Source organism: Nocardioides albus (assembly GCF_014648255.1).
Lineage (GTDB): Bacteria > Actinomycetota > Actinomycetes > Propionibacteriales > Nocardioidaceae > Nocardioides > Nocardioides albus.
The window spans coordinates 1-56657 of sequence record NZ_BMQT01000016.1 but is presented as its reverse complement, the minus strand read 5'-3'; the positions used below and the strand labels follow the sequence as shown (position 1 = coordinate 56657).

General features: G+C 68.0%; 51 protein-coding genes. 31 read left to right on the top strand and 20 right to left on the bottom strand.

Translation table 11 applies throughout. From position 1 onward, the window contains the following. Positions 1-175 precede the first annotated feature (175 nt). The 6 genes from IEY84_RS25520 to IEY84_RS27095 all read left to right on the top strand — a co-directional run bounded on the left by IEY84_RS25520 (position 176) and on the right by IEY84_RS27095 (position 6182). The gene (locus IEY84_RS25520) at positions 176-1516 is read left to right on the top strand and encodes an MFS transporter (RefSeq protein ID WP_183551561.1); all 1341 of its coding nucleotides are present in this window, start codon (positions 176-178) and stop codon (positions 1514-1516) included. Continuing rightward, positions 1513-2706 (top strand): CaiB/BaiF CoA transferase family protein, encoded by a 1194-nt coding sequence (locus IEY84_RS25515; protein ID WP_183551558.1) that lies wholly within the window; start codon positions 1513-1515, stop codon positions 2704-2706. The genes IEY84_RS25520 and IEY84_RS25515 overlap by 4 nt, the downstream gene beginning before the upstream one ends. 20 nt (positions 2707-2726) lie before the next feature. Further along, positions 2727-3920, top strand: coding sequence for an acyl-CoA dehydrogenase family protein (locus IEY84_RS25510; RefSeq protein ID WP_183551555.1), 1194 nt, complete (start codon positions 2727-2729; stop codon positions 3918-3920). Positions 3921-3968: 48 nt separating this feature from the next. Next, complete coding sequence (locus IEY84_RS25505) at positions 3969-4952, top strand: LysR family transcriptional regulator (protein ID WP_183551552.1); 984 nt, start codon at positions 3969-3971, stop codon at positions 4950-4952. A gap of 79 nt (positions 4953-5031) precedes the next feature. Continuing rightward, on the top strand, positions 5032-5874 hold the full coding sequence (locus tag IEY84_RS25500) for a 3-hydroxybutyryl-CoA dehydrogenase (protein WP_183551656.1): 843 nt from the start codon (positions 5032-5034) through the stop codon (positions 5872-5874). 44 nt (positions 5875-5918) lie between these two features. Then, positions 5919-6182 carry a DUF255 domain-containing protein gene (locus IEY84_RS27095; protein ID WP_444544196.1) on the top strand — a complete coding sequence of 88 codons (264 nt, stop codon included), beginning with the start codon at positions 5919-5921 and terminating at the stop codon, positions 6180-6182. Here the strand turns inward: IEY84_RS27095 and IEY84_RS25490 are convergent. Then, positions 6165-6470, bottom strand: coding sequence for a hypothetical protein (locus tag IEY84_RS25490; RefSeq protein ID WP_183551549.1), 306 nt, complete (start codon positions 6468-6470; stop codon positions 6165-6167). The two genes, IEY84_RS27095 and IEY84_RS25490, sit on opposite strands and share 18 nt — an antisense overlap. A 30-nt stretch (positions 6471-6500) precedes the next feature. On the opposite strand from IEY84_RS25490, the gene IEY84_RS26975 reads away from it, so the two are divergent. After that, a complete protein-coding gene (locus IEY84_RS26975; protein ID WP_260174089.1) occupies positions 6501-6629 on the top strand; it encodes a hypothetical protein in 129 nt (42 codons plus the stop codon). A 167-nt stretch (positions 6630-6796) separates the two neighbouring features. On the opposite strand, the gene IEY84_RS25485 is transcribed toward IEY84_RS26975, so the two are convergent. Next, positions 6797-7558: an IclR family transcriptional regulator gene (locus IEY84_RS25485; protein ID WP_221209270.1), complete on the bottom strand. Its 762-nt coding sequence runs from the start codon at positions 7556-7558 to the stop codon at positions 6797-6799. 95 nt (positions 7559-7653) lie between these two features. On the opposite strand from IEY84_RS25485, the gene IEY84_RS25480 reads away from it, so the two are divergent. Both IEY84_RS25480 and IEY84_RS25475 read left to right on the top strand, forming a co-directional pair. Further along, positions 7654-8652: an MBL fold metallo-hydrolase gene (locus IEY84_RS25480; RefSeq protein ID WP_183551546.1), complete on the top strand. Its 999-nt coding sequence runs from the start codon at positions 7654-7656 to the stop codon at positions 8650-8652. Positions 8653-8704: 52 nt separating this feature from the next. Further along, positions 8705-10081 carry an MFS transporter gene (locus tag IEY84_RS25475; protein ID WP_183551543.1) on the top strand — a complete coding sequence of 459 codons (1377 nt, stop codon included), beginning with the start codon at positions 8705-8707 and terminating at the stop codon, positions 10079-10081. A 24-nt stretch (positions 10082-10105) separates the two neighbouring features. Here the strand turns inward: IEY84_RS25475 and IEY84_RS25470 are convergent, their stop codons facing one another. Together IEY84_RS25470 and IEY84_RS25465 are read right to left on the bottom strand one after the other, a co-directional pair. Then, positions 10106-10810 (bottom strand): alanine racemase, encoded by a 705-nt coding sequence (locus IEY84_RS25470; protein WP_183551540.1) that lies wholly within the window; start codon positions 10808-10810, stop codon positions 10106-10108. 109 nt (positions 10811-10919) lie between these two features. Beyond that, on the bottom strand, positions 10920-11900 hold the full coding sequence (locus IEY84_RS25465) for an Lrp/AsnC family transcriptional regulator (RefSeq protein WP_183551537.1): 981 nt from the start codon (positions 11898-11900) through the stop codon (positions 10920-10922). Between the two features lie 117 nt (positions 11901-12017). Here IEY84_RS25465 and IEY84_RS25460 point away from each other — a divergent pair, with 117 nt between their 5' ends. The 4 genes from IEY84_RS25460 (at position 12018) to IEY84_RS25445 (ending at position 17636) form a co-directional block, all read left to right on the top strand. Then, positions 12018-13448, top strand: a complete 1431-nt coding sequence (locus IEY84_RS25460; protein ID WP_183551534.1) for an amidase — start codon at positions 12018-12020, stop codon at positions 13446-13448. After that, entirely contained in the window at positions 13445-14920 is a 1476-nt protein-coding gene (locus IEY84_RS25455; RefSeq protein WP_183551531.1) for a short-chain fatty acid transporter, read from the top strand. Before IEY84_RS25460 ends, IEY84_RS25455 begins: the two co-directional genes overlap by 4 nt. Positions 14921-14997: 77 nt before the next feature. Next, complete coding sequence (locus IEY84_RS25450) at positions 14998-16173, top strand: CaiB/BaiF CoA transferase family protein (protein ID WP_183551528.1); 1176 nt, start codon at positions 14998-15000, stop codon at positions 16171-16173. Then, entirely contained in the window at positions 16170-17636 is a 1467-nt protein-coding gene (locus IEY84_RS25445) for a carboxyl transferase domain-containing protein (RefSeq protein WP_183551526.1), read from the top strand. Before IEY84_RS25450 ends, IEY84_RS25445 begins: the two co-directional genes overlap by 4 nt. 320 nt (positions 17637-17956) lie before the next feature. Here IEY84_RS25445 and IEY84_RS25440 read toward each other — a convergent pair whose 3' ends face one another. From IEY84_RS25440 to IEY84_RS25425, 4 genes are all read right to left on the bottom strand, one after another. Beyond that, positions 17957-18901 carry a 3-carboxyethylcatechol 2,3-dioxygenase gene (locus IEY84_RS25440; protein ID WP_183551524.1) on the bottom strand — a complete coding sequence of 315 codons (945 nt, stop codon included), beginning with the start codon at positions 18899-18901 and terminating at the stop codon, positions 17957-17959. Further along, complete coding sequence (gene mhpA / locus IEY84_RS25435; protein WP_183551522.1) at positions 18898-20601, bottom strand: bifunctional 3-(3-hydroxy-phenyl)propionate/3-hydroxycinnamic acid hydroxylase MhpA; 1704 nt, start codon at positions 20599-20601, stop codon at positions 18898-18900. The genes IEY84_RS25440 and mhpA overlap by 4 nt, the downstream gene beginning before the upstream one ends. Before the next feature lie 10 nt (positions 20602-20611). Beyond that, on the bottom strand, positions 20612-21475 hold the full coding sequence (locus IEY84_RS25430; RefSeq protein WP_183551520.1) for an alpha/beta fold hydrolase: 864 nt from the start codon (positions 21473-21475) through the stop codon (positions 20612-20614). 166 nt (positions 21476-21641) lie between these two features. Further along, on the bottom strand, positions 21642-22409 hold the full coding sequence (locus IEY84_RS25425) for an IclR family transcriptional regulator (protein ID WP_183551518.1): 768 nt from the start codon (positions 22407-22409) through the stop codon (positions 21642-21644). A 69-nt stretch (positions 22410-22478) separates the two neighbouring features. On the opposite strand from IEY84_RS25425, the gene IEY84_RS25420 reads away from it, so the two are divergent. The 4 genes from IEY84_RS25420 (at position 22479) to IEY84_RS25405 (ending at position 25948) form a co-directional block, all read left to right on the top strand. Then, positions 22479-23294, top strand: coding sequence for a 2-keto-4-pentenoate hydratase (locus IEY84_RS25420; protein ID WP_183551516.1), 816 nt, complete (start codon positions 22479-22481; stop codon positions 23292-23294). Between the two features lie 4 nt (positions 23295-23298). Further along, the gene (locus tag IEY84_RS25415) at positions 23299-24270 is read left to right on the top strand and encodes an acetaldehyde dehydrogenase (acetylating) (RefSeq protein WP_183551513.1); all 972 of its coding nucleotides are present in this window, start codon (positions 23299-23301) and stop codon (positions 24268-24270) included. Continuing rightward, entirely contained in the window at positions 24267-25295 is a 1029-nt protein-coding gene (dmpG, locus tag IEY84_RS25410) for a 4-hydroxy-2-oxovalerate aldolase (protein WP_183551510.1), read from the top strand. The genes IEY84_RS25415 and dmpG overlap by 4 nt, the downstream gene beginning before the upstream one ends. Positions 25296-25804: 509 nt before the next feature. After that, a complete protein-coding gene (locus IEY84_RS25405; RefSeq protein ID WP_183551507.1) occupies positions 25805-25948 on the top strand; it encodes a hypothetical protein in 144 nt (47 codons plus the stop codon). An 80-nt stretch (positions 25949-26028) separates the two neighbouring features. Here the strand turns inward: IEY84_RS25405 and IEY84_RS25400 are convergent, their stop codons facing one another. The 3 genes from IEY84_RS25400 to mobF form a co-directional block, all read right to left on the bottom strand. Beyond that, positions 26029-26349 (bottom strand): hypothetical protein, encoded by a 321-nt coding sequence (locus tag IEY84_RS25400; RefSeq protein ID WP_183551504.1) that lies wholly within the window; start codon positions 26347-26349, stop codon positions 26029-26031. Continuing rightward, on the bottom strand, positions 26333-26617 hold the full coding sequence (locus IEY84_RS25395) for a hypothetical protein (RefSeq protein ID WP_183551501.1): 285 nt from the start codon (positions 26615-26617) through the stop codon (positions 26333-26335). Before IEY84_RS25395 ends, IEY84_RS25400 begins: the two co-directional genes overlap by 17 nt. A gap of 168 nt (positions 26618-26785) precedes the next feature. Beyond that, positions 26786-29503: a MobF family relaxase gene (mobF, locus tag IEY84_RS25390; RefSeq protein WP_229789011.1), complete on the bottom strand. Its 2718-nt coding sequence runs from the start codon at positions 29501-29503 to the stop codon at positions 26786-26788. Positions 29504-29944: 441 nt separating this feature from the next. On the opposite strand from mobF, the gene IEY84_RS25385 reads away from it, so the two are divergent. Together IEY84_RS25385 and IEY84_RS25380 are read left to right on the top strand one after the other, a co-directional pair. Then, positions 29945-31498, top strand: a complete 1554-nt coding sequence (locus IEY84_RS25385; protein ID WP_183551498.1) for a hypothetical protein — start codon at positions 29945-29947, stop codon at positions 31496-31498. A 95-nt stretch (positions 31499-31593) separates the two neighbouring features. Next, on the top strand, positions 31594-32394 hold the full coding sequence (locus IEY84_RS25380; RefSeq protein ID WP_229789017.1) for a competence protein CoiA family protein: 801 nt from the start codon (positions 31594-31596) through the stop codon (positions 32392-32394). A gap of 194 nt (positions 32395-32588) precedes the next feature. Here the strand turns inward: IEY84_RS25380 and IEY84_RS25375 are convergent, their stop codons facing one another. After that, positions 32589-33995, bottom strand: coding sequence for a site-specific integrase (locus IEY84_RS25375; RefSeq protein ID WP_183551491.1), 1407 nt, complete (start codon positions 33993-33995; stop codon positions 32589-32591). 123 nt (positions 33996-34118) lie between these two features. Here IEY84_RS25375 and IEY84_RS25370 point away from each other — a divergent pair, with 123 nt between their 5' ends. Both IEY84_RS25370 and IEY84_RS25365 read left to right on the top strand, forming a co-directional pair. Continuing rightward, positions 34119-36128: a thioredoxin domain-containing protein gene (locus IEY84_RS25370; protein ID WP_183551488.1), complete on the top strand. Its 2010-nt coding sequence runs from the start codon at positions 34119-34121 to the stop codon at positions 36126-36128. Positions 36129-36191: 63 nt separating this feature from the next. Continuing rightward, complete coding sequence (locus IEY84_RS25365) at positions 36192-38087, top strand: helix-turn-helix domain-containing protein (protein ID WP_183551485.1); 1896 nt, start codon at positions 36192-36194, stop codon at positions 38085-38087. Between the two features lie 32 nt (positions 38088-38119). Here the strand turns inward: IEY84_RS25365 and IEY84_RS25360 are convergent, their stop codons facing one another. The 5 genes from IEY84_RS25360 to IEY84_RS25340 form a co-directional block, all read right to left on the bottom strand. Beyond that, a complete protein-coding gene (locus tag IEY84_RS25360) occupies positions 38120-39130 on the bottom strand; it encodes a branched-chain amino acid ABC transporter permease (RefSeq protein WP_229789009.1) in 1011 nt (336 codons plus the stop codon). Further along, positions 39127-39999, bottom strand: coding sequence for a branched-chain amino acid ABC transporter permease (locus tag IEY84_RS25355; protein ID WP_183551482.1), 873 nt, complete (start codon positions 39997-39999; stop codon positions 39127-39129). The genes IEY84_RS25360 and IEY84_RS25355 overlap by 4 nt, the downstream gene beginning before the upstream one ends. A 52-nt stretch (positions 40000-40051) precedes the next feature. Further along, positions 40052-41308, bottom strand: coding sequence for an ABC transporter substrate-binding protein (locus IEY84_RS25350; protein ID WP_183551479.1), 1257 nt, complete (start codon positions 41306-41308; stop codon positions 40052-40054). A 61-nt stretch (positions 41309-41369) separates the two neighbouring features. Then, positions 41370-42092, bottom strand: coding sequence for an ABC transporter ATP-binding protein (locus IEY84_RS25345; protein WP_229789008.1), 723 nt, complete (start codon positions 42090-42092; stop codon positions 41370-41372). Next, on the bottom strand, positions 42085-42858 hold the full coding sequence (locus IEY84_RS25340) for an ABC transporter ATP-binding protein (RefSeq protein ID WP_229789006.1): 774 nt from the start codon (positions 42856-42858) through the stop codon (positions 42085-42087). The genes IEY84_RS25345 and IEY84_RS25340 overlap by 8 nt, the downstream gene beginning before the upstream one ends. 233 nt (positions 42859-43091) lie before the next feature. On the opposite strand from IEY84_RS25340, the gene IEY84_RS25335 reads away from it, so the two are divergent. Both IEY84_RS25335 and IEY84_RS25330 read left to right on the top strand, forming a co-directional pair. Then, a complete protein-coding gene (locus IEY84_RS25335) occupies positions 43092-44780 on the top strand; it encodes a tannase/feruloyl esterase family alpha/beta hydrolase (RefSeq protein WP_183551476.1) in 1689 nt (562 codons plus the stop codon). 54 nt (positions 44781-44834) lie between these two features. Continuing rightward, positions 44835-46334, top strand: coding sequence for an amino acid permease (locus IEY84_RS25330; RefSeq protein ID WP_183551473.1), 1500 nt, complete (start codon positions 44835-44837; stop codon positions 46332-46334). 75 nt (positions 46335-46409) lie between these two features. Here the strand turns inward: IEY84_RS25330 and trhA are convergent, their stop codons facing one another. After that, the gene (trhA, locus tag IEY84_RS25325) at positions 46410-47150 is read right to left on the bottom strand and encodes a PAQR family membrane homeostasis protein TrhA (RefSeq protein ID WP_229789004.1); all 741 of its coding nucleotides are present in this window, start codon (positions 47148-47150) and stop codon (positions 46410-46412) included. A 112-nt stretch (positions 47151-47262) separates the two neighbouring features. Between trhA and IEY84_RS25320 the strand changes: the two genes are divergently transcribed. The 3 genes from IEY84_RS25320 to IEY84_RS25310 all read left to right on the top strand — a co-directional run bounded on the left by IEY84_RS25320 (position 47263) and on the right by IEY84_RS25310 (position 50642). Continuing rightward, on the top strand, positions 47263-48039 hold the full coding sequence (locus IEY84_RS25320; protein WP_183551471.1) for an isoprenyl transferase: 777 nt from the start codon (positions 47263-47265) through the stop codon (positions 48037-48039). Positions 48040-48338: 299 nt separating this feature from the next. Continuing rightward, entirely contained in the window at positions 48339-49730 is a 1392-nt protein-coding gene (phoH2, locus tag IEY84_RS25315) for an RNA 5'-3' helicase PhoH2 (RefSeq protein WP_183551468.1), read from the top strand. A gap of 255 nt (positions 49731-49985) precedes the next feature. Beyond that, on the top strand, positions 49986-50642 hold the full coding sequence (locus IEY84_RS25310) for an aggregation-promoting factor C-terminal-like domain-containing protein (protein ID WP_221209267.1): 657 nt from the start codon (positions 49986-49988) through the stop codon (positions 50640-50642). 168 nt (positions 50643-50810) lie between these two features. Here the strand turns inward: IEY84_RS25310 and IEY84_RS25305 are convergent, their stop codons facing one another. Together IEY84_RS25305 and IEY84_RS25300 are read right to left on the bottom strand one after the other, a co-directional pair. After that, complete coding sequence (locus tag IEY84_RS25305) at positions 50811-52199, bottom strand: class II fumarate hydratase (RefSeq protein WP_221209266.1); 1389 nt, start codon at positions 52197-52199, stop codon at positions 50811-50813. Between the two features lie 18 nt (positions 52200-52217). Continuing rightward, complete coding sequence (locus IEY84_RS25300; protein ID WP_183551462.1) at positions 52218-52913, bottom strand: spermidine synthase; 696 nt, start codon at positions 52911-52913, stop codon at positions 52218-52220. 28 nt (positions 52914-52941) lie between these two features. On the opposite strand from IEY84_RS25300, the gene IEY84_RS25295 reads away from it, so the two are divergent. From IEY84_RS25295 to IEY84_RS25275, 5 genes are read left to right on the top strand one after another with little or no spacing between them, the layout of a single operon-like run. Further along, the gene (locus IEY84_RS25295) at positions 52942-53808 is read left to right on the top strand and encodes a glucose 1-dehydrogenase (protein WP_183551459.1); all 867 of its coding nucleotides are present in this window, start codon (positions 52942-52944) and stop codon (positions 53806-53808) included. Continuing rightward, entirely contained in the window at positions 53808-54308 is a 501-nt protein-coding gene (locus tag IEY84_RS25290) for a DUF6328 family protein (RefSeq protein ID WP_183551456.1), read from the top strand. The genes IEY84_RS25295 and IEY84_RS25290 overlap by 1 nt, the downstream gene beginning before the upstream one ends. Before the next feature lie 60 nt (positions 54309-54368). Then, the gene (locus tag IEY84_RS25285; protein WP_183551453.1) at positions 54369-54815 is read left to right on the top strand and encodes an NfeD family protein; all 447 of its coding nucleotides are present in this window, start codon (positions 54369-54371) and stop codon (positions 54813-54815) included. A 14-nt stretch (positions 54816-54829) separates the two neighbouring features. Then, positions 54830-55876, top strand: a complete 1047-nt coding sequence (locus IEY84_RS25280; RefSeq protein WP_183551450.1) for an SPFH domain-containing protein — start codon at positions 54830-54832, stop codon at positions 55874-55876. A gap of 23 nt (positions 55877-55899) precedes the next feature. After that, positions 55900-56406: an SPFH domain-containing protein gene (locus IEY84_RS25275; RefSeq protein WP_183551447.1), complete on the top strand. Its 507-nt coding sequence runs from the start codon at positions 55900-55902 to the stop codon at positions 56404-56406. Positions 56407-56657 lie beyond the last annotated feature (251 nt).

Below are 56657 nucleotides of genomic sequence, written 5' to 3'. Positions count from 1 at the left end.
CACGCTCCCCGTGGCCTCGCGCCCCGCTGACCTGCGGATATAGGGAAGACCGAACGGACCGACATCGAATCTCCCGTTGATCGGTCATCTCGCCACCCTCAATGTGAGGAGTGTTCTTGTGACGTCGATCACCCGCTTCACAAGCGTCGCCAACTCACTCATCGAGAAGGTCATCATGACGACAACCCAACCAACCCCACTCGCACCAGGAACCAAGCCCCCGCTCGACAAGCGTGCTTGGGGAATCGTCCTGTTCCTGTTCCTCTTTTTCACGCTGAACTTTGCTGACAAGGCAGCCGTCGGGCTGGCGAGTGTCCAGATCCGCGAGGATCTCGGCCTCTCGGCCAGTCAGTACGGACTCCTCTCGAGCGCGTTCTTCTGGATGTTCGCGATCGGGGCAGTAGTCCTGTCCGCCGCGCTGCGCAAGATCTCCTACACGTGGGGCGCCGGGCTGCTGATGCTCTCCTGGGTCCTGTGCATGGCGCCGTTGATGGTGCAGACCTCGTTCGGGGTGCTGGTCGCTTCTCGCATCGCGCTCGGCTTCTTCGAGGGGCCGGCACATGCGCTGTGCCAGTCCATCGTGGCCGACCGCTTCGCGCCCGAGCGCCGTGCATTCGCCGGCGCGATCGTCAACGCCGGATCGTCGATCGGCCCGCTGATCGCCGCTCCCACCCTCACCTGGGTGATCCTGACCTGGCACTGGCACGCCGCCTTCATGGTGCTGGTGGTCGTCGGGCTGTTGTGGCTGGTGGGTTGGTTCTGGTTCTCGGAACGCTTGCCGTTCCGAAAGAGCGTCTCGCCGACCGTTGCGGCTGAGACCAGCGTCGACCCCAACGGTCACATCGCCGTCCCCTTCTACCGGCTGCTGATGCTCCGTAGCTTCTGGGGGCTGGTGATGCTGTCGTTCGCCGGCTACCTGATCTCCTCGCTCAAGGTCGCCTGGCTGCCCGCCTACCTGAGCGAAGGACTCGGCTACTCCGCCAGCTCCGTCGGCACCCTGGTGACGCTGCCCTACGCGGTCGCTGTCATCGTTCTGCTCTCGGCCGGCATGATCTCCGGGCGGCTCCTGCGCCGGGGCCACTCGTCGCGGGTCGCCCGCGGCTACCTCACCACTGCGTTCCTGCTGTTCGGTGGCCTGTCGATGATCCTGTTCACCCGCCTCGAGCCGGGTCCGCTGCAGTTGTTCCTCGTGGTCTGTGGCTTCGCCGTCAACAGCGTCGCCTTCTCGGTGGCCTTCGCCGGCGCCTCCGACTTTCTCCCCGCGCACCAGCGCGTCGCCTTCTTCGGTTGCATCATCGCGGCCTACAGCGTCGCCGGGATCGTGGCTCCGTACGTCTTGGGGGTCATCGTCGACCATGCGGCGACGGCTGCCGAGGGCTATGCGACCGGCTTCCTGTACGTCGGCATCGCGGTCTGTGTCCTCGGTGTCATCGGTGGCCTGATGCTCAACCCCGAGCGCGCCCGTGCCACGCTCGAGAAGCTGACGAACCAGTACGCCGCGCAGGTGACCCGATGACCGCCGCGGGCCCTCTGGCGGGCATTCGAGTGCTCGACCTCGGCCAGTACATCGCCGGACCCAGCGCAGCTCAGTCGCTGTCCGACCTGGGTGCGAACGTGATCAAGGTCGAGAGCCTGACGGGCGACCAGACCCGGGGAATCGGTGCTTTCGGTGACTCGATGATGCGAGCGTTCAACCGGGACAAGCGCAGCGTCGCTCTCGACCTCGCGCACGAGACCGGTAACGCCATCATGCACCGGCTGCTCGAGGACGCGGACGTGCTCATCCAGAACTTCCGTGTCGGATCGGCCGAACGTCTCGGGCTCGGCGCCGACGAGCTGATGGAGCGCTACCCAGGTCTGATCTATGCGAGCATCACCGGCTTCGGGACGCGCGGTCCCTCGAAGGCGCGTCCGGGCCTCGACATCGCTGCGCAGGCCGAGTTCGGGATGATGCACACCACCGGCGTCGCCGACGGCGAGCCGCAGCGTGTCGGGTTCCACGCCGTCGACACGGCTGCCGCCAACGCACTTGTCACGGGCATCCTGGCCGCCCTGTTCACCCGTACGACGACCGGCCGCGGGACCCACGTCGAGACGTCGTTGATGGAGTCCGCCCTGGCGGTGCAGGCTGCTGCCTGGGGCGAGTTCACCGTGACGGGAGTGGCTCCGAGACGCAAGGGCAACGGCCAGCCGTACGCCGCTCCTGCAGCAGATACCTTCGAAGCGTCCGACGGAACGATCGTCATCTCGGCCTACACCCCGCAGAAGTGGTCGGCCCTGTGCACTCTCATCGGGCGACCGGACATGATCGACGACCCGCGGTTCGTCGACAACCCGGCCCGGGTGGCCAACCGCCCCGCGATGGTCGCGGCGATCAACGAGGCCTTCGTCGACCGCACCCGCGACCAGGCCGTCGAATTGCTGCTCGAGGCCGGGATCGTAGCCGGCGCGGTGCGCTCCTTCGACGAGATCGCCAAGGACAAAGACGTTCTCGCATCCGGGGTACTTGTGGATGTCGCCGGGCCGGATGGCTCGTCCTTCACCAGCCCTGGCCTGCCATTCACGCTCGACGGGCGACGACGGACCACCTCTACGAGCGCACCGAAGCTCGGCCAGCACACCTCGTCCTTGCTGGCCGATCTCGGTTTCAGCCCCGCAGAGATCGACGACCTGATCGCGTCACGCGTCGTCGTCGCCACCAACTGACAAATCGTGAGGATCAAGACATGATCGACCCCGACATCTTCGGCTACGACTTCGACGCATACCTCGAGGTGATCGCCGACTTCACCGACAACGAGCTCATCCCGGCCGAGAACGAGATGGTCGAGGCAGGTGCCGTGCCGCCCCGCATCGTCGCCCGAATGGCCGAGCTCGGTCTCTTCGCCATCACCATCCCGCGTGCCTACGGCGGGCTCGAATGGACGATGGAGCAGCAGGTCCGGCTGACCTTCGAGTTCACCCGTGCCTCGTGCGTGTACCGCTCACGCTTCTCAACAGTGATCGGTCTGTGTTCGCAGGCCATTCTCGACCATGGCACCGAAGAACAGCGGCAGCGTCTTCTGCCGGCGATGGCTGCGGGCGAGCTGGTCACCGCGTTCGCCCTCACCGAGGAGGAAGCCGGGTCCGACGCCGGCAGCCTCACCACCACGGCGGTGCGAAGCGGCGACAACTATGTGTTGAACGGCAGCAAGCGCTACATCACCAACGCCGCCTGGGCGGACGCTTTCGTCGTCTTCGCCCGCACCGACCAGTCCAAGCCGGGGGCCGACGGGATCTCGGCGTTCATCGTCGATGCCGGCTCGAACGGTGTGCGCACCGCGCTGCCGGAGATCATGAACGGTCACGCGGAGGGGCCGGTCGGAGAGATCCATCTCGACGACGTCGAGGTTCCGGTCGAGAACCTGCTGGGCGGGGTCGAGGGTGCTGGCCTGACGATGGCGTTGCGAGGGATCAACCATGCTCGGCTCCACGTCGCCGCCACCTGCATCGGTCAGGGCACCCGCTTGCTCGAGGAGACCACGGCACACGTGAACGGTCGCCGGCAGTTCGGCTCCGCGATCGCTGAGCTCGGCGCGGTCCAGGCAACGCTCGGCGGGAGCTTCGCCGAGCTCGAGGCCGGTCGATCGCTCACAGTCGAGTGCGCCCGCGCCTTCGACGAGGGCTCCATCCCCAGGCACCGGATCGCGTCCGCCAAGCTGTTCAGCTCGGAGATGGTCGGCCGGGTGGCGGACCGCTGCGTCCAGCTGCTCGGTGGCGAAGGAATCGTCGGCCCGCACCCCGTGCCCCGGATGTGGCGCGACGTACGCGCGCTGCGTATCTACGAAGGCTCCTCGCCCATCCACGAGCGGAATCTCGGGCGCGCCATGATCAAGCAGGTCGCGGCCGACGGCACTCTCCCGAACACATACCGAGTCTGAATGTCGTCGTTGTTGGCGCATCCCCGGACGAACGAGAGGATGGCTCGCATGGAGATCCGTCAGCTCGAGTATTTTCTCGCAGTGGTCGAGTGCGACGGGGTCAACCGGGCTGCGCATCACCTCAACGTCGCCCAGGCGACGATCTCGCAGAGCATCCGCCAGCTCGAGCGCGAGCTCAAGCTGACCCTGTTTCACCGGACCGGCCGCAATCTGGTTCTGAACTCCGCCGGCCAGTTGCTCGTCGAGCCCGCACGTAGTGTCCTGGCAGGACTGCTGGCAGCACAGGACATCATGCGTGAGGCCCGCGATCTTCAGGTCGGGTCGATCACGATCGGCACCATGCCGGAGATGTCGAGCGAAGCGGTGGCAGCCTGGAGCGGATCGTTCACCAAGCTCCATCCCGATATTCGGATCGATCTGTTCGAGTTCGGCAGCGCTGCCGAACTATGTGACGAGGTACTGACAGGCCATTGCGAGCTCGGCTTCACGACCTTCCCGATCCCGACCGAGAACCTCGAGCGAATCGAGCTCGGCGTCCAGCGACTCCTGCTCGTGCAACCTCCCGGCACGGCGGGCGGCGCTGGCCCCATCGCGATCTCCGAGCTCGACGGAGTGCCGCTCGCAGTGAGCAGCGCCGCCTCGCGCGAGAACGACATCGTGGCGACCATCCTTCGTCGCGAGTCGGTCTCGCCCCGGGTCGCCGCGCAGGTTCCCAACCGTCATGCGCAGTTGACGCTCGTTCTGAACGGCGCGGCCAGCGCTTTCCTGCCCCTGCGGATGGCCACCGCAGCTCACCGTCTGGGGGCGACGGTGGTGGAGACCCGGCCCGACATCCGTACCTCGTTCGGAATCGTCCACCGTCCCGGTGCTCTCAACCCGGCGGCGAAGAGCTTCATCATCCAGAGTCATGCCGACCTGACGAGCTGGAACTCACGCATCGCCGCGCATGAGCGTGCCGGGAGCTCGTTGTTGGAGGCGTCACTGCTGGCTGACGACGAGTTGCGGAAGAGGACCATCGACGGACGCCAGTAGTGGCTGACAAGGCGCTGTGCTCGCATCCCAAGCGCACATAGAAGTTGTGAAGACGATCGAAGGAGTAACGGTGACAGGCATTGAACAGGTCGGCGTCGTCGGCTGCGGACTCATGGGCGCAGGCATCGCCGAGGTGTCGGCTCGCGCGGGTAAGGACGTCGTCGTGATCGAATCGAGCGCCCGGGCGGCGACCGCCGGGCGAGAGCGACTCGAGGCGTCGCTCGAGCGGGCAGAGCGTAGGGGCAAGGTCGCCAGCGCCGCCCAGGTCCTTGACCGGATCCGAATCGAGGTCGACCTGGAGGCGCTGGCCGATCGGGACATCGTCGTCGAGGCGATCGCGGAGGACGAGAATGCCAAGATCGAGCTCTTCGGCCGCCTCGACAAGACAGTGCAGGATCCCGAGGCGGTGCTTGCCACCAACACGTCCTCGATCCCGATCATGAAGCTGGCCGTCGCGACCGGTCGCCCCAGCCAGGTGGTAGGAGTGCACTTCTTCAACCCGGTGCCGGTGCTCACCCTCGTCGAGCTGGTGCCCAGCCTGCTGACCAGTGACGAGACCGTCGAGCAGGCGCGGCGTTTCGTGCAGGACGACCTCGGCAAGCGGGCGATCGACTGCCAGGACCGTGCGGGTTTCGTCGTGAACTCGCTGCTCATTCCGTTCGTGCTCTCGGCCATCAGGATGCTCGAATCCGGCTTCGCCACCGCCGAGGACATCGATGAAGGCCTGGTACGCGGTGCCGCCCATCCGCAGGGCCCGCTGGCGTTGGCCGACCTGATCGGGCTGGACACGACGAAAGCGGTCGCCGAGTCGCTCTATGCAGAGTTCAAGGAGCCTCTCTATGCGCCGCCGCCGTTGCTCGCGCGGATGGTGGAGGCGGGTCTCCTCGGCCGCAAGACCGGCCGGGGGTTCTATAGATACTGAACATCCCCGAGCCGCGGCTCGCACTGAGTGACACCCTAGGAGTGATGGACATGACCAACCGCCTTGCTGGTGCCACGAGCCCGTATCTCCTTCAACACGCAGATAATCCTGTGAACTGGTGGGAGTGGGGAGCCGACGCGTTCGAGGAGGCGCGGCAGCGGGGTGTACCTGTGCTGCTATCGGTCGGGTACGCCGCCTGCCACTGGTGCCACGTGATTCTGCGTACGCTCAGGAAATGGCCGGGTTCGACGAGGTCGCTGGTCAGCAGGGCTATTTCGTGCCGTGCTGGTTCAGCGTCGATCGCCTAGTGACGGCGATTCCGGAGCTTCGTGTATCACTTCGTGTATCACTCGGGCGCCCGTCGACCACGCTGAGGCGGTGAGGTCGCCATGGGTCGCGGCCTCGCGACCGCTGATCTGACGGAAGTAGACCGAGCCCTCGGCGACCTCGTCGATCAGCACCCACGACCAGAAGCCGGGGCGGCCGGCCACGGCAACGTCGCCTGGCTGGAACCGACGGCGCTCAGGGAGCCGGGCGACGTTGCGGTCCTCGTCGTCGACCAGGTTCAGGTCGGCGCCGATGTCGATCGAGATCATGTCGGACCCCTCTCAGCTCGGTTCCTGCTGATGGTGCGGGTTGTCTTCCACAGTGTAGGTGGCGAGGGACTCGAGGCGCTCGGCGCGGCCTGGCCCGAGTCGACCCCGGTGGCCGTCGGCGTGGGCGGTGCGGTCCCGTTGGTCCACCTGCTGGGGTAGGTCTACCCCGCGCGGCGATCTGGTCACCGGTGTCGACGACCCCGACACGCGTGCGCACGGCTAGGGCGAGTGCGTCTGGGCGCCTTCCGCAACGCCTGCCTGGCCGAGGCGGGCTCCTGCAGAGGCTCGGGTCGCCGGGACGGTCCGACTGAGGTCTGGGGCGTCGGTCAGGCTCGAGAGTCATCGGCGGTGGGCTTGGCCGCTAGCGCCTCGGAGATGAGGGCGACGGTCCGCTTGACCGGTTCGACCGCGCGCTCGGCGACGTCGGCCCGGTAAGTGATGACGTTGACGCAGGCCGCGGGCATCCCGGAAAGCGGCGAAAGGGGCACTGCGACCCCGTACGCGCCGGGCTCAACTTGGCCGTGGGTGCTGGCGAATCCCAGCTCGCGAGCCCCGGACACATCGGTGGGCTCTCCTGGCCGCGGCGTGGCGAGCGACTGCAGGGCGATCCCGGCCGAGCCCCGGTCCAGAGGGTGCCGGCTGCCTTCGCGGAACGAAAGATGGTAGCGCGCGTTGGCAGGCTCCATCACCGCGATCGCCACGGCCTCCTCTCCCTCCGCGACCAGCAACGACACCGTCGACTGCAGCTCGTTCGCGAGACCGCGGAGATGGGGTGATGCGACCTCTTTCAAGCTGGTCAGGGTGCCCTGGCCGAGGGTCGTGAGACCGGCACCGGGCAGGAACCGGCCGTCTGGGGCGCGGGTTACCAGATGGAAGTCGCTCAGCGTGCTCAGCAGGCGATAGGCGACCGTGCGATGCACGCCGAGCGTGTCGGCGATGGTCTGGATGCTCACGCCATCTGTGCTCGCCGCGACCAGTTCGAGGGCGCGCAGGCCGCGGGCGAGCGTCTGGGTGCCGACGTTGCGGGACGGGGTCGAGGGCTCCTCGGCGGCGCTGATCATGGCCCCACCGTATCCATCGCTGGTCATCGTTTCTCTCGCTCCTCTTGACAGAGGGGGGTGACTGGGATCACTCTGTTCTAAGTCTACACATGAATGGGCGTTATTTACACAAGGAGAATTGGATGAACTCGCAGGACCACGTGCTGCTGCTGGGCACCTCCGGCGGACCGCGGTGGCGACGTACCCGCTCCGGGATCTCCACCGCGGTGGTGGTTGGAGGAGACGTCTACCTCGTCGACTGTGGCTACGGCGCGGGCGCGCAGCTCTCGCGGTCCGGGCACAGTCCGGCGCGGCTGCGGGCGGTGCTCGTCACCCACCTGCACTCCGACCACACCGCCGACCTCGCCAACCTGCTGCTCTACGGCTGGTACGAGGGGCTCGAGGACGTCGTCGCGCCGGTCACCTGCCTCGGTCCGCCCTCGCGCGGCAGCTTCCCCGACGTAGCCGCCGACGGCGGTCGTGTGCCGCGCCTGGTGCGCCCGGAGGAGCCGGCGCCGGGGTTCACCGCGATGGTGCGTCACCTGGGGGCGGCGTACGCCACCGACCTCAACGACCGGATGCGCGACACCCGGCGACGTGATCCGCGCGAGCTGCTCACCGTGGCCGACATCGAGCTTCCCGAGGGTCTGGTCATCGACCCCGACCACGATGCCGCTCCCGACGTCGAGCCGTGGGTCGTGCTCGAGGACGACCGGGTGCGCGTCACGGCCACGTTGGTGCAACACGCGCCGATGGCCCCGGCCTTCGCCTTCCGCTTCGACACCGACAGCGGCTCCGTGGTCGTCTCCGGCGACACCGGGCCCTGCGAGAACCTGGTGCGCCTGGCGACCGGTGCCGACGTGCTGGTGCACGAGGTCATCGACGAGGAGTACGTCGCCCGCGCCTACGAGAACGGGCGCACCGCCCAGCAGCGGGCGATGATCGCGCACCACCTCTCCGCGCACACCACGGTTCCGCAGGTCGGCCAGATCGCCGAGCGGGCCGGTGTCCGCACCCTCGTCCTGTCCCACTTCGTGCCGGGCGACATCGACGTGCCGCGCTGGCACGAGGCCGCCAAGCACTTCTCCGGAGAGCTCGTCATCGGCGAGGACCTGCAGCGCGTCCCGATCGCCGCCCCCTGACCCGTCCCGAACCAGCCATCACCCGAACCCGTCCCTTCGCCCAGGAGAACCCATGTCCGAGACCACCACCGCCGAGCCGCACGGCGACCGCCGCCACATGCGTCGGGTGCTGTTGTCGAGCTATCTCGGCAGCACCGTCGAGTTCTACGACTTCCTGCTCTACGGCATCGCCGCGAGCCTGGTGTTCAACCAGCTGTTCTTCAGCAACCTCGACCCGTTGGTCGGCACGATCGCCTCGTTCGGCACGCTCGCGACCGGCTACCTCGCGCGCCCGGTGGGCGGCATCATCTTCGGCCACTTCGGTGACCGGCTGGGCCGCAAGTCGATGCTGGTGGTCACGATGTCGGTCATGGGCGTGGCCAGCGCCCTCGTGGGCGTGCTCCCGACGTACGACCAGATCGGCTCCCTCGCGCCGCTCCTGCTGGTCACGCTGCGGGTGCTCCAGGGCATCGCCGTCGGCGGCGAGTGGGGCGGCGCCGCGCTGATGGCGCTCGAGCACGCCGACCCGGGCAAGCGCGGCTTCGCCGCCAGCGTGGCCAACATGGGTGGCCCCAGCGGTGCGGTCCTGGCGACCGTGGTCCTGACCCTGTTCAGCCTGCTCCCTGAGGACCAGTTCCTCGCCTGGGGCTGGCGGGTGCCTTTCCTGCTGAGCGTCGTGCTGGTCGCAGTCGGCCTGTTCGTCCGGCTCCGGGTGAGCGAGTCGCCGATGTTCGAGCAGGCGCGCAACCGCCCCGCCCCGACCAAGCCGCCGCTGGTCGAGGTGCTGCAGAAGCAGTACCGCCAGGTCATCCTGTCTTGCTTCGGTGGCGCCAGTGCGTTCGTCATCCAGTCGCTGCTCGCCACGTTCGCCCTCTCCCTGGCGATGCAGGCCGGGCACGGGCGGACCACCGTCCTGGTCATGCACGGGCTGGCGTCGCTCCTGCACATCGTCACCATCCCGGCGTTCGCCATCCTGTCCGACCGGATCGGTCGCCGCCCGGTGATGATCAGCGGGGCGCTGGCCACGGCCGTGCTCATCTACCCCGTACTCCTGATGATCGGCAGCGGGTCCACCTGGCTGCTGCTGGCCGGGTTCGTGCTCGGCAACCCGATCCTGCAGGCGTCGATGTACGGCCCGCTCGCCGCGTACATCAGCGAGATGTTCGGCACCAGCTCCCGCTACACCGGTGCCTCGCTGGGCTACCAGATCGCCTCGACCCTGGGCGCCGGCTTCGCGCCGATCATCGGTGCTGCGCTGCTCGGCGCCGCGGGTGGCTCCAACCCCGTGCTGGTGGCGGCCTTCGCCGCCGCGGTCTGCCTCGTCAGCGTGGTCGCCATCTGGTGCTCCGGAGAGTCCCACCGGGCCGACCTGGCCGATCCGTCCGGTCAGGCAGACCCTGCAGAACCCGCAGGTCCGGCGACGGACGCCTCGACACAATCCGCCGTCTGACCGGCAGCATCGGCGGCATCCGGATCAGTGCAGCCAGACCGGCGGCACCCGGCGACGGCCGGTGCCGGTGAGGATCTCGTACGGGCTGCGGCCGCTCACCGCCGCCCACTCCTCGACGGTGTGCTCGCCGTGGTCGCCGGGCCCGAGGAGCACGACCTCGTCGCCAGGCGACACGTCGGTGTCGCCGACGTCAAGGACGAGCTGGTCCATGCACACCCGGCCCGCGATCGTCAGCGACGCCCCGTCGAACCCGACGGGCGCACAGCCCGGCGGAATCATGGGTACGCCGTCGGCGTACCCGAGCGGGACGATCGCCAGCCGGGTGGGTCGCTTCGTGCGGTATGTGTGTCCGTAGGAGACGCCCACGCCCTCCGGAGCCGACTTCACGTGCGCGACCGTGGCGACAACCCGCATCGCCGGACGGAGGTCGGCGGGAGCCGCTTGGTGAGCGAGTGGGTTCACGCCGTACGTCGCCAGGCCGCAGCGGACGAGGTCGTAGCGCAGGTCCGGTCGGGTCAGGGCCGCCGCCGAGTTGGCCAGGTGACGCCAGCGCGGCCGGAGACCGGCCAGCGCAGCCGCCGCGAGCGCGGTCTCGAACGCCTCGCGCTGTGCGTCGCTGACCGGATGGCCGGGCTCGTCCGCGCACGCCAGGTGCGACCAGATGCCGACGACCTCGATCAGGCCGTCGCGCTCGAGTCGGCCCTTCGATAGTGGGGGAACGAGGGACACCTCCAATAGAGAAGGTCTGAAGGTTGAGCTGGACATTACCTGTCGGCTGGGGTTGCTGCGTCGGTGGATCGAGTGTGACCTGTGGCTGGACGGAGATTGGTGGACACCGTCATTGCAGCGAAGCGGCGAGGACCTCGCTCTGTTTGAGGACGTCGAGGATGAGCGAGCTCTCCATGGCTTCGACGTGCTCGGTCCACTCGGCATCGGTGAGCAGGTGGCGCAGGGCATCCTTTGTCGGTAGTCGGACGTCGGCGACGATCTGATGCTCGCCCATCACCATCGCCGCGTAGCGGACATGGGGGCTGGCGGTCAGCGCTGCGGCGACCGTCTCGACGGCCGGTGGCCGAATCCGTAGGCGCAGCAGCGCCGCGACCGGCAGTCCCAGCACGCGCGGGTCGACGACAGCCCGTAGCGTGACCAGGCCCGATGTGCGCATGGCTTCCACTCGGCGGGCCGCAGTCTGCTCGGACACGCCTGCCATGCGGCCGAGCTCCTCGAAGGTGCGACGGCCGTCCTCGACGAGCCCGCGCAGCAGGGCCTTGTCTTCGCGGTGCAGCTTGACCGGCTCGCTGAAGACGGGCCAGGTGGTGATCGGGGCGCCGACCCGGAGAGCCTCGGCCTCGTCTCGGTCGAGGATGCCGGGGTCCCAGGTCGTAAGAGTCTGGATGTATCGCAGCACCGGGGCTACCTCCACCTGGGTCACTCCGGTCGTGGCGCCGAGCTCGTGCAGGAACAGGTCGGCCTGGCGGGTCTCGGGGCACCACATGTCGGCCAGGCACTGTGCCCGTCCGGAGAGCAGGTACGTCGTCACTGTCTCCGGGCGGCGGGCGATCGTCGCGCAGGTGGGCCAGACGGTCGCCGGGGCGCAGGAGAAGGTCACCACGAACGGATCGCCGCGGCCGGTGCGATGAGGATCGGCGAGTGCGTGGATGCCGACCGCTCCCGACTCCAGCAGTGCCGTCCCGCGACGGGTGACGGTGCGGTCGGGAACGTTTAGTGCCGCGGCGATCTTTCGCCATGGGGCGCGGCCGTCGAGCATCAGCGCGGCCACGATACGACGGTCAAGGTCGGCAGCGGGGTTCGGCGCCATTCGCCGATCTTATGGCGAGATCCTCCATCTGAACAGAGTCTATTGCTGATGACCTGTGACCGGGGCCACAGTTGAGGCGAATCCCCGGAACGGGGTCCGATCGATCTGGAGGTCGCCGTGAACGACATCATCCGTAAGACCGCCCGGGAGGTCGTCGACCTGCTTCGTCGGGGCGAGGTCTCGCCCCTCGAGTTGGTCAAGACCCTCGAGGAACACGTCACCGAGGTCGATTCCGAGGTGAATGCATTGCCCATCCGGTTCTTCGATCAAGCTCGGACGCAGGCCGAGGCGATGATGAAGCGTCACCCGGACCCGAAGGATCGTGGCCTTCTGGCCGGTCTTCCGGTGGCGGTCAAGGACTACAACGACGTCGCCGGACAGCGCACCACGTTCGGCTCACCGATCTTCGCGGACACCGTCGCCGACGAGTCCGATGCGATGGTTCGCGTCCTCGAAGGCAACGGCGCCATCGCCTACGCGAAGTCCAACGTTCCAGAGTTCGCCGGTGGCCACACGTACAACCCGCTCTTCGGTCCGAGCCGCAACCCATGGAACCTCGACCGCTCGGTCGGTGGTTCCTCCGGTGGCGCCGCGGCCTGTCTCGCCTCCGGGTCCGCGTGGCTGGCCACCGGCAACGACCTCGGCGGGTCACTCCGGACACCGGCCGGCTTCAACGGCATCGTCGGCGTCCGTCCAACAGCCGGTCGAGTGCCGCGACGCACCCCCGCGGTCCCGTTCGACACTCTGTGGGTCGAGGGGCCGATGGCGCGCAACGTCGCCGACGCTGCGCTGATGCTCGACGCGATGATCGGCTACGACGACCACGATCCGCTCACCCGTCGAGAGCGGCCGACGTCGTTCGTCGCTTCGCTGGATGCGTACGACGCGCCCGCGCGAGTCGCCTACTCGGCGGATCTCGGGGTGCTTCCCGTCGACCAGACCGTTCGCCGGGTCACGCGTGACTCCCTCGCCCACTTCACCGCGATGGGGGCCGAGGTCGTCGATGCCGAGCCTGACTTCGGCGACGCTTACGAGGCGTTCCAGATCCTGCGGGCTCATCTGATCGCGACGATGCACGCCAGCACGCTCGAGCGCCACCGCGACCTGATCAAGGCCGACATCGTGTGGAACATCGAGAAAGGGCTCGCCCAGTCCACGGCCGACGTGCAGTGGGCCGAACGGGCGCGGGGGGCGCTGATCCATCACGTCATGGACTTCTTCGACGACCACGACGTCCTGGTCGTCCCCAGCGCCCCGCTGCCCCCATTTCCTGTCGAGTGGCCCGCGCCGCAGGAGATCGACGGCACCGAGCTGACGACCTACATCGACTGGATCGCGATCACGTTCTGCATCTCGCTGACCGGGTGCCCGGTGGTCGCCCTGCCGAGCGGACTGGATCAGGACGGCCTGCCGATCGGCGTGCAGCTCGTCGGACGTCCCGGCTCGGAGGCCCGGCTCCTGTCTTATGCACAGCGCTTCGAGCAGGGCGTCGAGATCGCGAGCCGACTTCCGGTCGGCCGCCGCGTCGCCGCAGGAGCGGTCCGATGAGCCGGCGCGGCTCGATAGACGTCGACGGCGACGTCGTTCTCGATCAAGAGAGCCCGAACGGCGATGTCCGGGAAGGCTTCTGGGCCCGGCTGGCGCTGAACTTCTCCGGTTTCGTCGAGAAGTGGTTCCCCGACGCCTTCGTGTTCGCCCTGATCGCCGTGGCGGTCGCAGCTGTGGCCGCGCTGATCATGGGTGCGCCGGCCACCGCCGTGGCCGACAGCTTCAGCACGGGCTTCTGGGACCTCATCCCGTTCACCATGCAGATGGCCCTGGTCGTCGTGACCGGGTACGTCGTGGCCACCTCGCCACCCGCGAGCAAGCTGATCGACCGGCTGGCGGCGGTTCCCCGCACCGGACGAACCGCGATCTCCTTCATCGCGACGATCAGCCTCGCGACCTCACTGGTCAACTGGGGCTTCGGTCTGGTCTTCGCCGGCCTGCTCGCCAAAGCCGTCGGGCGGCGGGAAGACATCAAGGTCGACTACCGTGCGGCCGGCGCCGCCGCGTACCTCGGCATCGGCGGGATCTGGGCCCTTGGCATCAGTTCGTCGGCCGCTCAGCTCCAGGCCAATCCGGACAGCCTCCCTCCCGACCTGATCGCCATCACCGGCGTCATCCCGTTCCGGGAGACCATCTTCCTGTGGCAGTCGCTGGTCCTGGCCGCGATCATCCTGGTCGCCAGCGTCACGATCGCCTTCCTTTCGGCGCCCGGCGAGCGCAACGCGGTCAGCGCGAGGGATCTCGGTGTCGACCTCGCAGAGAAGACCTCCACCCGCCGTGTGCGGGAACGGCCCGGCGACTGGCTGGAGTTCAGCCCGCTGCTGACGATCGTCGTGGCGCTCCTGGTGGCCGGTTGGCTGTTCCGGGAGTTCATGACCGGCGACCCGATCGTCGTCATCTCGAACCTCAACACCTACAACCTGCTGTTCCTCGCGTTAGGGATGCTCCTTCACTGGCGCCCGCGGAGCTTCCTCGACGCCGTCTCCAACGCCGTTCCCGCGACGGCGGGAATCCTCATCCAGTTCCCGTTCTACGCCGGGATCGCAGCGATCCTGACACGTGCGCAGTCAGAGGACGGTGACAGCCTGGCCCACCTCATCTCCGAAGGGTTCGTCAATCTCTCCACACCGGGCACCTTCGCCCTGGTCATCGGGATCTACTCCGCCACACTCGGATTCTTCATCCCCTCAGGTGGCGGGAAGTGGATCATCGAGGCGCCCTACGTCATGGACGCGTCGAACGCGATGGAATCGCACCTGGGATGGACCGTGCAGATCTACAACGCCGCCGAGGCTCTGCCCAACCTGATCAACCCCTTCTGGATGCTCCCGCTCCTGGGAATCCTCGGGCTGCGGGCACGACACCTGGTCGGCTTCACCTTCGTCCAGTTCCTCGTGCACCTCCCGCTCGTGCTCGGCCTGCTCTGGTTCTTCGCCGGGACCCTGGACTACCACCCGCCAGTACAGCCCTGACCAGACCACCTCATCCATCCGGTCGTCGCCCTGCCTGCATTGGGACGGGGCGACGACCTCGGCGAAAGGGACCGCCCGTGTCCGCACCTTTAGACGACCTCGTGGTCGTCGATCTGACCCGCGCCCTGGCAGGGCCGCACGCGACGATGATGCTCGCTGATCTCGGAGCCCGCGTCATCAAGGTGGAGTCGCCCACCGGTGACGACACCCGCGGCTGGGGTCCGCCGTTCCTAGATGAGGACGGTGCCCGTGAGTCGACCTACTTTCTGTCTGCCAACCGCAACAAGGAGTCCATCGCCCTCGACCTGCGCTCAGAGGAAGGGCGCGACATCCTGCGCAAGCTCGTCCAGCGGGCCGATGTTCTGGCGGAGAACTTCCGTACCGGGGTGCTCGACCGCCTCGGTTTCTCCCTCGCCGAACTCCACGACATCAATCCTCGCCTGATCGTCCTCTCGATCACAGGCTTCGGGCACGACGGCCCCGAGGGTGGCCGGTCCGGCTACGACCAGATCGCCCAAGGCGAGGCCGGACTGATGAGCCTGACCGGCCCTTCGGCCGACGAGCCGACCAAGGTCGGCGTGCCGATCGCAGATCTTCTCGCCGGTATGAACGGCGCCTTCGGCCTGCTGGCTGCGTTGCACGAGCGGGAGCGAACCGGTCGCGGGCGCGTCGTACGTACGAGCCTGCTCGCCTCCGTCGTCGGTATCCACGGCTTCCAGGGCACGCGAGCCACGATCGCGGGGGAGGTGCCGCGGGCGATCGGCAATCAACACCCCTCGATCGCGCCGTACGGTCTGTTCCGCACCGCGGATGCTCCGGTTCAGATCGCCGTCGGCAGCGAGGGACTGTGGACTTCCTTCGCCCCGCTGGTGGGCCTCGATGCCGCTGATCCCCGCTTTGCCCGGAACGGCAACCGCGTCGAGCGACGTGAGGAGCTCCGTGACCTCATCGAGATGGCGTTCAGCAACTCATCGAGCGAGGCCGTCCTCGAGGCCCTGGAGAGGGCGGGGATCCCGGCAGGCAAGGTCCGAACCCTCGACGACGTCTACGCCTGGGACCAGACCCGATCGCAGGGCTTGGTCATCGAAGTCGATCACCCCGTGTTCGGGACCCTCGAACTACCCGGGCCGGTCCTCCGTTTCGACGACAACGCCTACGCCGGCGGTCGCAAGGACCACACCGCGCCGCCGATGCTCGACCAGCATCGCCGACAGCTCCTGGATTGGCTCGAGGACCAGGAGACATCGGCATGAGCGCGCGCACCGTACTTTCCGCGGCCGACTACCTGTCGGCGCTCGTCGACGACGGCTCGTACGAGAGCTGGGACACGGCTCCGAAACAGCCGTCGACCGGAGCTGCGGACTATCCCGCGGAACTCGCCGCCGCAGCGGTCCACAGCGGTGCGGATGAGTCGGTACTGACCGGTTCGGCCCGAATCTGTGGCCAGCCGGTCGTCGTCCTGGTATCCGAGTTCGGATTCCTGGGAGGATCGATCGGCGAGGCTGCCGCCGAGAGGCTTGTCGCCGCGATCACCCGGGCGACGGCGCTCGGCCTGCCGATTCTTGCCGCCCCGGCCTCGGGTGGCACCCGGATGCAGGAGGGAACGCCCGCCTTTGTCCGGATGTCGTCGATCGCAGCCGCCGTCAGGGCGCACAAGGACGCCGGATTGCTGTACGTAGTGCATCTGCGTCACCCCACGACCGGTGGGACGATGGCCTCGTGGGGTGGCCTGGGCCAGATGACATGGGCAGAACCCGGTGCGCTCACCGGGTTCCTCGGACCGAAGGTCTACCGGGGTCTGTATCACCGTGACTTCCCGCGCGACGTCCAGCGAGCGGAGAATCTCCACCGGGTCGGTCTCGTGGACCGGGTTGCGGATGTCGAGGTGGTGCGGTGGGAGGTCGGGCTGCTGCTCGACCTGCTCGCTTCGCCGCTCGAGCCCGATGAGGTGTCCGATATGAAGGTGGGCGCGAGGGTCGAGCAAGGTGATGTCGACGCTGGCCCCACCGCTGATGTCTGGGCATCGGTGGTCGCGACCCGGAGGCCGGACCGACCCGCGCTCACCGAGTTTCTCGCCGGGGCCGCCACTGAGCTCCTTCCGCTGAACGGAACAGGCGCCGGCGAAAGGGATCGCAGCGTGGTGGTCGCGTTCGCCCGGATCGCTGGCACAGCCTGCGTCGTGGTCGGTCAGGACCGAGCCGCACAGGTCGCCGGCGCGCCTCTGGGGCCCGCAGGGTTGCGCCAGGCTCGCCGTGGGTTCCGGGTCGCCCGCGAGTTGGGGCTCCCCGTCGTGACGGTGGTCGACACGCCGGGCGCCGACCTCTCACGAGATGCCGAGGAAGGCGGGCTCGCCTTTGAGATAGCGCGATGCCTCGAGGACCTGACGACACACCCGCATCCGACTGTGTGTGTCCTGCTCGCCGAGGGAACCGGTGGCGGTGCGCTTGCTCTCGTCCCCGCGCAGCATGCGGTCGCCACGAGCGCGTCGTGGCTCGCCGCGCTTCCGCCGGAGGGTGCGAGCGTGATTAGCCACGGGGTGACCGACCGAGCCGCGGATCTTGCCCGCGCCCAACGAATCGGCGCGTACGACCTCCGTGCCGCCGGCGTGGTCCACGCCGTCGTAGCTGTATCGGGTGAGGACCTGGTCGCTGCCTACCCAGAGATCGTTGAGGAAATTCGTCAGGGGTTCTCGACAAGACGAACCTGTTCGCGTTGAGACCAAGTGCCCCGAGCCGGGGTGAAAACCCTGGATGTATCACGGTGGGTGGCGTTGAGAGCGCCGCGAGCGAGGGGTCTAAGGCCTCCCGCTGCTTCGACTGCGCCCGGTCGATTGCCGCCGGGTGCATTTCGTGCCGACGCATACCGCCGTGTGATGGGAGTGGCGCTGCGTCGCGCCCTTGCATACATGTGCGCCGACGTGAGATTGCGCGGTGGGCGCCACCGCCCATCGAGCGGTCCGATCTGCGGTGTATCGACCAGAGCGGGCACATCCTGGCGCAGCCTGGTCGATGTGCCCTTGGCGCAGGCCGACTGAGGTCACCGGGCGGTTTGGGCCGTCATCACGCCGAAGCCTGCGATGTACTCCCTGATCGGACGGTAGTACGCGTAGCCGACGCGGTAGGGGCCTGCGGCCGACAGTGCGGCGAATGCGGCGACCCAGGTGCGTACCTCGTGGGCGGAGTTGCCGGCCTCGTGGGCCATCTGGGTGGGGTTCATCGCGTCGATGGGGGAGAGGTCGCCCGAGGCGAGCACCGCCATCAGGGCGCGATCCCACTCGGGAGCCAGATCCTGGATCGTGGCGGTGCCGGCGGCGAAGTCACGGCCGGTCTGGATGACGCGTTCCTGGCGGGCGTCACGGGCTGCTGCGGTGGGGTGTCTGCCGTTGAGAAGCAGCGCTCGCTGCGGCTCGGTGGCCGTGGCCCATTGCGGCACGGGCGGGTCGTGGGAGAGGCCGCCGGAGCCGATCACCAGGACGCGCTCGTCGGTCAGGGTGGCGAGGAAGGAGCCGATCGCCTCGCCGAGCCTGCGCACCCGGACCATCCGGGTGAAGGGCTTGGCGACGCCGTTGACGAAGACGGGGATCGTCGGCACGGTGTCGATGCCGCCGAAGAGGATCTCCAGCGGCTGGATGGCCCCGTGGTCGATCTCCATCTTCCGCGAGATGGCGACGTCGAGGTCACGCTCGGCCACCCACTCGGCCAACTTCTCGGCGGTCCCGGTCGGCACGTTCAGCGGGCCCTCAGCGGTGCCGTAGTCGCCGACGCCGAGCGCCTCGTAGCCGATGCAGAACGGCGGCATCAAGTCGTAGAAGAAGCCGTTGTAGTGGTCGGGAGCGAAGGAGACGACCAACGTGGGGTCGTACTCGCTCACGAAGGCGCGCGCCGAGGCGAAGGCGTTGTCGACCTCGGCCTTCACCTCCGGCGCCGGGTCGTTGTACCCCAGCAGCGGGGAGTGGGACATGGTGACGAGGGCGAGGCTCATGCGTCTGCTCCTTCGGTGGTGACATACGAGGCGGCCTGGAGGGTCGCGTTGAAGGCCGTGGAGGCCTGCTGGGCCAAGGACGCGGCGGCGACGAACCGGTCTGGCCGGAGCATGACGAAGCCGCAGGCGCGTCGGTCGAACCAGTCCTTCAGAGCTCCGGTCGTGTCGCCGACGATCGTTGTCGGGGAGCCGGCGAAGCGCTTCTCCGCCCAGGGGCGCTGCGTCTCGGGGAAGAAGGCGACCAGCCTGATACCGAGTCTCTCGGCGATTGCCAGGTCCTGCTCGGAGAGCAGGCGGGCAGGGTCGTTGCCCCACGCGGCGACCGTCCACCAGTCGCCGGTGACCTGGTCCAGCAGCACGTCGGTCGCGCCGGCGGCGCTGACCCGCGGCTGGATGAACTGCAGCCCGACCGGCGAGATCTCACCGGAGGAGTCGACGAACGGGGCCAGCCTGGAGCCTTTGAACGAGACATCGGAGCGGCCCGGCTCGAGGGTCGCCTGGTCGACGACCACACCTGCCGCGTACCTCGGCATCGGCTTGAACCGGAGCTCGGAGAAGTACGCCTTCATGGCGGGTCGCAGGTTGAGCAGGCTCGCCGCGCGGTCACGCAGCCAGCCCTTGACCGGGCCGCATTTCATGATCGCTCCGGCCGCCATGTTGACGTCGATCATGTCCGAGGCGTGCTGGTGACGCTCGTCGGTGTAGGTGTCGAGGAGGTCGTCGCCGGCCTGGCCGCGGAGGATCGCGGTCAGCTTCCAGGCCAGGTTGGTGGCGTCGCGGATCCCGGAGTTCCATCCCTGACCCAGCCACACCGGCATCAGGTGCGCGGCGTCGCCGGCCAACATGACTCGACCCTTACGGAACGAGGTCGCGATCCGGCCGTGGTGGGTGAAGACACGCTGGTTGATGATCTCCAGCGCGTCCGGCTCCGGCACGTGCCGGGCGAGCAGCTCGCGGCGGAAGCCTGCGGTGTCGACCAGCTCGGTCGGCTCGTCGTCGAAGAGCATGAACTCCCACCGGCGGAGTCCCAGCGGAAGCCCGATGGAGACGTACGGGCGGCGCGGGTCGGCACCCAGGTAGACCGACGGCGTGCCGACCGGGTCGTCCTCGACGTCCACGACGAGCCAGCGCGTCGACGGCGACTTCCCTTCGAACTCGACGCCGTGCTTTGCGCCCAGCCAGGAGCGGGTGAAGCTTCGGCCGCCTTCGGCGCCGACGACGTACGCAGCGGTGAGCTGGACCCGCTCTCCGGAGGTGGTCTCCGCCGTGACCCTGACGTGGTCGTCGTCCTCGACCAGGTCGACCACCTCGTGGCCGAAGCGCAGTTCGGTGTCAGCGAAGCGGTCCAGGCCGGCGGCGAGCTCCTTGTCGACCAGCGGCTGGATGAAGCCGTGCTTGCGGACATATCCGAACTCCTGGGTCCGGGGATCGTTCTTGGCGAGCACCTGCCCCTGGCCGTTGACGAACCGGACGATGTGGTGGGGGACCGTGTAGGGCTCGATCTGCTCCCACAGGCCGGCCGTGGCCAGCGTTCGGATCGACTCGTCGTCAAGGCCGACGCCGCGGGGGTAGTCGATCAGCTCCGAGCGTGCCTCGAGCACGATCGCCGAGCTGCCGCGCAGGCCGAGCAGGTTGGCGAGGGTCAGGCCCACGGGGCCGCCGCCGATGATCAGGACGTCGGTGTCGAGTGTGGTTGTCATGGTCGTCGCCTCAGTTGTTGCTCAAGAAGTCGATCACAAGACGGTTGAACTCGTCGGCGTGCTCGATCATCGCCCAGTGTCCGCAGCGGTTGAGCAGCACCAGGCGGGAGTTCGCGATGTGCGTGGTCAGCCACAGCGACGTCTCGAAGTGCAGCACGCGGTCGTCGCGACCGTGGATGATCAGCGCGGGAACGTCGATCGAGGGAATCTTCGAGCGATCGACGAGGAACGGGATCGGCGCGCCGTTGGCGAGACCCTCGACGTAGTTCCTCAGGTGGTCCGGGCGAGCCGAGGCCGCATCGGACCGTGCCTGGGTGAGCTCGGGGGTAGCGAAGCGAGCCTTGTCGAAGGTCATGATCTCGACCAGGGCCTTCATGTTCGCGGGGCTCGGATCCTGATAGGCCTTCACCAGCACCTTCAGTCCCTCGGAAGGGCCGTCGGCGGGGCCGAAGAGCGACTTGGGGAAGCTCTTCCCGAGGGAGGCGCCCATGGTGACCAGGTGGGTGATCCGCTCCGGGTGCAGGGTCGCGAACCGGACCGCGGTGTGTGCGCCCATCGAGTTGCCGACCAGGGCAGCCTTCTCCAGGCTGAGGGCGTCGAGGATGTCGACCAGGTCGACGTCGTGGTCCATCTCCTTGGTGGCCACCGCAGAGGAATCGCCCCAACCCGGCATGTCGGGGGCAATCACGTGGAAGCCGCCGGCGGCGATGCGCTCGATGTTGCCCGAGAAGTTCGACCAGCCGGTCGCACCAGGGCCCGAGCCGTGCAGCAGGACCACGGGGGCTGCCGACGCGTCTCCGGCTTCGTAGTAGCGGATCTGCTTGCCCGAGGGCAGCGTGATGTCGCGGGACGCGGCGTCCTTGGGGAGCGTCATGGCTTCTCCTTGCGCGTTATTTACACGCTTATAGGCGATATTTACACAGGTAATGTGAAACATATTCGCCCGGTGCGGGTGGCCTGTCAAGCCCCCTGTCCCGCTGCTTCGCCGGTGGGAAGGGCAGGGTCAGGCGAGCTTCGGGGACGCTAGGCGGTTCCCCGCCTCATCTCGACAGGGAGCGGCGGCGGGACACAAGACTGGAGAGCCCCTGGGCGGCTGCCCGGACCTGGGTCACGTAGGCCTCGGGGCGGAAGCGGCCCACGGGGCCGGTGATGCTGATCGCGGCCAGAGCTCTGTCGCTGTCGGTGAGGATGGGGGCGGCGATGCACTGCAGGCCCACGGCCGACTCCTCGCGCTCGAAGGCGACGCCGTGCTCGAGCGCGGCGGCGAGCTGGCGCTCGAGCAGACCGGGGGCGACGATCGTGTGGGGCGTACGGCGTTCGAGGGGTCCGTTGAGGACCTCCTGCTGGACCTCAGGATCGGAGAAGGCGAGCAGGATCTTGCCGATCGCGGTGCAGTGGACGGGCATCCGCCCACCCGGCCGGGAGGGTGACTTCGCCTGACGGTGCCCGCCGATCTTGGCCACATAGACGACGTCGTGACCCTCCCGGACGCCCAGGTGAACGGTCTCGTGGGTGCGTTCGTAGAGATCCTGCAGGAAGGGCATGGCGAGCTCGAGGAGCGAGCGCTCGACCGACGCGCGCATGCCGAGCTCGAAGAGGCCGCCGGAGAGGCGGTAGCCGAGGTTGGTGCGGTCCAGGAGACGGTTGGCGACCAGGTCCCCGGCGACGCGGTGCGCGGTCGCCTTGGGGAGTCCGGTGCGGCGGACGACCTCGGCCAGGGAGAGCACCTGGTCATCGACCGTGAAGGCCCGCAGGATGGTCACCGCCTTGCCGAGCACGGTGTCGAGATCGGCAGGCTCATGCGGCATGAGATCACCGTACCGGTCAGTGAGACGACTGCGCCCCTGATCAGGCCCAACTGCTGAGACCGTGGGTGCATGAGCGAAGTGACCTCCCAGCCCGACGTCGCCGGCGACGCTGCCGTCGCGGCCGCCGCAGACCGGCTGCTGACCGCCGCCGCCACCGGCACCCCCGTGCCGCCGATGCGGGACCTGCTGGCGGCGACCGATCTGGCGACGGCGTACGCGGTCCAGGAGCGGCTCACCGCCGCCCGGGTCGCCGGCGGTGCCACCATCGTGGGTCGCAAGATCGGGCTCACCTCGAAGGCCGTGCAGGAGCAGATCGGCGTGGACACCCCCGACTTCGGCGTGCTCTTCGACGACATGGCGTACGCGGCCGGTGACACGATCCCTGCCGACACCATCCTGCAGCCGCGGGCCGAGGCCGAGATCGCCTTCGTCCTCGCGGCCGATCTGGCCGACGGCGAGCTCGGCTACGACCAGGTCCGGGAGGCCATCGACTACGCCGTCGCGGCGATCGAGATCTGCGGCAGCCGGATCGCGGACTGGAAGATCTCCTTCGGCGACACGGTCGCGGACAACGCGTCCGCGGGGGCCTATGTCCTCGGGACCGAGCGTCGGCGGCTGGACGAGTTCGAGCCCAAGGACGTCTCGATGTCGATGTCGATCGACGACGAGGAGGTCTCGACCGGCACCGGCGCCGCGTGCCTGGGGGACCCGGTCAACGCGGTCCAGTGGCTGGCCCGCTACGCCCGCGACTTCGGTGAGCCGCTGCGTGCCGGCCAGCTCATCCTCTCCGGCGCGCTCGGGCCGATGCGGCCGATCGTCCCGGGCAACACCGTTCGTTCCACCGTGTCGGGCCTCGGCTCGGTGGCCTTCAGCGTAGGGAAGTGACTCCATGTCAGTGGCAAGCACCAAGGCGAAAGTGGCGATCATCGGGTCGGGCAACATCGGCACCGACCTGATGATCAAGGTGATGCGCACCTCGCAACACCTCGAGATGGGTGCGATGGTCGGGATCGACCCCGAGTCCGACGGCTTGGCGCGGGCGCGGAAGTTCGGGTTCGCGGCCACCCACGAGGGTGTCGAGGGGCTGATCGACCTGCCCGAGTTCGACGACATCGAGATCGTCTTCGACGCGACCTCGGCCAAGGCGCACGTGGCCAACGCGGAGCGTCTCGCGCCCTACGGGAAACGGCTGATCGACCTCACCCCGGCGGCGATCGGGCCGTACGTCATCCCGGCCGTCAACATCGACGAGCACCTCGACGCCCCGAACGTGAACATGGTGACCTGCGGTGGCCAAGCCACGATCCCGATCGTGGCCGCGGTCGCTCGAGTCGTGCCGGTGGCCTACGGCGAGATCGTCGCCTCGATCTCGTCCCGTTCCGCGGGTCCCGGCACCCGGGCCAACATCGACGAGTTCACCGAGACCACCTCGGGCGCGATCGTGCAGGTCGGCGGTGCCAAGCGTGGCAAGGCGATCATCATCCTCAACCCGGCCGAGCCGCCCCTGATCATGCGCGACACCGTGTATGCGCTGGTCGAGGGCGGGTCGCGCTCCCTGGACGAGCTGACCGCCGAGATCACCGAGTCGGTCGAGAAGATGGTCGGTGACGTCGCCGCGTACGTCCCCGGCTACCGGCTCAAGCAGAAGGTGCAGGTGCAGGAGATCCCCGCGGACCAGCCGGTGGAGACGCTGCTGGCCGAGGGTGAGACGACCCGGCCCACGCATCAGGTGTCGGTGTTCCTCGAGGTCGAGGGCGCCGCGCACTACCTCCCTGCGTACGCCGGGAACCTCGACATCATGACCTCGGCCGCGCTGCAGATGGCCGAACGCATTGCTGCTGCGAAGGAGGCCACCAAGTGAGCACGCCCATCTACATCCAGGAAGTCTCGCTGCGCGACGGCATGCACGCCGTACGCCACCGGATCACGCCCGAGGACGTCAAGCGGATCGTCATCGCCGCCGATGAGGCCGGTGTCGACGCCATCGAGGTCGCCCACGGCGACGGCCTGACCGGCGGCTCGGTCAACTACGGTCCCGGTTCGAACAGCGACTGGGAGTGGATCGAGGCGGCCGCCTCGGTCATCAAGAACGCCCGGCTGACCACGCTGCTGCTCCCCGGCGTCGGCACGATCGAGGACCTGCGCCGCGCCTATGACCTCGGCGTACGGTCGGTTCGGGTCGCGACCCACTGCACCGAGGCCGACGTCTCGGCGCAACACATCGCCGCCGCGCGCGAGATGGGGATGGACGTCTCCGGGTTCCTGATGCTCAACCACATGGCACCGACCGAGGTGGTCGCCCAGCAGGCGAAGCTGATGGAGTCCTACGGTGCCCATTGCGTCTACATCACCGACTCCGGCGGCCGGCTCACCATGAATGACGTACGCGACCGCGCCCGCGCCTACCGCGACGTGTTGAACGACGAGACCGAGATCGGCATCCACGCCCACGAGAACCTGTCGCTGTCGGTGGCCAACTCGGTCGTCGCAGTCGAGAACGGCGTCTATCGCGTCGACGCCTCGCTCGCCGGTCACGGCGCCGGCGCAGGCAACTGCCCGATCGAGGCCTTCATCGCGGTCGCGAACCTGTCGGACTTCAAGCACAACTGCGACCTGTTCAAGCTCCAGGACGCCGCCGACGACATCGTCCGCCCGCTCCAGGACCGCCCCGTCCGGGTCGACCGGGAGACGTTGACGATGGGCTACGCCGGCGTCTACTCGTCCTTCCTCCGCCACGCCGAGAATGCCAGCGCCCGCTACGGCGTCGACACCCGCGACATCCTGATGGAGTGCGGCCGCCGGGGCCTGGTCGGCGGCCAGGAAGACATGATCGTCGACATCTGCCTGACAAAGCTCGCCGAGCAGGAGGCGACGGCCGGCGCCTGACCGACTCAGCCGAGGAACGTCGGAGTCTGGAGGTCACCCAGTGACTATTGCGAAATCGCCAGTCGGGTCCGTGACTCGGCCGGCGGTTCGCGAAATACTGGGTGGGCATGGCGCATTCGTATCGGCCGGTGGTGTGCGTGATCAGGAGTTTCTGTTTCCGCCGAATATGGCTGAGTGGCTCCCGGCGGATCATCCGGGTTTGGTTCTTGCTCGATGTGGTAGATCAGCTCGACAACAGCAGGCTCCACGCGGGACCGCTGCACGGAAGATGACATCTGATCTGTGCGACGAGGGTCGTGGAAGGATAGATCGTGCCTAAGGCATACCCAAGAAGTTCCGCGAGGACATGGTCCTTGTCTTCCGGGTGACATCCCCACCGCTGGCTCGCCGCCTGAGCACGCTCGATCACCTGACCGAGGGCCGGGTCGGCCGGAACGTCGTCCCCTTCTACCTGCCCAGCGCCTCTCGCTTCCTCAGCACCAGCCATTGCCTCACGACCACTCTACGAGATGGCTGAGGAGTTCATGGCCGTCATCTACAAGCTCTGGGAGCACCCCTGGGACAACGACGCGGTCGAGCTCGACAGCGAGCGGGGCGTCTGCGTCATCTCAGAAAAGGTTCACGACTCGTCACTTGGGTCGCTTCGACGTTGACGGGCTTCAACATGGCTGAGCCGTCACCACAGAAGATGCCGGCGCGTGCCATGCCGCGATGCTGCCACAACCTGGATCCTCTACGCCGATCTCCGATGGCGCTTCGGCCGGGGGAGTAGGGCAGCGATGTTGTCGGCCGCGAAGTCCTCCCTCTGGCGGGCTTCCAGCACGGCTTCGGCGGCGGCCATCCGGCGTTCTTCCCAGGCGAGGAGCTGGTCCAGGCGCCAGCGGTTCGGGTGGCTGAGCACCGGTTCGGGGACGAGTCTTCGGTCTTTGAGATTCTGGTAGCCCCTGGTCTTGCCCCAGCCGTAGCGGTGCATCACCTCTTGTGCGTCGAGGAACACGTGGCGCGGGTCTCGGCCGTCGGGTGCGGCCGTGCCACGTTCAGCGTTCGTCGGCATCGGGTCTCACCTGCCTCCCGCCGTTCTGGCCGGAATGCACGAACCGGCGCGCTTCGCCGACTGTTGTGTAGATCCGACCGGTGTCGCCAAGGCGTCTCCAACGGACGCCGACCTTGCGCCGCTTCCAGTCTCGGACGGTGCGCTGCGGCGTCTGGATCAGGACGCAGAACTGTTCGAAGGTGAGGAGGGCATCGTCGTCCCAGTCCTTGGGGATCGAGATGGGGGTCAGGATGTTGGCGTGCGACTTCGCGCGCGTGTTCGAGTTCATCCCTCCATGATGCGACGGGGAGGTTGCCCACTTCGTACCCCCTGGTATGAGGAACCTAGGGGGTACGTTGGGGGTACGGATCGGGGGATGTCGGGTATTTTCGCAGGTCAACAGGGGGGAGCATGGGCGTACCCCTACCTCCCCAAAGTTTTACTTTCGGGAGGTTGCTCAAAGACCGATTCCCGGGCTCGACGGGCTCTGTGACGGGCGGGGGAATACGCTCGGGCGTAGGGGGTACGTCTGCTCGGGGCGCCTCCGGCGGGGTTGCTCCCCCTGGGTGAGCAACCCGGGTCTGGACCGCGGCCGCTGTGGACCAAAGGCGTCCAGATCTGCTGCGGCGCGCTCGGCGGCATGCCCCGGTCCGAGGTCGGCGCGGTCGCGACTGAAGACCTCGATCCACTGCCGGCGGGCGTCCTCGAAGTCGTCGGCGACCAGATGGGCGACGTTGTGTTCTCGGCCGCGGGTCATCGCGACGTAGGCCGCGGCGGCGCCGGTGGTCTGGTCGATCGCGACGTGGGCGGTGTCGACGGTCTCGCCCTGGGCGCCGTAGACGGTGGTGGCGTAGCCGAGCTCGACATGATCGCGTACGTATTCGGCCGGGATCTTCACCGTTCCGGTCCTGCCGTTGAGTCGCAGACGACCGTCGGCGGCTACTTGCGTGACGGTCCAGGTGTCGCGGTTCGCGACGCCGAGGTCGCGACGGTTGAGCCGGGTGGTGACCCGGTCTCCGAGGGAGATCAGCTCGCCGCGCCCGGTGACCACAGAGGCGTCGTCCGTCGGAGTCCGCCTGTGCCGTTGTGTGGGTGTCGTGGTGGCTCGGTTCTCGCGGGCGGTGGCGTTGAGGAGGCTGACCTGTTCGCGGGTGTCGGCCATGACCAGAGCCGTCCCGGATGCGGCCACCTCGGCCAGGGCTGCGGTCCGCTCGATGGTCGTCGGGTGCACGACGATGGCCCCACGCGCGGCCAGTTCATCGAACACCTCGCCGGGGTGTTGACCGCTTCGCATGCGCAGGCTCAACGCGCCGTACGCCTCGTCGGCAAAACGGTGTATCGCGGAGAGTTCCAGCACGTTGGTCGGGTGTGCCCAGCGGGCCGCGTGGTCGAGGACTCCGCCGCGACCGACCGCGGGCAGCTGGTGGCGGTCGCCGACGAGCACGACGCGGGCGTGGTGTTCGTCGGCGATGGTGATCAGAGCCAGTGCGAGGTCTTGGTCGAGCATGCCGGCTTCATCGACAAGCAGGACGTCGCCGGGCTGCAGGCGGGCAGCCCCACGGGTGCCGAGCCTGATGCGGTCGGTGGCCGGGACGCGCCCGAAGTGTCCGTCCTCGTCCCAACGGAACCCATGCTGTAGCGCGAGCCAATGCGCGGTGCTCGCCGGCGCCTTGGTTTCTCGCGACGCGACGCGGGCTGCCTTGAGCGTGGGCGTGACGACCAGCAGCCGACGCCCGGACTGTCTCAACGCGCCGTCTGCTGCGGCGAGGGTCGTGGTCTTGCCGGCGCCCGCAGCGCCCTCGATGACTACCAGCGGCGCGGTGCCGGCGATGGCGGCGACCGCTCCTCGCTGGGTCGAGTCGAGCCCTCGAACACGTCGGTGTGCGATGACCCGAACCGGCCGATGCCTGGATTGGCCGCGGTCGGCGAGCCGGGAGACCAATGCTTCCTCGACTTGTACGACCCGTTTGGAGCTGAGGGAGCGTACGTGCTCGGGCACGTCATCGCGATCGAGCAGAGGCGTGCAAGCTGCGACCGTTTGGCTGGTCAGGTCCTCGGCGAGCTCGCGGCGTACGGTGCCGTCGGCGATGATCCCGACGGAGACAACGATCTTCTCCACCTCGCCACGTATGTCAGCTGCGTTCCACGCCGATCGCCGTGTGCCCAGGCGGCTGAGGACGAGATCGACGACCGCTGTCCGATCGAGTCTGGCGATCGGGAGCGCCTCGAGGACCACCGAGCTGTCCGGTGGGACATAGCCGAGCTCGTGGAGTTCCTCGCGCCACCGGTCCACCAGCGCGGCGCCGTCGACCGGGATGTCCTTGTCGGGCCGGTGTTCGGCCCAGGCCCGCCGATCCCACCCTCGTCGTAACGCTGGACCTGGCACCTCACCGGGGTGCTGGCGGCGCCACTCGGCTTCGTAGCGGTCGAGGTTGCGGCCGACCTGGGCCGACCTTTGGCTGAATCGACCGATGTAGGGCTTGAGCTCGCGGATCTCACCGTCAGCATCCAAGGTGTACCCGTGCGCGGCCAGGGTGCGGCGCATCTCGGGATCGCAGGCGATCGCGGCGTGGCCGATGCCGTTGATCGCCTCGATGCTGTCCACGGTCCCGACCGAATGCAGCCCCCGCCACCGTCCGTTGGCGAGGACGCGGGCGTTGACCTGTACGTGCAGGTGGCGGTGGGGATCGCCTGCACGAGAGGTGTAGTGCCGGATCACCGCGGCCTCGATCTGATCGGCCGGGACCTGCACCTGCCGCCCGCGAGGCCCGACCCTGGTGGTGGAGTGCTGCCCGATCCAGCTGATCACCTCGCATACCGCTCGATCCTGGGCGGCCTCGTAGGCATCGGCGATCTGAGGATGCTCGGCCGCCGCGAGCGACCACGACTTCGGCCCGTTGATGACGACCTCGACGAACCGCAGCCCCTTCTCGTCGTTCCTCAGCCGCCCCTTCGCGGCGCCGGTGTCGACGTCGTACCCGGCGACCCATCTTTCGTACGTCTCACCATCCATGTAACCCGCCACCGTCGCGATCGGCGCGTCGTGCTCACCGACGTCGACGATGTATCTGGTCGCGACTCCTGATCCTTCGGCAAGGTAGTAGTCGTCGGCGCGCGAGTGGTTGGCCTCGACATACGACCGTGCCGCAGCTGCCGCTCCGCGATAGAACTTCACGCCCCCATGCACGCCCTTCGTCACCGCCCGTCATGCCTCGTCAAACGGCCTACAAATGACACTCGGCCCGCCCAGGTGGGCGGACCGCTGTCTACGGACCTTCGTAGCATGCGTGCCGAGGATCAGATAGCGATGGAAGGACGGTCGTGAACTGCGGTTTCGCAACTCGGCAATTGTCGGCAATCCCCGGCAGCGGGAGATGTCGACAGGCTCTGTCGCTAGCGACCGTACCGTCCGCGGGATCAGCCTGGGACTGACGATCAAGCTGGTCGCTGAAGGGGTGAACCTTCCCGAGCCCACTCATTGTCAAATGGCACACAGGCGCGACGCTTGCCCCCTACCATGACGAACAAACCTTTGCCGGCGTGGTGACACGGCGTTTCCGGAGTGAACGTGGCGCGACGAGCAAGAGTGGGGCACCGTGGCAGATGACGGAACGTCATGATCACCAACCCGGCGAATACAAACTGGAATGACAACCGGCGGCGAGGACGATACGGAGTAGCGTTCGTCCGCTCGCTCTGTGCGCAAGCTGGAGTCGGCTTCATCGAGACGTCACCCGACGAGGACACCGACGCGATCGACGCGATGACTAAGTTCACCCGCGGCAGCGTTCCCGTGCAGGTGAAGTGCACCGGCCAATTCAAGGTTGGCGAGGGCAACGCGACCCTCGACCTCGATCCCGGCTGGGTTGCTAAATGGAGCGCGGAGCACGTCGCGCCGTATGTGATTCTCGTCAAGGTTCCATCGGCGGTCCCGGATTGGCTTGATCACGGTGCTGGCGACAGGACGTTACATCGGGCGCTTGCGCTAGCGCGCCGATCTCGACGCCTTCTACGGACATCTTGCGGGTGGCGCGGCGTGACACGGTCCGTCCCCGCTTGTGATGTTGCGGCTCTGCTACAGCGGACCTCGTGGACGCTCACCGTGGGCGGTAACGACGAGCGGGCAGACCTCTGGGAGCATCTGGATTCTGGGGCATCTCTCTACCTGCCGCACCGACTCAATCTTGGATCGTTCGTTTGGTCTGACGTCTTGGAACGGATTGGGGCGGTGCTACGCAAGCCGGCCTCGGAAGTACTTCGCGACATCGAGCTCGGCTGGTACGACATCACGCGGTTTCGCGTGGACAGTGACGGGCTTGGGACTCAGACGGTTCCTCTCGACGCCGCTGCGACTGTCGTCAACTCGGCGTTTGGCATGCTCAGGGCCGCGGCAACGACCGCGAGGCAGCCTCGCCAGGCGATCGGACAGAACTACTCCAAGATCGGCGACGAACTCGCCCGCCAGGCACGCCTAGCCCACACGGAGCCCGGCTCCTTCGTCTTCCCGGTCCTCATGAGGGTCGGCGAACCCAGCACCGAGGACCATCCGAGCCTGGAGGGTCTTGACGAGGTCACCCCGGAGTCGAGTGAGCGACGCATCGTCCGGACCTTGGCTCAAGCTCTCCAAGCTTTCGATCGCCACGTCGTTCAGCCGGCAACCGATCCGAACATGGAGTCTCTGCTCCCGGTGATCTACGCCGGTGGCGCCAAAGAGATTTTCAGTCAGCTTCTTAACGCGATGAAGCAGCCAGCGGTCGATTGGGTCGAGACAAGCTTTGCCTGGGCGGCAGAAGAGCGCACGCCAACGGACCTGCCGGAACAACTGACGTTTCCGGTCGAGGCGCAAGCGCTCGTAGAACGTGCGGTGAAGGTGCTCGCGGAGCCGTCAGCGGAGCCGATTCGGGTGATCACCGGCCCGATCGTCCAGATCCGTCATCTACCGGGTGAACCATTCGGTGAAATTGCAGTTCAGAGTCCGAATCCGCGCAACTTCAAGGTTGGCCGTATTGAGATGCGAGTGCGTGCAGACCAGCTTGGCGAGATTCACCAGTGGATGGATTCTGGTACGACTGTGGTGGTCGAGGGCATCGTTGAGAAGCGTCCGAATCGCGCTGCACGGCTCCGCGACCTCGCTGTGCCTCGTGACCTCGGTGGGCTGATTGAGGGGTGACGACCCCCGACGGAACAGCAGCGACTCCACTTGCGGACTTCCGCGAGTGGGGCGGTCAGTTCCTCTTCGCTGCTAGGCGTGATGACCCGCGGGTGATGGTCTACCTCGAGCAAGGTGCTGCACGGGAGCAGCGCGCCTTCGCGAGAACAAACCTAGTGTGCCCCGAACCAGGCTGCTCCGCTCCAGAGATCACTACCGTTCACCGTGCTCCCGGTGGCCGACGCGACGGCTACCGACATCTGAGCCGACCCGAATTCGCTAGTCACGGACCTGAGAGTGTGCTCCATCGACAGGGCAAGGCCCTGGTCGCGCGCTGGGCTCGTGCACAGCCGAACGTTGCAAACGTGGAGATCGAGGCTCCGCTCGATGGTCGCCGGCGGATCGCTGACGTCCTTCTGACTTCCGACGCCGGAAACAAGATGGCGATCGAAGTGCAGTACTCCGGGCTGACAACCGCGAGTTGGAAGGAGCGGACCGCCGCGTACAAGGCGCTCGGGATCACGGTGGTTTGGATATGGGGAAACATCGGTGCCTTCGCGCCTCGACGGACTCGAGTTCTCGATGTCCACCGCGAGATTCTGCGGCGGCGGATGCCGATCATTTGGATAAACCCAGCCCACGAACGAATCGCGTGGGCCGGCCTTGAGGACGACTACCCAAGGTTGCTACCAGCGAACGTTCGGAGACATGGGTTCTGGTTCGGGTCTCTTGACGACCTTGAACTTCGGGCGACTGGCCTGTTCCCGCCGGGTTTCATCGACGCCCGCATTGCCTCGAAGACGACTGCGATGCGCTCGAGGCGGCCGAGGTTGAGCAGAGCGTTCGAGCGTAAAGTGGACCAGATCGCAAGCGGTCGCGCTCGGTGGTCGGCGTCGCCGGACGAGGATCGCGGCTAGGCATACCGCCTCCGGTGCTGTGGCGCGTGTCCGGCAAGCGCACCGAGGCCTTAGCTCGTCGAATGGCGGCTAAACCGCCTGGACTCAATCGGGCTCTTCGCAATTCAGAGTGTGCCCCTGAAGCTCTGATCGGTGCGCGGGTTGATCGAGAGCGGGACGTGTACGTGGGGCTCGTGTCAGCGGGCGTGATCAGGTCATAACTCAGCGAGTTTGTTGACCGAGCCACGTAGTGCGTCCTCGCCGGCACGGACGTAGTGGTTGAGGACGGTGGTGAGCTTGTCGCCTAGGTATTGGGCGACGACCTCCCAGGATTCGCCGAGCTCCTCGTGGAACCACTTCGTCGCTGCATGGTGGCGGAGGTTGCGGTAGACAATCGTGCGGGGCCAGGCGTTGTCGGGGTCGTTCAGGTCGACCCAGGCGCGGACGCGGTGCCAGCGGTTGTTGTGGAGTTCGGGCTTCACCGGTAGGCCGGTGGCGGTGTCGACGAAGAGCCACTGCTCCTCTTCCGGAGGAATCGGGTAGTTCCACCAGGCGAGACTTCGGTCGGGTGCGCGGACTGCGAGGTCGGCTCGGCCCTGACGCTCGAGTTCTTGAGCGTTGATGACCTGCTGGAGAGGCGTGGTTGCCGGTAGTCCGAGGAGTTCCTTGACGCGGGGGAGGAGATCGTCGCGCATCAGTGTGCCCGGGAGCGGGACCTCATGCAGGACATGGTTCTTCACGGGCCCACGGAAACCGGGCTGGTGGCGCGGGGTGGTCCAAGAGCCGTTGACATGGAGGTAGCCGCCGTCGAAGAAGACGTCGATCGCGCGCAAGGCGTTCTGCTCACCGAGGCGGAGACCGCCGAAGCCGGCGACGCGGATCTTCGTGCCGAGGAGTGGGAGGCGGGTCATCAGCGGATCGGTGCCGTCGGGGCCGCAGAGCTTGTCGGCGGCGTCGGCCATGGCGCGCACCTGGCGGGTCTCGGGGCGCAGGCGAGGGTCGACGTATTGGATGGTGGCTCCTTGGAGGACCGTCGTGCGTCCGATCTCGAGCCCGTCGAGGGGGTCGACCGAGCGGTCGAGCCAGCCCAGGCGCCAGGCGAGCTTGCGCATGGCGGCGAGTTGGCCGCGCAGGTCTTCCCTGCCGCGCGTGGAGAAGATGGTCTGCGAGCCCTTCTCCATCACCTTCCGGCTGTGCTCCACCCGCCACTTCGCGACCGTCACGTCGCCGATGGTGGGGAGGATGTGCGCGTTCAGCCTCGACTCGCGTCCCTGGATGGTGCGGGGGTGCTTGTCTCGTTCGTGGCTGTCCTTGATGTATTCCTCGCCGAGCATTCGGATCGTGCGTGCGGCGCGTACGTCGGCTCGGGCCGGTGCCTCCGTGGCTGTGTCGAGCGCGGCCTCGGCCCGGGCGAAGATGTCGCGGGCCTCGGTCTCGGTGCTGGCTCGGCGAAGCACGCGCTCCCAGGGCTGGCCGTCGTCGGTCGGTGACCGGAACATCACCTGGTAGCTCGTGCTGCCTTCGCCGGGGGCGTAGAGGCGTACGCGCCAGGCTCGCTTGGTCCCGCCGAGCGTTCGCGGCTTGCCCTGGGCGAGCAGCGTCGGCTTCTTACGAGGTGGCATCCGCATCCCTCCTAGGGTGGGGGTGGGTCCGGTGCGGGCCTACCAAGATCTGCTTCGTGTATCACGCTCGTGTATCACACGACTCGATTATGATACACGTGCCACTCGTTAGGAGTGATGGAAATGGTCAACCGTCTGGCCGGTGCGACGAGCCCGTATCTCCTTCAACATGCAGGTAATCCCGTGGATTGGTGGGAGTGGGGAGCCGGCGCGTTCGAGGAAGCGAAGCGTCGTGATACACCAGTCCTGCTGTCGGTCGGCTACGCAGCCTGTCACTGGTGCCATGTGATGGCGCACGAGTCGTTCGAGGACGAGGCGACGGCTGCGTACATGAACGAGCACTTCGTCAACATCAAGGTCGACCGGGAGGAGCGGCCGGATGTGGACGCGGTCTACATGGCTGCGACGACTGCGATGACCGGGTCGGGCGGGTGGCCGATGACGGTGGTGCTCGACCACGACGGCAACCCGTTCTTCGCCGGCACCTACTTCCCGGACATGCCGCGCCACGGGCAGCCGGCGTTCACGCAGGTGCTGCAGGCGCTCTCGGAGGCGTGGACGCAGCGGAGGTCGGAGATCGGGGCGGTGGCCGAGAACGTACGTCAGCATCTGGCTGCCATCTCCGGGACTGCCGGGGCCGCGGGTGACTGGCGGGTGGACGTCGCCGCCGCGGTCGAGACGCTGGCGGGGGAGTTCGACCCGATGGCCGGCGGGTTCGGGGGTGCGCCGAAGTTCCCGCCGTCGATGGTGCTGGAGTTCCTGCGGCGTACTGCCTTCTCGGCGTCAGAAACTGACTCTTCGGCGCCAGAATCTGACGTCTCGCGGAGGGCTTCGCACATGTTGGCTCGGACGGTGGCTGCGATGAGCGGCGGTGGGATCTACGACCAGGTCGGGGGTGGGTTTGCGCGGTATACCGTAGACCGGGGCTGGGTGGTGCCGCACTTCGAGAAGATGCTGTACGACAACGCGCAGCTGATCGGGCTCTACGCCCGGCTCGGGACGGAGCTCGGCGACCGGGTCGCCCGGGAGAGCGCCGACTGGATGATCCGCGAGCTCGGCACTGCCGAGGGCGGATTCGCCTCGGCGCTCGACGCCGACAGCGAGGGGGTCGAGGGGAAATTCTACGTCTGGACCCCGGCCGAGCTCGTCGAGGCCCTCGGGGCCGAGGACGGGGCCTGGGCTGCGGAGGTATTCGAGGTCACCGACGCGGGGACGTTCGAGGAGGGCGCCTCGACGCTCCAGCTGCGCCACCGGCCCGACGACACCGAGCGGCTCGAGGCGGTCAAGGCGCGGCTCCTGGCTGCGCGCGAGGAGCGGGTGCGGCCAGCGCGTGACGACAAGGTCGTCGCGGCGTGGAACGGGCTGGCGCTCAGCGGGCTGGTCGACGCCGGAGTGCTGCTGGGGGAGCCGCGGTATGTCGACGCGGCGGTCGCTGCGGCGGACCTGCTGTGGCGGGTGCACGTACGGGGTGCGCGCCTCCTTCGCGTCAGCCGCGACGGTGCGGCAGGTGCGCACGCGGGTGTGCTCGAGGACTACGGCTGTGTCGCCGGCGGCTTCCTGAGCTTGGTCCAGGCGACCGGCGACAGTGCCTGGCTCGACCGAGCCACGGCGCTGCTCGACACCGCGCTTACCCATTTCCGTGCCGAGGACGGCGGCTTCTATGACACCGCCGACGACGCGGAGGCGCTGGTCACCCGGCCGAGGGACGCGTCCGACAACGCCAGCCCCGGTGGCACCAGCGCGATGGTCCATGCGCTCGTCACCGCACACGCGCTCACCGGAGAGGGCCGCTATCGCACGGCCGCCGAGGAGGCGCTCGCGGCCACGAGCAACCTGATGACCAAGGCGCCCCGGTTCGCCGGCTGGTCCCTGGCAGCGGCGGCGACGATGAAAGACGGCCCGCTCGAGATCGCGGTCGTCGGCCCGCCGGGGCCTGACCGCGACGCACTCGCGCTCGCTGCCCGGCGCAAAGCCGGTGCGGTGGTGGTCGTCGCCGACGAGGCCCGCGAGGACATCCCGCTGCTGCGCAGCCGCACCCCCGTGGACGGGAAGGCGGCGGCGTACGTCTGTCGGGGCTTCGTCTGCGAGCGCCCTGTCACGGAAGTGGCGGACCTGGAGAGGGCCCACACCTGAGGGCCGAGAACTATGGGGCCAACTCATATGTCGGCGCGCCCGTAGAAGTGTAACTTCGGTCACATGACGGTCGATGTGGTCGCGTTCCTGGAGCTGCTCGCCGGGGACGCCGCGGAGGCCGACTTCGAGGGACCGTCGCAGGCCGCGCGAGCCGCGGGGGCGAGCGCTGAGGAGCAGGAGCGGATCGACTACGCCAAGAGGCTCGCGCTGCAGGTCAGGGACATCTTGGAGGCGCGCCGCCGGCGCGAGGGCGAGCTGGGTGCGCTCTTCGAGTCGGCGAACGACCTGGCGATGCTGACCAACCTGGAAGCGGTGCTACAGGCGATCGTGACCCGGGCCAAGCAGCTGCTGAACAGCGACGTCGCCTACCTGACCCTCAACGACGAGCGTCGTGGCGAATACATGCGCGTGACCGAGGGAATCCTGACCGCCGCCTTCCGCTCGACCAGGATCCCCTTCGGCATCGGCCTCGGCGGCCTCGTCGCTCAGACCATGAAGCCCTACTCGACCGCCGACTACATCCCGGACGAGCGTTTCCGTCACGCCCCGGACATCGATGGCGCGGTCAGCGGCGAGGGCATCCGCGCGATCATCGGCGTACCCCTCCTGCTCGGCAGCCAGGTCATCGGCGTCCTCTTCGCCGCCAACCGCACCGTACGTCCCTTCGGAGCCGAGGCGAGCGCGCTGCTCGTCTCGCTGGCGGCCCATGCCGCCATCGCCGTGGACAAGGCTCGGCTGCTCGAGGAGACCCGCGCCGCGGTCGCCGAGCTCGAGGTCACCACCCGCAAGCTGCAGACGCGCAACGAGACGGTCGAGCGCGCCGCCGACGCCCACGACCGGCTCACCAGGATCGTCGTCGATGGCGGCGGAGTCGACGATGTCGTACGCAGCGTCGCCGAGGTTCTCGGCGCCCGGGTCGTCGTCTTGGACCTCGACGGCGAGACCATCGCCAGCAGCGCCCCGGACCAGCCCGTCTCCGACTACGAGGCGGCCGTGACCAGGCGCAGCCTCGACCTGAGCCGCACGGCAGGCAGCGGTGACATCTACGCGACCCCCGTCCTCGCCGGAGCCGAGCAGCTCGGCTCGATGCTGCTGGGCCCTCGCGAGGTCGACCGAGAGGACGGGGACCTGGACGACGGCGACCAGCGGATCCTGGAGCGGGCGGCGCTGGTGACGGCGCTGCTGCTGCTCTTTCGGCGCAGCGTCGCAGAAGCCGAGGGGAGGGTGAGAGGTGAGCTCCTCGACGAGCTCCTCTCCGGCACCACCCCGGACCCGGAGACGCTGCGCGAGCGCGGCCGCCTGCTGCAGGCAGACCTGTCCAGGCCCTACGCCGTGGTGGTGGCGAACGTCCCCGGTGACCGGGCCCGGGTCGGTCAGGCGGCGACGTTCGTCGCCGCGACCCACGACGGCTTCGCGGCGGTCCGGCAGGGGCAGGTCGTGCTGATCTTCCCCGACTGCGACGCCCGTGCCGCCGGCGAGCTGGTCGTCGAGGGGCTGAGGCTGTCGGCGGGCGCACCGGTCACCGTCGGCGCCGCCGGTCCGGTCCCGGGACCGCTGAGCAGCCCTGACGCCGTGGTGAAGGGTTACGACGAGGCCCGCCGCTGCCTGGCGGCCGCGATGACACTGGGGCGCGAGGGTCAGGTGGTCACCGCCGACGATCTCGGCTTCGTGGGGCTGCTGCTCGGCTCGGACGGTCACCCGGCGGCGTACGTCACCTCCCGGCTGGGCCCGGTGATCGACTACGACAACGCGAAGGGGTCGAAGCTGGTGGACACCCTGCGGACCTACTTCGCCGCCGACCGCAACCTCACCCGCACCGCCGGCGCGCTGCACGTCCACGTCAACACCGTCACCCAGCGCCTCGACCGGGTCACCCGGCTGCTCGGCAAGGGCTGGCAGGAGCCGGAGCGCCAGCTCGAGGTGCAGCTGGCGCTCCGGCTCCATCAGTTGGTCGCCTAGCGCGCAACATTCCAGACCCGCGCCGAGTCGGGTCAGGATGAGCCGACTCGGCGACGACGGGTCAGCCAGAGGTGGCGGGCGGTGCCCCAGATCCCGCGGCGGAACAGCAGCACCACGGTCACGAACACGCCACCGGTCACGATCCCGATCCCGTCGAACCCGGACGAGGCCAGGTAGTCGGCGAGCAGCACGATCAGGCCGGCGCCGATGACGCCGCCCCACAGCGTCCCGATCCCACCGAGCACGGTCATCAGGACGACCTCGCCGGAGGTGGCCCAGTGCAGCTCGGGCAACGCGACGAATCCGTGCGAGACGGCGAAGACGCCGCCGGCCAGCCCGGAGAGACCGGCCGAGAGCACGAAGACGATCAGCTTGTAGCGCTCCACGTCGTAGCCCAGCGCCCGGGCTCGCGGCGCGTTGTCGCGGATCGCGACGAGCACCCGCCCGAAGGGGGAGTGGACGATCCGCCACGCGGCCCACATCCCGAGCAGGATGATCGGAAGCGCCGCGTAGTAGAAGAAGAACGAGTCGGTCTCGACCGCCTCGATCCCGAAGAACGAGCGGGGCACGCCCTGGAGCCCGTTCTCGCCGCCGGTGAGCGAGGAGGCCTGGTTGGCGATGAAGAAGAGCATCTGGGCGAAGGCGAGGGTGACCATCGCGAAGTAGATCCCCGACCGCTTCACCGACAGATAGCCGATCGGCAGGGCCAGGAGCATCGCGAAGAGCGCCCCGCCCAGGATCGCGACCGGAAAGGGAACGCCGAAGTGGATGGCGATCAACCCGGTCGCGTACGCCGATCCGCCCCAGAACGCGGCGTGACCGAAGGAGAGCAGCCCGCAGTAGCCCAGCAGCAGGTCGAGAGCCACGGCGAAGAGCGCCCACGCGGCGATGTCCATCGCCACCGGCGGGTAGACGAACCACGGCAGCGCCAGCGCCACCGTCAGTCCCACGGCGAGCAGGACCCACCGCTGCCACGGCCGCCCTCCCGCGATCGCCGCATGCTGCTCGGTGACGCTCGCACCGGCCGTCGCGATGGACGTCACGCTGTCGCCTCCTCTCGGCCGAAGAGCCCGGCCGGCCGGGCCAGGACGACCACGGCCATCAGCACGAAGATGAGCACCTGCGCGAACGTCGGTGCGTACGCCTGGCCGAAGGCCTCCACCAGCCCGACCAGGAACCCGCCGACGACGGCGCCGACGATCGAGCCGAGCCCGCCGATCACCACGACCGCGAACAGGATGATGATGAAGTCGCTGCCCATCTCCGCGGTGATCGCCCGGAACGGTGCCGCCAGCACCCCGGCCAGCCCGGCCAGCGCGACCCCGAAGCCGAAGACCGGGGTCACCCAGCGCCCGACGTTGATCCCGAGCGCACCGGCGAGCTCGGGCCGCTCGGTCGCGGCCCGGACGATCATGCCCACCCGCGTACGTGTCATCAGCAGCCAGACGCCGAGGCAGACCAGCAGGGCGACCCCGATCACGAAGAGCTGGTAGACCGGCAGCCCGACGCCACCTACCTGGACCCGGCCGGACAGCACGTCGGGCCGTTCATAGGGCAACCCCGAGACCCCGTAGCGGCGCTTGACCAGGTCGACCAGCAGCAGCGTCAGCCCGAAGGTGAGCAGCAGGTTGTAGAGCGGGTCGAGCGGCAGCAGCCACTGCACCAGCAGCCGCTCGACCAGCATCCCGAAGACCAGCATCAGCAACGGCACCACGATCAGGGCACCCCACAGGCTCAGCCCGAGGGTGTCCAGGAGCACCGCGGCGGCGACCGCTCCCAGCATGTAGAAGGCGCCGTGGGCGAAGTTGACCACACCCAGCACCCCGAAGATGACCGCCAGGCCGAGCGCGGCCAGCGCGTAGAAGCTGCCGGCCGCGAGCCCTTGGACGGTGTACTGCAGAACCGCGTTCATGCTGTGCCTTTCAAACCAGTGCCCTCAGATCTTGTTACGAGGTCGGATCAGGTCACATCGAGCAGCCGGACTCGGCTGCCGGACGGAACGCCTCCTCGGCAGGGATGGTCTTGATGATCTCCTCGTAGTCCCAGTCCTCCTTGACGTCGTCAGGCCCCTTGACCTTGGCCAGGTAGACGTCGTGGATGACCCGGTGGTCCTCCGCACGGATCTCGCCGTTGCGGAGGAACATGTCGTCGATCTTCTTGCCCTCGAGCTCCTCGACGACCTTGTCGGCGTCATCGGTGCCGGCCGCCTGGACCGCCTCGAGATACTGCAGCGCCGCCGAGTAGTTGCCCGCGTGGGCGTACGTCGGCCGGTCGCCGGTCTCCTCCAGGAACCGGTCGGCCCACTCCCGGGACTTCTCGTCGAGGTTCCAGTACCACGCGTCGGTGAAGATCGTGCCCTCGAACGCCTCGACACCGAGCGAGTGGATGTCGGAGATGAACATCAGCCCGACTGCCAGGTCGATGCCCTTCTCCTTCAGACCGGACTCGTTGTACTGCTTGACCAGGTTGATCAGGTCGCCACCGGCGTGCATGGTGCCGATGACCTGCGGTTTCGCGGCTCCCGCCTTGGTGATGTACGTCGCGAAGTTGTCGTTCGGGAACGGCGTCGCGATCGTGCCCCCGACCTTGCCGCCACCGGCCTCGATGGCACCGGTGAACGACTTCACCATGTCCTGACCGAAGGCGTAGTCGGGGTAGATCAGCTGCCAGTTCTTGTCGCCCTCCTCGGTCACGACGGTGCCGGTTCCGTTGGCCAGCATCCAGGTGTCGTACGCGTAGTGGAAGGTGTACTTGTTGCACTGCGCCCCGGTCAGCTCGGTCGTCCCGGCGCCGATGTTCATGTAGAGCTTCTTCTTGTTCTTCGCCTGCGTCGCGACGGCGAGAGCCGCCGACGAGGTCGGGACGTCGAGGATGATGTCGGCACCTTCCCGGTCGTAGAGCTCCTGGGCCTTGGTGTTGGCGATGTCCGGCTCGTTCTGGTGGTCGGCCGAGGTCACCTCGATGTCCTCGACGACGGCATCGTCGCCGTACTTCTCCTGGTAGTCGTCGATCGCCATCTGGATCGCGATCTTCGAGTTGGGGCCGGAGACGTCCTTGTAGACGCCGGAGGCGTCGTTGAGCAGGGCGAGGACAACCTTGTCGTCGGTGAAGTCGCCTCCGCCGGCGCTCGGACCGCCGGCACCACAGCCTGCGGTGACCAGGGCACCTGCCGTCAGCCCGGCCATCAGAGCGGTGGCGCCGGCATTTCTACGCTTGTTCATCGTGTCTCTCCTCGCGGGGGTTGGGACTGCACTGTCTGCTTGGGCGCTGTGCGCTCGAGGGTCAGATCCCGAGGTGTTGGAGCAGCTCGTCCTGACGCTCGACGAACTCGTCGTTGTTCAGGCTCTCGACCAGCTGACCCTGGGCGAGCAGGTAGTGGCGGTCGGCGACGGTGGCGGCGAAACGTACGTTCTGCTCGATCAGGAGCACGCCGATCCCGGACTGCTTCGCCGTCCGCACGATGTCGCCGATCTGGGCGACGATGACGGGGGCGAGCCCCTCGGAGGGCTCGTCGAGGAGGAGTACGCGGGCGCCGGTACGCAGCACCCGGGCGACGGCCAGCATCTGCTGCTCACCGCCCGAGAGCGTCGTCCCGCCGGCCTTTCGACGGCTGCCGAGAGCGGGGAAGGCGTCGTAGACCTGCGCCAACGACCAGCCCGACTCGGAGACCTTCGGCGGCAGGAGCAGGTTCTCCTCGACGCTCAGGCTGGCGAAGGTGCCGCGGTCGTCCTGCACCCAGCCGATCCCGGCGCGGGCACGCTTGTGCGCGGGCAGCGAGGTGATGTCGCGACCGTCGAGCCGGATCGATCCGGTCAGCTGCTTGTGGAGGCCCATCAGGCAGCGGACCAGGGTGGTCTTGCCGGCGCCGTTGCGGCCGACGAGGGTGACGACCTCGCCCGCGGCGACGCTCAAGGTGGCCTCGCGCAGGGCCTGCGCCTCGCCGTACCAGGCGCTCAGGTTCTCGGTCTCGAGCAGCGGCGTCTCAGGCGCTGACGTCTCAGGCACTGTGGGCCTCCCCGAGGTAGGCGGTGATGACGCGGGGATCCGCGCGCACCTCGTTGTAGGGGCCCTCGGCCAGGACCGAGCCCTGCTGCAGGACCGTGACCTGGTCGGCGAGCTGGCCGACGACGTGCATGTTGTGGTCGACGAAGATGACCGTGTGGCCCTCGGCGATGCGCCGGACGAGGTCGATGGTGCGGTCGACATCCTCGATGCCCATCCCCGCCGTCGGCTCGTCGAGCAGCAGCAGCTTCGGCTCGACGGCGAGCACGAGGGCGAGCTCGAGCGCACGTTTTTGGCCGTACGCCATCAGCCCGGTCGGCTTGTCCGCCAGCTCCGTCAGGCCGACCTCCGCGAGCAACCTGTCGACCTCGTCACGCCGCTGACCGAGGAGCTTCTCGGACCGCCAGAACTTCAGGCCCTGGTTGGTCAGCCCTTGGAGCGCGATCTCGACGTGCTCGCGCGGGGTGAGGTTCTCGAAGAGGCTGGTGATCTGGAAGGAGCGGGCCACCCCGTGGCGGGTGATCCGCTCGGGGGCCATCCCGGTGACGTCGTCGCCGAAGACCGTGATCCGTCCGCTGGTGGGCTTCAGGAAGCCGGTCAGCAGGTTGAACAGGGTCGTCTTGCCGGCGCCGTTCGGGCCGACGAGTGCGTGGACGGTGCCCTCGGCGACCTCCAGGTCGACAGAGCTGACCGCGCGGAAGCCGCGGAAGTCCTTGGTGAGTCCCTCGGTCCGCAGTGCCCATCTCGGGGCTGGTGTGGTGCTCGTCACAGGGGCGACGCTAGGGAAGTGGTGAGACGTACGCCATAGGGGTTCGGGACACACTGAGCCCATCCACTGTGTGGCTGATCGCCATTCGGCCACGCTGGAGTGCTGCTCCTGCCCGGCCACATCTCGGGCCCCGGAGATGTGTGTGCGGGCCACATGGCGTACGTCACACGGCGTCGCGATGCTAGACGACATTCGATGGCCGGCCCGGCTGGGCCCTATCCAGGAGGCCCACCATGCCCCACGCCCGTCTCGTCCGCAGACTCCTGACCGCCGGCTCGTCGCTGGCGCTCACCGCCGCTGCCCTGGTCGTCGGCCAGCCGCCCGCGACGGCAGTCCCGTCGACGGCTGCTCTGTCTGCAGGCTCCGCCGACTGCTCGTCACTGGTCGGGATGAAGGTCCCCGCGCGCCGCATCGGCCTGCCCACCACCGGCGCGGAGATCACCGCGACGGCATCGGTGCCGGCCTCGGGGACCGGCCCGACCGCGCTCCCGGCGTACTGCCGCGCCGACATCGCGATCCATCCGGTCGATCCGTCCGCCCCCGACATCCGGATGGGGCTGGCGCTGCCGGAGGGTTGGAACGGAAAGACGATGATGTTCGGCGGTGGCGGCTACAACGGCACCGTTCCCAGCCTCGCCCAGAACGTGCCCTTCGGGCCGGTCGACCAGCGCACCCCGCTCGGCCGCGGCTACGCGACCTATGCCAGTGACTCGGGCCACCAGGCCGACCCCGCAAACCACCCGATCCCCAGCCTGGACGGCTCGTTCGGCCGCTCCGACGAGGCGCTGCGCAACTTCTCGGGCGACGCGCTCAAGAAGGTGCACGACACCGCGACGTACGTGATCCGGAAGGCCTTCGGCCGCGCCCCGGACACGACCTACTTCGCCGGCGGCTCGACCGGTGGCCGCGAGGCGCTTGCGGTCGCGCAGCGCTGGCCGCGCGACTTCGACGGGGTGATCTCGGCCTACCCGGCCTGGAACGCCGCCACCCTCGACCTCTTCTTCGGCCGGATCACCCACGAGTTCGCCAAGCCCGGCGCCTTCCCGACGCCGGCCCAGCAGGGACTGGTCGCCCAGCGGGTGCTGGCCGCCTGCGACGGCGGCGACGGCCTCGAGGACGGCGTGATCAGCGACGAGGCCGGCTGCGACTTCGACCCGGCGACGCTGCTGTGCGACGACGCCGAGACACCGGGAGCGACCTGCCTCTCCCGGGAGCAGGTCGACGCGGTCGTGGCAGCCGACAGCAGCTGGCGGCTGCCCTACCGAGTGGCGAGCGGGGAACGGGGCTACCCCGGGTTCCCGCTGCTGTCCGGGGCCCGGATGTCGACGCCGGTCCTGGGCTTCGGCACCACCGCACCGGCTGACCCGATGCCCGTGACCGCCGGCTACGGGATGCAGTTCTGGAACCAGTGGGTCAAGCACTTCGTCGCGCGTGACCGGCAGATCAGCCCGTTCGCGATCGACCCTGCCGACCCGGGGGAGTGGCAGCGCCGGATCAGCGAGCTCACCGCGCTCCAGGACGTCAACGACGCCGACCTACGACCCTTCGCCCGCTCCGGCGGCAGGCTGATTCTGGTCCACGGTGCCGCCGACGAGCTGGTCAGCCACCGCTCGACGATCGACTATTACCAGCGGGTCGAGCGTGTGATGGGAAAGCGGGCGACCGAGGCGTTCTCGCGCTTCTACCTGGTGCCGGGCGCCAACCACGCCAACTTCGCCCCGGTCGCCTACTCCGCCTCCTACGACTCGCTCACGGTGCTCGAGAAGTGGGCCGAGGACGGGGTCGCGCCAGACGCGAACCAGGTGGTCGCCGACGGCAACGCCGGGGCCGGCCGCAGCCGGCCGCTGTGCGAATGGCCGGCCTGGCCTGCGTACGTCGGCGGGCCGGTGTCCGAGGCCAACAGCTTCCGGTGCGAGATGTGACGGACCGCACCCCGGTCTATACCGGCCGCAGATCCAGATGGTTTGCTATCCCTCATGTCCATTTGGCGAACAAAGTCCATCGAGCAGTCTCTCGCCGATGCCGACCACCCTGATTTCAAGCTCAAACGACGGCTCACCTCCGTCGACCTGACCGTCTTCGGGATCGGCGTCATCATCGGCGCGGGAATCTTCACCCTGACCGGTCGGGCCGCGGCCGAGTATGCCGGTCCCGGTGTGGTCTTCTCCTTCATCATCGCTGCGATCTGCTGCGGTCTGGCGGCCCTGTGCTACGCGGAGTTCGCCTCGACCGTGCCGGTGTCGGGATCGGCGTACACCTTCTCCTACGCCACCCTCGGCGAGATGCTCGCGTGGATCATCGGCTGGGACCTGATCCTGGAGATGGTCCTCGGTGCGTCGGTGGTCGCCCAGGGCTGGAGCAGCTATCTGGTGACCTTCCTCGAGGAGATCGGCCTCGGCTGGCCCGAGGGCTACGGCCCGGACGCCAACGCCGAGTTCGGTCAGCCCAACCTGGCCGCGCTCCTGCTCGTTGTCGTCCTGGTCGGCCTGATCGCGATCGGCATCAAGGAGTCGCTGCGCGTCAACCTCGCGCTCGTCGCGGTCAAGCTGTTCATCGTCCTGTTCGTCATCGTCGCCGGGATGTTCTACGTCTCCGGCGACAACTACGACCCGTTCATCCCCGAGCGCGCCGGCTCCGTCAGCGGCGAGGGCATCCACCAGCCACTGATCCAGTGGGCCTTCGGCCTCGAGCCGCAGACCTTCGGTGTCCTCGGCATCATCTCCGCCGCCTCGGTCGTCTTCTTCGCCTACATCGGCTTCGACGTGGTCGCCACGACCGCGGAGGAGGCCAACAACCCTCAGCGCGACCTGCCCCGCGGCATCATCGGCTCGCTGGTGATCTGCACGATCCTCTACGTCGCCGTCGCCCTGGTCATCACCGGCATGGTGAAGTACGACCAGATCGACACCGAGGCCGCGCTCGCCACCGCGTTCCGCGACGTCGGCCGTGGCGGCTTCGCCACCCTGATCTCGGCGGGTGCTGTCGCCGGTCTGACCACGGTCGTGATGACGCTGATGATCGGCGCCATCCGAGTCGTCTTCGCGATGAGCCGCGACGGCCTGTTCCCGGTGAAGTTCGCCCACGTCAACCCGAAGACCGGTACGCCGATCCGGATCACCCTCGTGGTCGGCGTCTTCGTCGCGATCGTGGCCACCTTCACCCCGATCGGCAAGCTCGAGGAGATGGTCAACATCGGCACCCTGACCGCGTTCGCGCTGGTCTCGATCGCCGTCCCGATCCTGCGGAAGCGACGCCCGGACCTGCCGCGCTCCTTCAAGGTGCCGTTCAGCCCGTTCCTGCCGTTCCTGGCAGCGGCGATCTGCATCTACCTGACGCTCAACCTGAGCATCGAGACCTGGCTGCGGTTCCTGGTGTGGATGGCGCTCGGCTTCGCCATCTACTTCCTCTACGGCTACCGCAACTCGCGGGTCGGCAAGGGTGGCGACGACAAGGCCGCCGAGCCGTTGCACATGTGAGGTCCTCCTAGTCGACGAAGGGGCGCGCGGCCACCGGCCGCGCGCCCCTTCTCGTCCCCTGGTTCGGGCTGTTCCTCAGCGCAAGGAGTACGTCGCCAGCGAGACGCCGGTGTAGTGCGCGACGAACGCCAGGATCGTGAAGGTGTGGAAGACCTCGTGGAAGCCGAACCAGCGCGGCCACGGGTTGGGTCGCTTGAACCCGTAGATGACGCCGCCGGCGGTGTAGAGGGCGCCGCCGACACAGATCAGCGTGAAGGTCGCGATCCCGATGCCGAGACCGAGCGCCACGGCGCCGGTGAAGAACGACGGGATGAAGAAGATCGCCGCCCAGCCGAGCGCGATGTAGTTGGGCACGTAGAGCCAGCGCGGGGCGTCGTTCCAGAAGACCCGGAAGAGCACACCGAGGATCGCGCCGGTCCACACCACCGAGAGCAGCACGACCTGCGTGACCCCGTCGAGGAGCAGCAGCGAGAACGGCGTGTAGGAACCTGCGATCATCAACATGATGTTCGCGTGGTCCCAGCGCTTCATGATCGTGAACCACCGCTCGTTCCACCGACCGAGAGCATTGACCCGGTGGTAGACCGCTGAGACGGTGAAGAGCAGGAGCGCGGCCATGGTGAACACCGCAGCACCGACCCGAGGTGCGCCCGAGGGCGCCAGCACGATCAGGACGATCCCGGCCGCCAGCGTGAGCGGGGCAGTGGCCAGGTGGATCCAGCCGCGCATCTTCGGGAGGGCCTCGTGAACGGTCGAGGAGACCGAGTCGGTGATGTTTCCGACCTTCAGGCGCATCGCGTCAGTCATCTCGCTCATAACGGTCAAGGCTATCGGCTCGACCTGAAGATCCGGTGAATCTCGTCCACCGGTTGGGGATGTATCCCGTCCCGCTGGGTGATGTGGGCGCGCCGCCGATACGCTTCTGCTCGTGGCAGACTGGAAGGAAGGCGTACGTCGGGTTCTCTACCCCGCCTACGAGGCGCGGATGTTGCGCAAGCTCGACAGCTCCAAGCTGCCCAAGCACGTCGGCGTGATGCTCGACGGCAACCGCCGCTGGGCCAAGGAGGTCGGCCAGTCGACCGCCCACGGCCACCGTGCGGGTGCGGCCAACATCGAGCCGCTGCTGACCTGGTGCGACGAGATCGGCATCGAGGTGGTCACCCTGTGGCTGCTCTCCACCGACAACCTCAACCGTCCCGCCGAGGAGCTGGCTCCGCTCCTGGAGATCATCGCCGATGCCGTCGACTCGCTGGCGGACGTACGCCGCTGGCGGTTGCATCCGGTCGGCGCGCTCGACCTGCTGCCGGACTGGCTCTCCCACCGCCTCAAGGCCGCCGAGGAGGCGACCCGCGACGTCGACGGGATGCTGGTCAACGTCGCTGTCGGCTACGGCGGCCGGCGCGAGATCGCCGATGCCGTACGCGCCCTGCTCAACGAGCACGCGACCCGCGGCACCTCGCTGGAGGAGCTCGCCCAGATCATCGATGTCGAGCACATCGCCGACCACCTCTACACCAAGGGCCAGCCCGACCCGGACCTGGTGATCCGCACCTCGGGGGAGCAGCGGCTCGGCGGCTTCCTGCTCTGGCAGAGCGCGAAGTCGGAGTTCTACTTCTGCGAGGCCTACTGGCCCGACTTCCGGCGTACGGACTTCCTGCGCGCCCTACGGGCCTACGCCCACCGCGAGCGTCGCCTCGGAAGGTGACCGCTGGTCGGCACAACGCGGGCGGTCACCAGGTGTTCACGAAGAAAAATGCTGCGTGTTGCCACGGACCGTTGGTCCGGCGAAGTAGCGTTGTACCAACGGCGGGGAACAAAATCTCGCCGCACCTGGAGGCCCGTTACGTGAGTAGTCACGAACTGAACCTGCGTCAGGATCATCCCGATCCCGACGGGTGTGAGGCGGTCGGCACCCCGACTGACGGTCCACCGTCCGGTCCATCTGATTAACGATGAAATGACCGGACTCAAGGGTGTATGAGCCGGTCGCGAGAGGTGATCCGCGTGGCCAACCGAACCACGAACGAGCACGTCACCGAGGCCGACACGTCGGCCGCTCCGACACCGGCGTCGGAGTCCCCCTCCGAGAGCGAGTCGCGCTCAGCGCGTACGTTCGTTCTCGACACCAGCGTCCTGCTCTCGGACCCGAAGGCCATGACGCGCTTCGCCGAGCACCAGGTCGTGCTCCCGGTGGTGGTGATCACCGAGCTCGAGGGGAAGCGGCACCACCCGGAGCTGGGCTACTTCGCCCGCTCCGCACTCAGGCAGCTCGACGAGCTGCGGATCACCCACGGTCGCCTCGACACGTCGGTGCCGGTCGGGGAGGAAGGCGGCACCATCAGGGTCGAGCTCAACCACACCGACCCGTCCTCGCTGCCGAGCGGCTTCCGGCTCGGTGACAACGACACCCGCATCCTCGCGGTCGCGCGCAACCTGAAGGGCGACGGGCTCGACGTGACCCTGGTGTCCAAGGACCTGCCGATGCGGATCAAGGCGTCCGCGGTCGGGCTCGAGGCCGAGGACTACCGCGGCGAGCGGATCAACGACTCCGACCCGGGTTACTCCGGGATGGCCGAGCTGGACGTCGCCTCCGCTGACCTCGACGAGCTCTACGACGACGGCGTCCTCGACCTCGACGCGGCCCGCGACCTGCCCTGTCACACCGGTCTGGTGCTGATGTCGGACCGCGGCACCGCGCTCGGCCGGGTCGGCCCGGACAAGCAGGTCCACCTGGTCCGCGGTGACCGGGAGGCCTTCGGGATCCATGGCCGCTCCGCAGAGCAGCGGATCGCGCTGGAGATGCTGCTCGACCCCGAGGTGGGCATCGTCTCCCTCGGTGGGCGCGCCGGCACCGGAAAGTCCGCGCTGGCCCTCTGCGCCGGTCTCGAGGCCGTCATGGAGCGCAACCAGCACAAGAAGGTCGTCATCTTCAGGCCGCTCTTCGCCGTCGGCGGGCAGGAGCTCGGCTACCTGCCCGGCACCGAGGGCGAGAAGATGTCGCCGTGGGGCCAGGCGGTCTTCGACACCCTCTCCGCGGTGACCACGCAGGAGGTGATCGACGAGATCATCGACCGAGGCATGCTCGAGGTGCTGCCGCTGACCCACATCCGCGGCCGGTCGCTGCACGACTCCTTCGTCATCGTCGACGAGGCGCAGTCGCTGGAGCGCAACGTGCTCCTCACGGTTCTCTCCCGGATCGGCGCCAACTCGAAGGTCGTGCTCACCCACGACGTCGCTCAGCGGGACAACCTCCGGGTCGGCCGCCACGACGGCGTGGTCGCTGTGATCGAGAAGCTGAAGGGCCACCCGCTCTTCTCGCACGTCACTCTGACCCGCTCCGAGCGTTCGCCGATCGCGGCGCTGGTCACCGAGATGCTGGAGAACGTGGTCCCGTGACGTCGTAATACTTGTCACGTCAACGGCCCTGGACCCTGGGAGGTCTGGGGCCGTTGTGATTCATGTGACTCGTGTTACGGAAGTGATGCTCAGGACGGTCATTTCTGACCCACAATCGGTGCGTCCGGTTTGATACGGGCTGGGCGCTCATGCATTGTTTGCGGGTCCGTAACTGTCTCAGCCCCCGTAAGAGAGCCCGTGTCACAGCCTGTTCATCGCGCCCCACGTCACCGTGGCACGCCAGCGAACCCGCTTGTGGACGTTCCGCACAAGGCTGCGCGTACGACCGCAAAGACAACCCTCCTCCTCTCCGTCCTCGCCCTCGGCGGGACCGGCGCGGCAGTCGCCGGTGGGATGGCCTACAGCGGGCCACCCACCGATGACGCGAAGCTGAGCGCGGGAGATGCGGCAGCCGCCGATCTCCCCGAGCTCAGCGACGCCCAGCGCGCCGCGATCGAGGCCGAGTCCGCCGCCCGCGGCAGCGAGACCTCGTCCCTGTCGCGTTCGGCCGGTGACCGCCGTGAGGTCGCCGACCCGGGCAAGCAGGCCGCGCTGTCGGCCGGCAACGACGTCCGGGCGATCGCCGGCGTCGAAGAGGTCGAGATCGACCTGCGCAACCCGAGGGACATCGCCAAGTCGATGCTCAGCGACTTCGGCTGGGGGCTGGACCAGTTCTCCTGCCTGGAGCCGCTGTGGGACAAGGAGTCGGGCTGGAACCCCAGCGCCGACAACCCCTCCTCCTCTGCCTACGGCATCCCACAGGCCCTCCCAGGCTCCAAGATGGCCACGGCCGGCGAGGACTGGGAGACCAACCCCGCCACCCAGATCGAGTGGGGCCTCGGCTACATCAACGACCGCTACGGTTCCCCCTGCGGCGCCTGGAGCCACTCCCAGTCCGTCGGCTGGTACTGAGCAACCGCCGAGTCGGCTCATCCTGACCTGAAATCTCGCCGAGTCGGCTCGTCCTGATCGCAAATCCCGCCGAGTCGGCGCGTTAAGACGCGCCGACTCGGCGTGGGTCTTGGTCAGTTCGAGCCGACTCGGCGCCTGATCCGGTCAGGATGAGCCGACTCGGCGTTCTTACGGGTGGGTCATCGACTCGACGTCGAGGGCTTCGTCCAGCTGAGCCTCGGTGAGGGTGCCGTTCTCTACGTAGCCCAGGGCCAGGACGGTCTCCTTGATCGTGGCGCCGTTGGCGAGGGCCTGCTTGGCGACCTTGGCGGCGGCCTCGTAGCCGATGTACTTGTTGAGCGGCGTGACGATCGAGGGGGAGGACTCGGCGTAGGCGCGGAGGCGCTCGGGGACGGGGACGATCCCGTCGACGGTGCGCTCGGCCAGGACGGTCATCGAGGTGGAGAGCAGGCGGATCGACTCCAGGACGTTGCGGGCCATCACCGGCATCGCGACGTTGAGCTCGAAGGCACCCGAGGCGCCGGCGGCGGTCACCGCGGCGTCGTTGCCGATCACCTGGAACGCCACCATCAAGGTGGCCTCCGGCACGACCGGGTTGACCTTGCCCGGCATGATCGAGGAGCCCGGCTGCAGGTCGGGCAGGTGGATCTCGGCCAGGCCGGTGGTGGGGCCTGACGACATCCAGCGCAGGTCGTTGTTGATCTTGATCAGGCCGACCGCGATCGTCTTCAGTACGCCGGAGAGCTCGACCAGCGAGTCACGGGTGCCCTGGGCCTCGAAGTGGTTGCGGGCCTCGGTGAACGGCTGGCCGGTGCGGTTGGAGAGGTCGGCGATCACGGCCTGCGGGAACCCGGCGGGCGTGTTGATGCCGGTCCCGACCGCGGTGCCGCCGAGCGCCAGCTCGCGCACCCTCGGGAGCACCGCCTCCAGCCGCTCGGCGGCGTAGCGGATCGTCGCGGCGTACCCTCCGAACTCCTGGCCCAGGGTGACCGGCGTCGCGTCCATCAGGTGCGTACGCCCCGACTTCACCAGCCCAGCGAACTCCTCGGACTTCGCCTCCAGCGAGCCGGCCAGCCGGTCGATCGCGGGCAGCAGCTGCTCGCTGACGGCGACCGCGGCGGCGACGTGGATCGCGGTCGGGAAGGTGTCGTTGGAGGACTGGGAGGCGTTGACGTGGTCGTTGGGATGTACGTCCCTGCCGGCCCGTGCCACCAGCGACGCGATCACCTCGTTGGCGTTCATGTTGGAGGAGGTGCCGGACCCGGTCTGGAAGACGTCGATCGGGAACGCGTCGTCGTGGCGCCCTTCGGAGACCTCGCCGGCGGCCGCGATGATCGCCTCGGCCTTGTCGCCGGGGAGTACGCCGAGGTCGAAGTTAGCCTTGGCGGCGGCGGCCTTCACGTGGCCGATCGCATGGATCAGCGCCGGCTCGATGGGCGTGCCCGAGATGGGGAAGTTCTCCACCGCCCGCTGGGTCTGGGCACGCCACAGCGCGTCCTTCGGGACCCGTACCTCTCCCATGGAGTCGTGCTCGATGCGAAAGCTCATGTCGTCCATGTCTGGTTCAACCTTTGACTAGTTGGTGCCATTCCTTGGCGGGGCCCCGGCGGCAGAGAGCCGGCCCACATAGAGCCAGTAGGTCTCCGAGTGACCCTGCAGATCGACCGGGTAGGAGTGCGCCTCGGCCTCGTCGAAGACCTGCGCCATCACCTCCAGCAGCGCCGGAGCCTCCGCCGCCGACCACACCACCACAGTGCCACCCGGGGACGTCGCCCGCCGCGCGTCGGCCAGTGCGGGCGCCTCATAGAGCGCTCCGTTGGCGTCGTGGACCAGGTAGCCGGGGCCGTTGTCGACGTCCAGCAGGACGACGTCGTACGTCTCGGCATGGCTCTCCCGCAGGACCACGGCCACGTCGGCGACCTCGATGTGGACGCGCTCGTCCTTCAACAGGTCGGGGCCGTGGGGGATCCGGCCGGCCCGCATCCACTCGACCAGGCGCGGCTCGATCTCGACGACAGTGACCGCCTCGACCCGCGGGTCGGCCAGCACCGCCTCCAGGGTGAACCCGAGCCCCAGGCCGCCGATGAGCACCTGCCCCGGCTTGGAGTGCAGCTCGAGCGCCCGCGTGGCGAGCGCCTTCTCGGTCGAGGTCTCCCGGGTGTCCATCACGAAGATCCCGTTGGCCCGCAGCTCCAGATGGCCGTCGGAGCGGTGCCGCAGGACCAGGCCTCCGTCCGCGATCACTGTTTCCGTCCCACTCACGGGTTCCATTGTGTCCGATGTGGGTACTGGGCCGTTCATGAGCGACGACAACACCCAGTTCCCAGCCCAGCAGCAGGAGCCCCCCGGGCTCACCGGCGAGATGGACCCGCTGCCCGATCACGGCGAGTCCAGCTACCAGGGCCATGGCCGTCTCGACGGCAAGGTCGCGCTGATCACCGGAGGCGACTCCGGCATCGGCCGTGCGGTCGCCCTCGCGTACGCGCGCGAAGGAGCCGACGTCGCATTCACCTACCTCCCGGAGGAGGAGCCGGACGCACAGGCGACCTCGAAGCTGGTCGAGGACGCCAAACGTACGCCGCTGGCCATCCCGATCGACCTGCGCGAGCGTGAGGCGTGCGACGAGGTCGTCGAACGTACCGTGCAGGAGCTCGGCGGCCTCGACATCCTGGTCAACAACGCCGGCTACCAGTTCGCCCGCGACAAGGGCCTGACTGACGTGGACGACGAGCGGATCGACCGGACGTTCAAGACCAACCTGTACGCCCTGCTCTGGCTGAGCCGGGCCGCCATCCCGCACCTGAAGAAGAGCAAGGGCTGCGTCATCAACAATGCCTCGATCCAGGCGTACGAACCCTCGACCAGCCTGCTCGACTACGCCGCGACCAAGGCAGCGATCAACAACTTCACCGTCAACCTCGCCGCCGAGCTCGGGCCCGACGGGATCCGGGTGAACGCGGTGGCTCCGGGGCCGATCTGGACGCCGCTGCAGCCCGCGACGCAGGCACCGGAGAAGGTGCAGAAGTTCGGCGCCAACACGCCGCTGGGTCGTGCCGGTCAGCCGGCCGAGGTCGCACCGGCCTTCGTGTTCCTGGCCTCGCCCGCGGAGGCGTCCTACGTCTCCGGAACCGTCCTCGGGTTGACTGGGGGACGGCCGGTGTTCTGATGGCAACCACTGGTGACGAGGGTGGCAGAGTCGAAGGAGGCGGTCCGGAGGAGCGACCGGAGGAGCGCATCACCCGCAACTGGAACGAGCTCCTCCAAGAGCTGCGGGTGCTGCAGACCGGGGTGCAGATCCTGACCGGGTTCCTGCTCACGGTGCCCTTCTCGCCGCGCTTCCCCGACCTGAACGATCACCAGCAGACGATCTACCTCGTCGTCTTGGTCGGCTCGGTCATCACCACCTGCCTCATCATCGCTCCGGTCTCCTTCCACCGGATGCTGTTCCGACGCCGCCAACGGCCCTGGCTGGTGCGGGCCTCGCACGCCTGCGCCCGGGCCGGGCTGGTCGGCTTCGCGATCGTCTCGGCGCTGGTCGTGCTGCTCGTCTTCGACGTCGTCGTCTCGTTCGAGGCCGCGCTCATCGCCGCGGTGGGAGTCCTGGTCCTGTTCGTCTCATTGTGGGCCGGTCTGCCGCTGCTGAACGGGCGTAACAACTCCCACTGACCGGGTGTGACGATCACCACACCGAGAGTACGCTGGTGGGAAACCGAAACTGGTGGGCTTATGTGGTCGATCTTCTGGATCATCGTCGCCGTGCTGCTCGGTGTGGCCGAGGCGTTCACGATGACGCTGGCGTTCGCTTTCGTCGCCGGCGGGGCGCTCCTTGCCGCCGGCAGCGCAGCGCTCGGCGCGCCCGTGCTCGTGCAGCTGCTGGTCTTCGTGCTCGCCGGCGGGGGCAGCGTACTGCTGGTGCGGCCGGTGGCGCGGCGACACATGGCCCTGCCGCCGCCGGTGCGCGACGGCACCGACGCCCTGGTCGGTCGTCAGGCCGTCGTCCTCGCGGAGGTGAGCTTCGCCCACGGTCTGGTGCGTCTCGGCGGTGAGGAATGGTCGGCCAGACCCTATGACGAGGACCTGGTCATCCCGGTCGGGTGCCGGGTCGACGTGCTCGAGATCGAAGGCGCGACGGCGCTCGTGCACCCGCGCGACCCGCTGTCGCTGTCGCCCTAGGAAGGACGTACGACATGGAGCTTCTGCTGATAGTCCTGGTCCTGGTCGCGCTGGTGGTCGGGGCCGTCGCCTCGACGGTGCGGATCGTGCCACAGGCACGGCGCTACAACATCGAGCGGTTCGGGCGCTACCGGGGCACCTTGCAACCGGGGCTCAACTTCGTGATCCCGCTGGTGGACCGGGTCAACACCAAGCTGGACGTACGTGAGCAGGTCTACTCCTCCAACCCGCGCCCGGTCATCACCGAGGACAACCTGGTGGTCGCCATCGACACGGTGCTCTACTACCAGATCACCGACCCGCGGGCGGCTGCCTACGAGGTGGCCGACTATCTGCAGGCGATCGACCAGCTCACCGTGACCACGCTGCGAAACCTGATCGGGTCGATGGATCTGGAGTCCACCCTGACCTCTCGCGAGACCATCAACGTCCGGCTACGTGAGGTGCTCGACGACGCCACCGGGAAGTGGGGGATCCGGGTCAACCGGGTCGAGATCAAGGCGATCGACCCGCCGGCCTCGATCAAGGAGGCGATGGAGAAGCAGATGCGCGCCGAGCGCGACAAGCGCGCCGCCATCCTGCATGCCGAGGGCAAGCGGGCCTCGCTGATCCTCGAGGCCGAGGGCACCCGGCAGAAGTCCATCCTGGAGGCCGAGGGTCACCAGCAGGCCCGGGTGCTCGAGGCCGACGGTGAGGCCAACGCGCTCGAGCGGGTCTTCCAGGCTGTCCACGCCAACGACGCCGATGCCAAGGTGCTGGCCTACAAGTACCTCGAGATGCTGCCTTCCCTCGCCGCTCACGGCAACTCGTTCTGGGTCATCCCCGGCGAGCTCACCGAAGCGATGCGCACCGTCACCGGGGCCTTCGCCGACAGCGCCTCCAGGTCTGCGGGTGACAGCGGCAACAACAGCAGCAACAACGGCGACGAGCGACGTACGCCGCCGGTTCCTGCCCCGCGGGACGCCATCGAACAGGCTCAGCGCGAGGCTCACGAGGAGGCCCTCAAGGCCGTCGAGGCGGCAAAGGAGGAGTCCGCCCGCGCGGAGCGCATCGTCGGCTGACGTACGTCGGTACTCTGACCGACATGTCACCGGGTCTCGTCATCGTGCTCCTCGCAGTCGTGGTCGTCGTCGGGGTGCTGATGAGCGTCAAGATCGTCCCGGCGGCGACTAGCTTCGTGATCGAGCGCGGCGGCCAGTACCGGACGACACTGGGGCCCGGCCTCAACACCATCGTGCCGCTGCTCGACCGCGTCGTCGCTCGGTTCGATCTGCGCGAGCAGGTGCTGTCGATGCAGGAACCGCTCATCTGCCGTGACGACTATGTCTGTGAGGCGGCACTGAACGTCTACTTCGACTTCGAGGACCCGTCGATCGCCTACCGCGTCGACAGGCCCCAGCAGCAGCTCGAACGCGCCATCCGTGAAAAGTTGCGAGAGTTCGCCGGAATCGTCGGCCGGGACGAGTTCCTCGCCGCCACCCAGCGCCTGACGGACGTCGCGTACGACGCCACCCGCCGCTCCCGCGAGGACTGGGGTATCCGCGTCAAGCGCATCCAGGTCACCGACCTCCGCGGCCCCGGCTCGGCGTGACCCGAGGCTGGTGGCGCGGCTCGGAAGTTCCTAGGCGCTTCGCGCCACCAGGGCACGCACCTCGCGGCGTCGGCGCCGCTCGGAAGACGCCCGGTATGACTTCGCGACGCCGGCCTTGCGATGCACGCACCCTGATGGCGCCAAGCATCGAGGAACTTCCAAGACGTGCCACTAGATGTACTCGGTCATCACGTTGGTGACAGTCGGCTGATCGGCGGGAGTCCTCCGAGTGCGCTGTGGCGTCGGACAGT

Excerpts from the sequence above, each read along its gene's own strand:
- IEY84_RS25520 (WP_183551561.1), top strand. The coding sequence starts at position 176 with ATGACGACAACCCAACCAACCCCACTCGCACCAGGAACCAAGCCCCCG.
- IEY84_RS25515 (WP_183551558.1), top strand. The coding sequence starts at position 1,513 with ATGACCGCCGCGGGCCCTCTGGCGGGCATTCGAGTGCTCGACCTCGGC.
- IEY84_RS25510 (WP_183551555.1), top strand. The coding sequence starts at position 2,727 with ATGATCGACCCCGACATCTTCGGCTACGACTTCGACGCATACCTCGAG.
- IEY84_RS25505 (WP_183551552.1), top strand. The coding sequence starts at position 3,969 with ATGGAGATCCGTCAGCTCGAGTATTTTCTCGCAGTGGTCGAGTGCGAC.
- IEY84_RS27095 (WP_444544196.1), top strand. The coding sequence starts at position 5,919 with ATGGACATGACCAACCGCCTTGCTGGTGCCACGAGCCCGTATCTCCTT.
- IEY84_RS25490 (WP_183551549.1), bottom strand. The coding sequence starts at position 6,470 with ATGATCTCGATCGACATCGGCGCCGACCTGAACCTGGTCGACGACGAG.
- IEY84_RS26975 (WP_260174089.1), top strand. The coding sequence starts at position 6,501 with ATGGTGCGGGTTGTCTTCCACAGTGTAGGTGGCGAGGGACTCGAGGCG.
- IEY84_RS25485 (WP_221209270.1), bottom strand. The coding sequence starts at position 7,558 with ATGACCAGCGATGGATACGGTGGGGCCATGATCAGCGCCGCCGAGGAG.
- IEY84_RS25480 (WP_183551546.1), top strand. The coding sequence starts at position 7,654 with ATGAACTCGCAGGACCACGTGCTGCTGCTGGGCACCTCCGGCGGACCG.
- IEY84_RS25475 (WP_183551543.1), top strand. The coding sequence starts at position 8,705 with ATGTCCGAGACCACCACCGCCGAGCCGCACGGCGACCGCCGCCACATG.
- IEY84_RS25465 (WP_183551537.1), bottom strand. The coding sequence starts at position 11,900 with ATGGCGCCGAACCCCGCTGCCGACCTTGACCGTCGTATCGTGGCCGCG.
- IEY84_RS25455 (WP_183551531.1), top strand. The coding sequence starts at position 13,445 with ATGAGCCGGCGCGGCTCGATAGACGTCGACGGCGACGTCGTTCTCGAT.
- IEY84_RS25445 (WP_183551526.1), top strand. The coding sequence starts at position 16,170 with ATGAGCGCGCGCACCGTACTTTCCGCGGCCGACTACCTGTCGGCGCTC.
- IEY84_RS25440 (WP_183551524.1), bottom strand. The coding sequence starts at position 18,901 with ATGAGCCTCGCCCTCGTCACCATGTCCCACTCCCCGCTGCTGGGGTAC.
- mhpA (WP_183551522.1), bottom strand. The coding sequence starts at position 20,601 with ATGACAACCACACTCGACACCGACGTCCTGATCATCGGCGGCGGCCCC.
- IEY84_RS25430 (WP_183551520.1), bottom strand. The coding sequence starts at position 21,475 with ATGACGCTCCCCAAGGACGCCGCGTCCCGCGACATCACGCTGCCCTCG.
- IEY84_RS25425 (WP_183551518.1), bottom strand. The coding sequence starts at position 22,409 with ATGCCGCATGAGCCTGCCGATCTCGACACCGTGCTCGGCAAGGCGGTG.
- IEY84_RS25420 (WP_183551516.1), top strand. The coding sequence starts at position 22,479 with ATGAGCGAAGTGACCTCCCAGCCCGACGTCGCCGGCGACGCTGCCGTC.
- IEY84_RS25415 (WP_183551513.1), top strand. The coding sequence starts at position 23,299 with ATGTCAGTGGCAAGCACCAAGGCGAAAGTGGCGATCATCGGGTCGGGC.
- IEY84_RS25405 (WP_183551507.1), top strand. The coding sequence starts at position 25,805 with ATGGCTGAGGAGTTCATGGCCGTCATCTACAAGCTCTGGGAGCACCCC.
- IEY84_RS25400 (WP_183551504.1), bottom strand. The coding sequence starts at position 26,349 with ATGCCGACGAACGCTGAACGTGGCACGGCCGCACCCGACGGCCGAGAC.
- IEY84_RS25395 (WP_183551501.1), bottom strand. The coding sequence starts at position 26,617 with ATGAACTCGAACACGCGCGCGAAGTCGCACGCCAACATCCTGACCCCC.
- IEY84_RS25385 (WP_183551498.1), top strand. The coding sequence starts at position 29,945 with ATGATCACCAACCCGGCGAATACAAACTGGAATGACAACCGGCGGCGA.
- IEY84_RS25380 (WP_229789017.1), top strand. The coding sequence starts at position 31,594 with ATGGTCTACCTCGAGCAAGGTGCTGCACGGGAGCAGCGCGCCTTCGCG.
- IEY84_RS25375 (WP_183551491.1), bottom strand. The coding sequence starts at position 33,995 with ATGCCACCTCGTAAGAAGCCGACGCTGCTCGCCCAGGGCAAGCCGCGA.
- IEY84_RS25370 (WP_183551488.1), top strand. The coding sequence starts at position 34,119 with ATGGTCAACCGTCTGGCCGGTGCGACGAGCCCGTATCTCCTTCAACAT.
- IEY84_RS25365 (WP_183551485.1), top strand. The coding sequence starts at position 36,192 with ATGACGGTCGATGTGGTCGCGTTCCTGGAGCTGCTCGCCGGGGACGCC.
- IEY84_RS25355 (WP_183551482.1), bottom strand. The coding sequence starts at position 39,999 with ATGAACGCGGTTCTGCAGTACACCGTCCAAGGGCTCGCGGCCGGCAGC.
- IEY84_RS25350 (WP_183551479.1), bottom strand. The coding sequence starts at position 41,308 with ATGAACAAGCGTAGAAATGCCGGCGCCACCGCTCTGATGGCCGGGCTG.
- IEY84_RS25335 (WP_183551476.1), top strand. The coding sequence starts at position 43,092 with ATGCCCCACGCCCGTCTCGTCCGCAGACTCCTGACCGCCGGCTCGTCG.
- IEY84_RS25330 (WP_183551473.1), top strand. The coding sequence starts at position 44,835 with ATGTCCATTTGGCGAACAAAGTCCATCGAGCAGTCTCTCGCCGATGCC.
- trhA (WP_229789004.1), bottom strand. The coding sequence starts at position 47,150 with ATGAGCGAGATGACTGACGCGATGCGCCTGAAGGTCGGAAACATCACC.
- IEY84_RS25305 (WP_221209266.1), bottom strand. The coding sequence starts at position 52,199 with ATGGACGACATGAGCTTTCGCATCGAGCACGACTCCATGGGAGAGGTA.
- IEY84_RS25300 (WP_183551462.1), bottom strand. The coding sequence starts at position 52,913 with ATGGAACCCGTGAGTGGGACGGAAACAGTGATCGCGGACGGAGGCCTG.
- IEY84_RS25295 (WP_183551459.1), top strand. The coding sequence starts at position 52,942 with ATGAGCGACGACAACACCCAGTTCCCAGCCCAGCAGCAGGAGCCCCCC.
- IEY84_RS25290 (WP_183551456.1), top strand. The coding sequence starts at position 53,808 with ATGGCAACCACTGGTGACGAGGGTGGCAGAGTCGAAGGAGGCGGTCCG.
- IEY84_RS25285 (WP_183551453.1), top strand. The coding sequence starts at position 54,369 with ATGTGGTCGATCTTCTGGATCATCGTCGCCGTGCTGCTCGGTGTGGCC.
- IEY84_RS25280 (WP_183551450.1), top strand. The coding sequence starts at position 54,830 with ATGGAGCTTCTGCTGATAGTCCTGGTCCTGGTCGCGCTGGTGGTCGGG.
- IEY84_RS25275 (WP_183551447.1), top strand. The coding sequence starts at position 55,900 with ATGTCACCGGGTCTCGTCATCGTGCTCCTCGCAGTCGTGGTCGTCGTC.